Origin of the sequence: Desemzia sp. FAM 23989 (assembly GCF_045528345.1) — a bacterium.
GTDB lineage: Bacteria > Bacillota > Bacilli > Lactobacillales > Carnobacteriaceae > Desemzia.
In genome coordinates this window covers 173015-230685 of sequence record NZ_JBGQQT010000002.1, presented here as the reverse complement: position 1 = coordinate 230685, position 57671 = coordinate 173015, and the positions used below count along the sequence as shown (strand labels likewise).

At 38.0% G+C, this 57671-nt stretch carries 54 protein-coding genes, 1 pseudogene and 1 other annotated feature (1 of these 56 cut by a window edge); of the genes and pseudogenes, 16 read left to right on the top strand and 39 right to left on the bottom strand.

Translation table 11 applies throughout. The features are described 5' to 3' along the window. Nucleotides 1–134 precede the first annotated feature (134 nt). Nucleotides 135–641: a DUF1456 family protein gene (locus tag ACEN36_RS02630; RefSeq protein ID WP_407125876.1), complete on the bottom strand. Its 507-nt coding sequence runs from the start codon at nucleotides 639–641 to the stop codon at nucleotides 135–137. Nucleotides 642–767: 126 nt separating this feature from the next. Then, nucleotides 768–1685 carry a metallophosphoesterase gene (locus tag ACEN36_RS02625; protein WP_407125875.1) on the bottom strand — a complete coding sequence of 306 codons (918 nt, stop codon included), beginning with the start codon at nucleotides 1683–1685 and terminating at the stop codon, nucleotides 768–770. 235 nt (nucleotides 1686–1920) lie between these two features. On the opposite strand from ACEN36_RS02625, the gene ACEN36_RS02620 reads away from it, so the two are divergent. Continuing rightward, nucleotides 1921–2121, top strand: a complete 201-nt coding sequence (locus tag ACEN36_RS02620) for a hypothetical protein (RefSeq protein WP_407125874.1) — start codon at nucleotides 1921–1923, stop codon at nucleotides 2119–2121. Nucleotides 2122–2175: 54 nt separating this feature from the next. On the opposite strand, the gene ACEN36_RS02615 is transcribed toward ACEN36_RS02620, so the two are convergent. The 5 genes from ACEN36_RS02615 to ACEN36_RS02595 all read right to left on the bottom strand — a co-directional run bounded on the left by ACEN36_RS02615 (nucleotide 2176) and on the right by ACEN36_RS02595 (nucleotide 9398). Then, on the bottom strand, nucleotides 2176–2325 hold the full coding sequence (locus ACEN36_RS02615) for a hypothetical protein (protein WP_407096860.1): 150 nt from the start codon (nucleotides 2323–2325) through the stop codon (nucleotides 2176–2178). Between the two features lie 59 nt (nucleotides 2326–2384). After that, entirely contained in the window at nucleotides 2385–3992 is a 1608-nt protein-coding gene (locus ACEN36_RS02610) for a lantibiotic ABC transporter permease (protein ID WP_407125873.1), read from the bottom strand. After that, entirely contained in the window at nucleotides 3976–6225 is a 2250-nt protein-coding gene (locus ACEN36_RS02605; RefSeq protein WP_407125872.1) for a glycosyltransferase, read from the bottom strand. Before ACEN36_RS02605 ends, ACEN36_RS02610 begins: the two co-directional genes overlap by 17 nt. A gap of 4 nt (nucleotides 6226–6229) precedes the next feature. Beyond that, nucleotides 6230–7267 carry a GtrA family protein gene (locus ACEN36_RS02600; RefSeq protein WP_407096864.1) on the bottom strand — a complete coding sequence of 346 codons (1038 nt, stop codon included), beginning with the start codon at nucleotides 7265–7267 and terminating at the stop codon, nucleotides 6230–6232. A gap of 349 nt (nucleotides 7268–7616) precedes the next feature. Continuing rightward, complete coding sequence (locus tag ACEN36_RS02595; protein WP_407125871.1) at nucleotides 7617–9398, bottom strand: DUF2207 domain-containing protein; 1782 nt, start codon at nucleotides 9396–9398, stop codon at nucleotides 7617–7619. A gap of 258 nt (nucleotides 9399–9656) precedes the next feature. Between ACEN36_RS02595 and brnQ the strand changes: the two genes are divergently transcribed. After that, nucleotides 9657–10967, top strand: coding sequence for a branched-chain amino acid transport system II carrier protein (gene brnQ, locus ACEN36_RS02590; RefSeq protein ID WP_407102148.1), 1311 nt, complete (start codon nucleotides 9657–9659; stop codon nucleotides 10965–10967). A gap of 347 nt (nucleotides 10968–11314) precedes the next feature. Further along, entirely contained in the window at nucleotides 11315–12787 is a 1473-nt protein-coding gene (locus tag ACEN36_RS02585) for a WD40/YVTN/BNR-like repeat-containing protein (RefSeq protein ID WP_407125870.1), read from the top strand. 61 nt (nucleotides 12788–12848) lie between these two features. Here the strand turns inward: ACEN36_RS02585 and ACEN36_RS02580 are convergent, their stop codons facing one another. Together ACEN36_RS02580 and ACEN36_RS02575 are read right to left on the bottom strand one after the other, a co-directional pair. Then, the gene (locus ACEN36_RS02580) at nucleotides 12849–13655 is read right to left on the bottom strand and encodes an alpha/beta fold hydrolase (protein WP_407125869.1); all 807 of its coding nucleotides are present in this window, start codon (nucleotides 13653–13655) and stop codon (nucleotides 12849–12851) included. Nucleotides 13656–13727: 72 nt separating this feature from the next. Next, a complete protein-coding gene (locus ACEN36_RS02575; protein WP_407102151.1) occupies nucleotides 13728–14090 on the bottom strand; it encodes a hypothetical protein in 363 nt (120 codons plus the stop codon). Nucleotides 14091–14620: 530 nt separating this feature from the next. On the opposite strand from ACEN36_RS02575, the gene ACEN36_RS02570 reads away from it, so the two are divergent. Further along, a complete protein-coding gene (locus ACEN36_RS02570) occupies nucleotides 14621–15193 on the top strand; it encodes a GNAT family N-acetyltransferase (protein WP_407102152.1) in 573 nt (190 codons plus the stop codon). 341 nt (nucleotides 15194–15534) lie between these two features. Here the strand turns inward: ACEN36_RS02570 and ACEN36_RS02565 are convergent, their stop codons facing one another. Beyond that, nucleotides 15535–16698: an RNA-guided endonuclease TnpB family protein gene (locus tag ACEN36_RS02565; protein ID WP_407125868.1), complete on the bottom strand. Its 1164-nt coding sequence runs from the start codon at nucleotides 16696–16698 to the stop codon at nucleotides 15535–15537. Nucleotides 16699–16799: 101 nt separating this feature from the next. Between ACEN36_RS02565 and tnpA the strand changes: the two genes are divergently transcribed. Together tnpA and ACEN36_RS02555 are read left to right on the top strand one after the other, a co-directional pair. Further along, nucleotides 16800–17237 (top strand): IS200/IS605 family transposase, encoded by a 438-nt coding sequence (gene tnpA, locus ACEN36_RS02560; protein ID WP_407102154.1) that lies wholly within the window; start codon nucleotides 16800–16802, stop codon nucleotides 17235–17237. A 255-nt stretch (nucleotides 17238–17492) separates the two neighbouring features. Continuing rightward, complete coding sequence (locus ACEN36_RS02555) at nucleotides 17493–17708, top strand: hypothetical protein (RefSeq protein WP_407125866.1); 216 nt, start codon at nucleotides 17493–17495, stop codon at nucleotides 17706–17708. Between the two features lie 177 nt (nucleotides 17709–17885). On the opposite strand, the gene ACEN36_RS02550 is transcribed toward ACEN36_RS02555, so the two are convergent. The 14 genes from ACEN36_RS02550 to sufC all read right to left on the bottom strand — a co-directional run bounded on the left by ACEN36_RS02550 (nucleotide 17886) and on the right by sufC (nucleotide 31748). Continuing rightward, nucleotides 17886–18014 carry a hypothetical protein gene (locus ACEN36_RS02550; protein ID WP_407125865.1) on the bottom strand — a complete coding sequence of 43 codons (129 nt, stop codon included), beginning with the start codon at nucleotides 18012–18014 and terminating at the stop codon, nucleotides 17886–17888. A gap of 92 nt (nucleotides 18015–18106) precedes the next feature. Continuing rightward, on the bottom strand, nucleotides 18107–19426 hold the full coding sequence (locus ACEN36_RS02545) for an amidohydrolase (protein ID WP_407102156.1): 1320 nt from the start codon (nucleotides 19424–19426) through the stop codon (nucleotides 18107–18109). Beyond that, nucleotides 19423–21129, bottom strand: coding sequence for an adenine deaminase C-terminal domain-containing protein (locus tag ACEN36_RS02540; protein ID WP_407125864.1), 1707 nt, complete (start codon nucleotides 21127–21129; stop codon nucleotides 19423–19425). Before ACEN36_RS02540 ends, ACEN36_RS02545 begins: the two co-directional genes overlap by 4 nt. An 84-nt stretch (nucleotides 21130–21213) precedes the next feature. Further along, the gene (locus ACEN36_RS02535; protein WP_407125863.1) at nucleotides 21214–22260 is read right to left on the bottom strand and encodes an ABC transporter substrate-binding protein; all 1047 of its coding nucleotides are present in this window, start codon (nucleotides 22258–22260) and stop codon (nucleotides 21214–21216) included. Nucleotides 22261–22288: 28 nt separating this feature from the next. Further along, a complete protein-coding gene (locus ACEN36_RS02530; protein WP_407125862.1) occupies nucleotides 22289–23329 on the bottom strand; it encodes an ABC transporter ATP-binding protein in 1041 nt (346 codons plus the stop codon). A 78-nt stretch (nucleotides 23330–23407) separates the two neighbouring features. Further along, complete coding sequence (locus ACEN36_RS02525; RefSeq protein ID WP_407102162.1) at nucleotides 23408–24187, bottom strand: ABC transporter permease; 780 nt, start codon at nucleotides 24185–24187, stop codon at nucleotides 23408–23410. Then, nucleotides 24180–25013, bottom strand: coding sequence for an ABC transporter permease (locus ACEN36_RS02520; protein WP_407102163.1), 834 nt, complete (start codon nucleotides 25011–25013; stop codon nucleotides 24180–24182). Before ACEN36_RS02520 ends, ACEN36_RS02525 begins: the two co-directional genes overlap by 8 nt. A gap of 674 nt (nucleotides 25014–25687) precedes the next feature. After that, entirely contained in the window at nucleotides 25688–26083 is a 396-nt protein-coding gene (locus tag ACEN36_RS02515) for a type II toxin-antitoxin system PemK/MazF family toxin (protein WP_407125861.1), read from the bottom strand. After that, nucleotides 26064–26288, bottom strand: a complete 225-nt coding sequence (gene mazE, locus ACEN36_RS02510) for a type II toxin-antitoxin system PemI/MazE family antitoxin (protein ID WP_407096878.1) — start codon at nucleotides 26286–26288, stop codon at nucleotides 26064–26066. The genes ACEN36_RS02515 and mazE overlap by 20 nt, the downstream gene beginning before the upstream one ends. Before the next feature lie 316 nt (nucleotides 26289–26604). Next, nucleotides 26605–27999, bottom strand: a complete 1395-nt coding sequence (sufB, locus tag ACEN36_RS02505) for a Fe-S cluster assembly protein SufB (RefSeq protein WP_407125860.1) — start codon at nucleotides 27997–27999, stop codon at nucleotides 26605–26607. Between the two features lie 15 nt (nucleotides 28000–28014). Then, complete coding sequence (gene sufU, locus ACEN36_RS02500; protein ID WP_407102164.1) at nucleotides 28015–28461, bottom strand: Fe-S cluster assembly sulfur transfer protein SufU; 447 nt, start codon at nucleotides 28459–28461, stop codon at nucleotides 28015–28017. Then, complete coding sequence (locus ACEN36_RS02495; RefSeq protein ID WP_407102165.1) at nucleotides 28448–29686, bottom strand: cysteine desulfurase; 1239 nt, start codon at nucleotides 29684–29686, stop codon at nucleotides 28448–28450. Before ACEN36_RS02495 ends, sufU begins: the two co-directional genes overlap by 14 nt. Next, on the bottom strand, nucleotides 29686–30963 hold the full coding sequence (gene sufD / locus ACEN36_RS02490; protein ID WP_407102166.1) for a Fe-S cluster assembly protein SufD: 1278 nt from the start codon (nucleotides 30961–30963) through the stop codon (nucleotides 29686–29688). Before sufD ends, ACEN36_RS02495 begins: the two co-directional genes overlap by 1 nt. A gap of 11 nt (nucleotides 30964–30974) precedes the next feature. Continuing rightward, nucleotides 30975–31748: a Fe-S cluster assembly ATPase SufC gene (sufC, locus tag ACEN36_RS02485; RefSeq protein WP_407096883.1), complete on the bottom strand. Its 774-nt coding sequence runs from the start codon at nucleotides 31746–31748 to the stop codon at nucleotides 30975–30977. A 285-nt stretch (nucleotides 31749–32033) separates the two neighbouring features. Between sufC and ACEN36_RS02480 the strand changes: the two genes are divergently transcribed. From ACEN36_RS02480 to ACEN36_RS02450, 7 genes are all read left to right on the top strand, one after another. Then, nucleotides 32034–32777 carry a gamma-glutamyl-gamma-aminobutyrate hydrolase family protein gene (locus ACEN36_RS02480; protein WP_407096884.1) on the top strand — a complete coding sequence of 248 codons (744 nt, stop codon included), beginning with the start codon at nucleotides 32034–32036 and terminating at the stop codon, nucleotides 32775–32777. Nucleotides 32778–32988: 211 nt separating this feature from the next. Then, nucleotides 32989–33222 (top strand): glutaredoxin-like protein NrdH, encoded by a 234-nt coding sequence (nrdH, locus tag ACEN36_RS02475; protein ID WP_407096885.1) that lies wholly within the window; start codon nucleotides 32989–32991, stop codon nucleotides 33220–33222. Further along, a complete protein-coding gene (locus ACEN36_RS02470; protein WP_407096886.1) occupies nucleotides 33219–33590 on the top strand; it encodes a ribonucleotide reductase stimulatory protein in 372 nt (123 codons plus the stop codon). The genes nrdH and ACEN36_RS02470 overlap by 4 nt, the downstream gene beginning before the upstream one ends. Next, nucleotides 33577–35754 (top strand): class 1b ribonucleoside-diphosphate reductase subunit alpha, encoded by a 2178-nt coding sequence (gene nrdE, locus ACEN36_RS02465; protein ID WP_407096887.1) that lies wholly within the window; start codon nucleotides 33577–33579, stop codon nucleotides 35752–35754. Before ACEN36_RS02470 ends, nrdE begins: the two co-directional genes overlap by 14 nt. 462 nt (nucleotides 35755–36216) lie before the next feature. Next, a complete protein-coding gene (nrdF, locus tag ACEN36_RS02460; protein ID WP_407125858.1) occupies nucleotides 36217–37179 on the top strand; it encodes a class 1b ribonucleoside-diphosphate reductase subunit beta in 963 nt (320 codons plus the stop codon). 218 nt (nucleotides 37180–37397) lie between these two features. Then, on the top strand, nucleotides 37398–39128 hold the full coding sequence (locus ACEN36_RS02455) for an ABC transporter ATP-binding protein (protein WP_407102169.1): 1731 nt from the start codon (nucleotides 37398–37400) through the stop codon (nucleotides 39126–39128). Further along, nucleotides 39125–40903: an ABC transporter ATP-binding protein gene (locus tag ACEN36_RS02450; protein WP_407125857.1), complete on the top strand. Its 1779-nt coding sequence runs from the start codon at nucleotides 39125–39127 to the stop codon at nucleotides 40901–40903. Before ACEN36_RS02455 ends, ACEN36_RS02450 begins: the two co-directional genes overlap by 4 nt. Before the next feature lie 384 nt (nucleotides 40904–41287). Here the strand turns inward: ACEN36_RS02450 and ACEN36_RS02445 are convergent, their stop codons facing one another. The 9 genes from ACEN36_RS02445 to ald form a co-directional block, all read right to left on the bottom strand. Continuing rightward, on the bottom strand, nucleotides 41288–42124 hold the full coding sequence (locus ACEN36_RS02445) for a MetQ/NlpA family ABC transporter substrate-binding protein (RefSeq protein WP_407102172.1): 837 nt from the start codon (nucleotides 42122–42124) through the stop codon (nucleotides 41288–41290). Nucleotides 42125–42187: 63 nt separating this feature from the next. Then, the gene (locus tag ACEN36_RS02440; RefSeq protein WP_407125856.1) at nucleotides 42188–42892 is read right to left on the bottom strand and encodes a methionine ABC transporter permease; all 705 of its coding nucleotides are present in this window, start codon (nucleotides 42890–42892) and stop codon (nucleotides 42188–42190) included. Beyond that, nucleotides 42885–43916: a methionine ABC transporter ATP-binding protein gene (locus tag ACEN36_RS02435; protein WP_407125855.1), complete on the bottom strand. Its 1032-nt coding sequence runs from the start codon at nucleotides 43914–43916 to the stop codon at nucleotides 42885–42887. Before ACEN36_RS02435 ends, ACEN36_RS02440 begins: the two co-directional genes overlap by 8 nt. An 82-nt stretch (nucleotides 43917–43998) precedes the next feature. Next, nucleotides 43999–44257: a binding site (T-box leader), on the bottom strand. A gap of 63 nt (nucleotides 44258–44320) precedes the next feature. Continuing rightward, the gene (locus ACEN36_RS02430; RefSeq protein WP_407102175.1) at nucleotides 44321–44677 is read right to left on the bottom strand and encodes a glycine cleavage system protein H; all 357 of its coding nucleotides are present in this window, start codon (nucleotides 44675–44677) and stop codon (nucleotides 44321–44323) included. Then, entirely contained in the window at nucleotides 44667–45050 is a 384-nt protein-coding gene (locus ACEN36_RS02425; RefSeq protein WP_407102176.1) for an arsenate reductase family protein, read from the bottom strand. Before ACEN36_RS02425 ends, ACEN36_RS02430 begins: the two co-directional genes overlap by 11 nt. 67 nt (nucleotides 45051–45117) lie before the next feature. Then, a complete protein-coding gene (locus ACEN36_RS02420; protein ID WP_407125854.1) occupies nucleotides 45118–46293 on the bottom strand; it encodes an FtsW/RodA/SpoVE family cell cycle protein in 1176 nt (391 codons plus the stop codon). Nucleotides 46294–46754: 461 nt separating this feature from the next. Next, a complete protein-coding gene (locus ACEN36_RS02415; protein ID WP_407096897.1) occupies nucleotides 46755–47717 on the bottom strand; it encodes a YihY/virulence factor BrkB family protein in 963 nt (320 codons plus the stop codon). 83 nt (nucleotides 47718–47800) lie between these two features. Next, nucleotides 47801–48031, bottom strand: a complete 231-nt coding sequence (locus ACEN36_RS02410; RefSeq protein ID WP_407096898.1) for a DUF2969 family protein — start codon at nucleotides 48029–48031, stop codon at nucleotides 47801–47803. Between the two features lie 34 nt (nucleotides 48032–48065). Next, nucleotides 48066–49181, bottom strand: coding sequence for an alanine dehydrogenase (gene ald / locus ACEN36_RS02405; RefSeq protein WP_407125853.1), 1116 nt, complete (start codon nucleotides 49179–49181; stop codon nucleotides 48066–48068). A 245-nt stretch (nucleotides 49182–49426) separates the two neighbouring features. On the opposite strand from ald, the gene ACEN36_RS02400 reads away from it, so the two are divergent. The 3 genes from ACEN36_RS02400 to ACEN36_RS02390 all read left to right on the top strand — a co-directional run bounded on the left by ACEN36_RS02400 (nucleotide 49427) and on the right by ACEN36_RS02390 (nucleotide 51904). After that, nucleotides 49427–50404 (top strand): acyltransferase family protein, encoded by a 978-nt coding sequence (locus ACEN36_RS02400; RefSeq protein ID WP_407125852.1) that lies wholly within the window; start codon nucleotides 49427–49429, stop codon nucleotides 50402–50404. 64 nt (nucleotides 50405–50468) lie between these two features. Beyond that, on the top strand, nucleotides 50469–51353 hold the full coding sequence (locus tag ACEN36_RS02395; protein ID WP_407096901.1) for a fumarylacetoacetate hydrolase family protein: 885 nt from the start codon (nucleotides 50469–50471) through the stop codon (nucleotides 51351–51353). Nucleotides 51354–51571: 218 nt separating this feature from the next. Continuing rightward, nucleotides 51572–51904, top strand: coding sequence for an MGMT family protein (locus ACEN36_RS02390; RefSeq protein ID WP_407095937.1), 333 nt, complete (start codon nucleotides 51572–51574; stop codon nucleotides 51902–51904). Nucleotides 51905–51967: 63 nt separating this feature from the next. On the opposite strand, the gene ACEN36_RS02385 is transcribed toward ACEN36_RS02390, so the two are convergent. From ACEN36_RS02385 to ACEN36_RS02360, 6 genes and pseudogenes are all read right to left on the bottom strand, one after another. After that, nucleotides 51968–52777, bottom strand: a complete 810-nt coding sequence (locus ACEN36_RS02385; protein WP_407102181.1) for an aldo/keto reductase family protein — start codon at nucleotides 52775–52777, stop codon at nucleotides 51968–51970. Between the two features lie 79 nt (nucleotides 52778–52856). Further along, nucleotides 52857–53453 (bottom strand): type 1 glutamine amidotransferase family protein, encoded by a 597-nt coding sequence (locus ACEN36_RS02380; RefSeq protein WP_407095935.1) that lies wholly within the window; start codon nucleotides 53451–53453, stop codon nucleotides 52857–52859. Between the two features lie 176 nt (nucleotides 53454–53629). After that, nucleotides 53630–54196 (bottom strand): polymer-forming cytoskeletal protein, encoded by a 567-nt coding sequence (locus tag ACEN36_RS02375; RefSeq protein WP_407102183.1) that lies wholly within the window; start codon nucleotides 54194–54196, stop codon nucleotides 53630–53632. Between the two features lie 335 nt (nucleotides 54197–54531). Continuing rightward, complete coding sequence (gene uidA, locus ACEN36_RS02370; protein ID WP_407125851.1) at nucleotides 54532–56340, bottom strand: beta-glucuronidase; 1809 nt, start codon at nucleotides 56338–56340, stop codon at nucleotides 54532–54534. Between the two features lie 22 nt (nucleotides 56341–56362). Further along, a complete protein-coding gene (locus tag ACEN36_RS02365) occupies nucleotides 56363–57235 on the bottom strand; it encodes an AraC family transcriptional regulator (protein WP_407125850.1) in 873 nt (290 codons plus the stop codon). 168 nt (nucleotides 57236–57403) lie between these two features. Continuing rightward, a pseudogene (locus ACEN36_RS02360) lies at nucleotides 57404–57671 on the bottom strand (MFS transporter) (it continues 1211 nt past the right edge of the window).

Here is a 57671-nt window from a genome sequence, read left to right as displayed (position 1 = left end):
AAAAACTCTTTTTTAGTTTTTATGAGAGTTTTCTTAACTTAAAATTTACAATTTTACAACAACTTTACAAAACAAATGACACCACCGCCCTATACAAAAAACTGGTATAGGACGAGGGTGTCATTTATTTTTGTTTAACGGTAACGTAAAGCTAATCCTTTAAGAAAATTACGCGCATAACGGTCTAAACACACCTTATAGTTGCGGTGACCTTCTTTTCTCAATAAAGCACTCAGTTCACTTTTACTGATGTCGACATCCACATCATAAAAAATATCCAAGATATCTTCACTAGTCAATTTCAGTGCAATTTTAACTTTTTTCAACATTTCATTATTGATACTCAATGAATTTTTTAACGATGCTTCTGCTTTTTGAGGTTCATTTTTATCGGTATCTTTTTTCCCACGTTTGAAAGTAATCAAACCATTTAAAAAGGCGATTAGTGCAGGATTTTTTATTTCCATAAATTCATCTGAATTAATGATTTCATCTTCATCATTTCTTTCAGGAGTGACCAGCATTTTTTTCACTTCTTCTTTAGTAACCTTCATGCCGCCCAGTTTAAACATCTCAATCATATCTGTTTCTTTCATATCCAATGCATAGCGCAAACGGATCAAACGATCATTATTATTCATATTTTCCTCCAACATCCTGTAGTTTATTCATTACTCAGTATACCTTATTTTTCTGAGAGAATAAAAAACAAACTACATCTTAGGGTAAGAATTCTTCTAAGATGCAGTTTATTTGCTTGCTTAAAACTAATTTTCTGCTCCCGCATAACCTTCACGAATATCAAAATCAGATATAGGCTCAGGCCCTCTCATGATTTCTCTTTCAATGTTTAATACACCATTTCGGGTTGCTTTGACTTTCCAGCGTACCAATTGCACCATTCCATTCTTGATTTCAATAGCTGTGATGATTGTCGGATAAATACAGCAACCTGTGTTGAAATAAGGATGGTCTTTTTTCTTAGGGTATTTAAATCGATGCGTATGTCCGCAAATCAACATCATGTTGTGTTTTTCAATCCATTTGTTGTAATTTTTTTCTACTTTATGCCGTTTATTAACATTTTTGACCGGACTGGAAGGATTCCGGATACCGAATGCATGTAAAAACCGCCAAAAGTATTTCAATGACAGCATCGTCAATCTCCAAAATTGATCATTAGGCGCATCCCCTTGATGCCCATGGACAGTTAAAATTTCTTGTCCAGTCTGTTTGTGTTTCAAGACCAAAGCTTCTACTGGCTCCAGACCTTTTAAAAAATCAAAAAACACTTCATTGTATTCATCATAATTCGTATAATAATTTTTTTTCACAAAAGAAGGATACTTTAAAAAGATATCATGATTCCCATAAATCTTCACTAATCGATCTTCATCAAAAAATTTCTTGATTGTATCATATACAGCTGGATGAGCGTTTTTGGTATGCTCGAAATTCGAATATTCTAACATCTCATCTCCATCACCCGCTTCAACATAAGTATAATCATTGCGGTAATAATGTTGCAAAGCGTATAAATAAATATCTCGATTTCTAGTAAACTCATCCGATAAGCTTCCGTCTCCTCTATGAACATCACTCATGAACACATATTTCGAATGGTCATCAAATTCTTCAACTCTTGCATTTTCATAAGCCTCAGTCAATCGTCGATCGGTAAACATATCTTTCACCTCTTCTATTACATTTTTATTTTCGTTGAATATCGTTTACAGTTTGCCCTATATCTCCCTATTTCTTCACTAATAAGTATACTTTATTCCGATCATTTAATGAAAGAGAACAGCTTATAGGTAGAATTCGCTCCTTTTCTTATCATCCAAATGGTATAATAAATCGACAAATCTGTTTGTATTGGCTAATAAATGATATAGAAGATTCTTTTAGGAGGCTTTGCATTTGGAGAATGGAATTGAAGTTATTTTAATGGCTCTTTTCATTTTGAGTGTTTTAGGTATTATGATGGGACTCGTTCATGCGACATGGAACTTGTTTAAACATAATGCTCATTTACCTGTATCGAAAAAAAGAAAAAAATGGTTTAGAGACTTCTGGTTGACCTGGTTCGATATCGTGCTGGAGATTTTAGAAGCTTTTTAATGCAGAATAAAAAGCCTTACAGATAATTTCTGCAAGGCTTTTTTGGTAAGTAGTTTAACCTACTATGTCTTTTACATCATAGATTCCAGGCTCATAGACTTCACCAAATAATTTGTCTGTCATTGCATTGAAAGTAAAATGTTCATCCAATATGACTACTTTATCGTAATCATTCAACAATTCCATAAATGTCTCATCTTCCATCAGAAAATCTTCCCTGCCATCCACATTCTGTGAATAAAGGTAATACTTTCCTACGTATCCTACTGAATAACTATCAACTTGTTCTTATCAGGACTTACGACTAAGTAACGGGTTTGATTCAAGATCATCTGCTCTTCTCCAATTTTCATAAACTGAGCTGGCGTGGAATCTGCAAAATGAAATTGATTATACCGCATTCCATTATTTTCCGAGAGAAGCAATAAAGTAGCAAAAAACAAACAGAACAAAGTAGCATACTGATACCATTTTTTCGTTGTTAAACTTTTAAAACTGCGGTAATTTCGTGCAGTCATATCTTGTTCATAAAAAGAGGCATCTACTTCTCTGGCTAAGACCATCATGACGATTCCTAAGGCTAAAATAACTATACTGGCAGCGTACCGTTCAAATCCAGCTAAGTATAACGCCTCTTCAGTCGGCATAGAATATAAGAACATGAAATAGATTCCAGCATAGTAAATTCCGGTAACACCATCTATAATCACCCAGTATCGGACTATGCTGCTTTTTCGTTTCAAGACAAATCGAATCACAATAAAAGCTGTCACCAAGATTAAATTGGCTAATAAGATTCCCTCTGTGGAAGGTGTTCCTAGATTTGTGATCGTCGAAATAAATTTATCCGAAATCTGCTGAATCACGGCTTGATCTTTTTCACCAAATGTTTGCTGGTAAGCTGCTAAGTTCACTTCATGTTTTGAAGACTCTAAATTGTTTTTGACGTGTTGGCTCCATAAAATATAAGGGATAAACGAGCTCGCTATTGAACACAAAGCGATGCTCACTACAGTCCCTTTCTTTTGATAAAACTTCCAATTCACAATGATTCGAGAGATGTAATATACTATCAAAACAGCTGTAAAAAACAGTGCACTGTTTTTTACGATACTCAGAGAACCTGCAATCAGAACTAAAAAGACCGACATTTGTCTATACTTTAGTTGCATTCTGTAAAGGCCCGCAATTCCGGCCAATGTTAACATAGGCAGTAAAAAGTCGACCAGTAAATTGTTCATCCGGATAGCAATATTAAAATGGTTGAACACAGCAATAAAACTAAACAGCATTGTGATCACCAGTGCTCTTGATTCATCTTTAACAACAGCAAAAAAGGCATAGATACAGCTGAAAATAAACACAAATTGGCCAAATAACATTACTGAATCACTGTATCCGCCAATCAAAGTTGCATAATAAATAAACAAAGAGCTCCCTATTGGATAAGATGAAAAGCTGATGATAGCATCTCCAGCTGCCGGAAGTCTTCCTTCTGTATAAAGAAATTTTACGATTATCGCCCAGTGGGAATAGTTGTCATAATGTTCCAAATGAGTAGTTAATAATGTCGCAGCGAACAACAAAAAATAAAACAATAACCAAATTGTCAACAGATTCAAGGTTGGCGGCCGCAATGTTTTCTCTTTTAGTTGCTTAACAAGATACCCTGCACCTAATAAACATCCTATTGCAAATAAACTGATTCCGACTATATAGAGTTGTCCTAGATAAGCACTAAAATACAAAACTAAGGTAATTAAAGCACAGCTCGCTACCCAACTAACTCTCTCATTTAATTTGACCAGTTGCTTAAACACAACTCTATAGCCAAATAAAGAAAAGAGAAATAAACTAATACGCAAAATCATCAACAGCAACATCTTCATCCCCTTTTGAAACCCATTTTGCTAATAACTGCTGAAATGCTGTTGTGTTGACCCATTCTGAAGAGTTTTGGACCGTATAAAGGCAACGCCCATCTCCTGTCTCTTCAGCAAATCGAAGCTGAAATGTTACTCCCTCTATTTCTATCACATCAATCTGCTGTTGGGCCCTATTTTCTGTTGATAAAAAAGTCATCGTTTGGTAATCAAATTTTTCTAGGATTACTGTAAAATCTCCTAGCTGAACTGCTTCATTTAATTGTAATTGTGCGTACTTGCTTACCTTATTGGAAGCAGTTTTCTTCAGCAGCAATCGCTTGTGGATATTGTCAAAGAAACGATCAAATGGAGTCACCCATGGATCGAAGAATTTCGGCAAACTACGGTTGAAACCATCGTAAATAATTTGCAAATAGTTCAAATATACTTGCTCCGACATTTCGTCTAAAGCTACACCATAGTCCCACTCATTTTCTCCTGAGAATACCCTTACGATTTTTCCTTTTAACTGAGCGGTGTACTCTCCTTTGGTTATTTCAAAATCCAAGACAGCGTCATCAGGAAAATAATACGGCGTTGATGCAGCAAATGATAGTCCGTTTTCAGAGATATTCTTGGTCATCACGTCAAATTCTTTTCCTCCATAAGATATTTTTAAAGGAATTTCAGCTAAAAAGCGCTCATTTTTTCGATAGAGTGGACGTCCTAAAAAGAACAACACAGCAAACGTCAAATTGAACAAATGATTCAACAGCCAAAAAGAAATCACACTGCCATAAAAGATCTCCGAACCAAACTTCCCATAATTGAAGGTCACTAGCCCAATGACGGTCAAGATCCATAAAATCAAATGGGGCAAAACATACAGCAAATCTTTTTTAGATTGAGTAGCTGCTTTATTAGTCACTTTAAATTTAGTTTCTTTGATTCCAATTGCTTGCAGCAAGACCGGCATAACCAGATAGGGAGCAAAAATCGTTTCTTGAACCTCTCCCCAACGTTGCGTTCGAATGTCACTTGCAAGATCTTGCATCGATAAATGTAAAAAGAAGTAACTAGGCAGCCAAAGCAGCAACAAAGTCCAGAAATTAGTATCCACTACTTGAATTCCAAAAACAGTAAATAAAATAGGCGCTAAAATATACAATAACCGTCTAATGAAAGACCACCAGTATAAATAGCTGTTTAAAAAAATCAGTTTTTGCTGCAAAGATAAGCGTTTATTTGTTAATAAGTGCAAGTTATGGACACTTTGGACAACCCCCCTGCCCCAGCGAATACGTTGTTTCAACGTACTTGGGATATCTGTCGGAGTCAATCCGCTAGCCATCGGTTCCAAGGTAGACATGTTTTTGTATCCTTGACTATTAATTAAAGCACCCAATTCAAAATCCTCTGTGATCGTGTCCGTAGGAAAACCTCCCGCATCCACTATCGCCTGTCGGGTAATGACGGTATTTGAACCTGTATAAATTGCTGCATCATGGGCATTATTCAAGACATTGACTTCTCTAGAAAAAAAGTCTTGTTCATTGGTCATCGAAGCTTCGGAAAACAAATTGTATTGGAACAGATCAGCATTGTAAAAACTTTGAGGAGTTTGCAATAACCCTAATGGTTTAACATTTTCTCCGGCAGCTAGTTGCTGACGGTTTTCCACAAAATAAGGCACTGTCTCCATCAAAAAGTCAGAATAGGGAATCATATCGGCATCAAATGTAGCCACCAAAGGAGAACTCGTTTGCGCTAATGCATGGTTGAGATTTCCAGATTTGGCATGTCGATTGTTTTCCAGCCCGATATGGCCAATATGAAATTTAGCAGCAAGCTCTTTCACTTCTAGACGATTCGTATCATCTGCTAAATAAATATGTACTTTGCTCTTGTCTGGATAATCTATATTTACAGCAGCGTTCACCGTCTTCAACAATAAATCGACTTCCTCATTGTGTGTTGCGATTAAGACATCGATATCCGGATAGTCTTCTAAAGGAACTTCCGGTTTGGCGATCTCTTTGGACTTGCTTTTACTCCATACCAAAATCAATCCTGTAAAATTGGACACGATCTCACTGATCCAGAGCAGAATACCAAACAGGAGCGCAAATAAAGATCCGTGAAATGGAAGAGTGTACATACCTCTCCAAACTAGATACACCACAGAAAACAATACAGTCAATGCATACACGACTTTTTTAGAACGGCTTATTTTTTTCATCTGTTCACCTCTTAAAAATGTAGTTCTTTTGAATGTAGTAGCTCAAAAAGAACAACAAACTATCTATCATGATTTTAAAGTATACTGTGTCTCCCACTATAAAGAGTGAGTGGACCATATAGACTAGTAAGGCAGACACTATGATTTGTGCACAAACCAGTCCAAAATAATGGTAAAAACTATTTTTATTCTGTTGTGAAAAGACATACTCTCGGTTCACATAATAATTGAACACTGCTGAAACCAAACGGGCTGCTATCGAAGCGATGAAAATCGATGACAGGTCAACTTGATCCAGCAAATGAATCAACACCGCATAGACCACTACATCTACGATAAAAGATGACACAGAAGACAAAAGATACTTGATAAACACTCCATAAATGGCTACAGAATCTGCTACAACTCTAAAATGCGAGGAGGCATTTTCAGCAATATAGATAGTCTCGATAGGCTGACAGAGAATAGTTCGCTGCTGCTTTTTCGTTTCAATCAACATGTTTGTCTCATACTCAAAACGCTCCCCAGCTACTTCTATTAATTGAGGCATAAAAGACTTGGGAATCACCCGCAGACCTGTTTGAGTATCTTCAATATCGAGACCAATAGAGAGACGCAATACATTTCGGGTCAAAACATTCCCGAATTTGCTGCGAAAAGGAACTTTCTTATCAAACTTTCTAGTCCCTAATATCAAAGCATCAGGATACTCTTTAGCCAACTGAATACAACTTACCATATCGGCATAACTGTGCTGTCCATCTGAATCAATAGTCACCATATGTTCGGCTTCTGGCATCTCCTTCAAAATAAACTGCATAGCTGTTTTCAAGACAGCTCCTTTTCCTTTATTTTCTTTATGTATCAACAACTGATCAACATACTTCTCAGCTCTTTTAAAAATGGCGTCATATTCCGAACTGCTCCCATCATTGATGAGCAAGATCGGCAATTTCGTTTCTTTTTTACGAATAGACGCTAATAAATTCAATAATTTTACATCCGGATCTAAAGACGGAATCACAATCACCGTGTCCCTCATGTACTTCTTTCCTTTCCCTTAATCAAGATTACTCTGTACATCGAACAAAATCTGTTATTTACTGCTCCATTTCTCTCTTGATAAAGGCTTTTTTTGATTTAAAAATAACTTGTTTTATACTTTTGGAAAAATCTTTTTTATTCTACCTATGGGTTGATTTAAAAGCAATCTTTTAATATAAGTAGAATAAAAAAAGATGCGTTGTGCTAACAATTTTGACACAACTAGATCCTTATGGTGTCTGAAAAATGCCTACTCCTTAATAAATCTTTATTTCAAACAAGATAAAAAAGCAGGAATCTAAATTAAGACCCCAGCTTCTTCATTCTATTTCATTTCCATGACAGGCTTAGCGCGCTCCGCCACCGCCGCCACCACCAGCACCGGCTCCGCCTCCAAATGAGGTAGCGCCGCCTGTACCGCCTGCTGCTCCGATAGACATAGACGAATGGAAGCCACCGCTGTCTAAGCCGCTTGACCAATTTTGTCTAAATCCGTATGCTCCATTCCAATACCAATAGTAATAGACAAACTGGCTTTCTTCGTAATGATCCGTTGGTTCAGGCATCAATTCCTTAAACTGCTCTGTAATTTCTGCACTTCGATAATACAACGTGCTCCACAACATAAATTCTTCCACTGTTATACGGGCAGCTTGATGTTGTACATCTTTTAAATCTATCTGTTCTAAATAATTATCAAACTGGACTAAACGATCATACAACTGATCGCCCTCCTCATTTGCAATGGCAACTTCATGATCTTGTCCCCACACAGTTACCTCATCAAATCGGAGCAATCCTTTTTCTTCCAAGTAATCCTTTGAATAGTCAATCAAATAATTCGCATACTCTTCCACTTCTTTGGCATGTTCTTTAGCCCATTTTTTCATACTGTCATCTGTGACCCTGCCCGTCGTATCCGCAGCATCCAACAGCATTACCCACAAGCCCATTTCATAGGTCACTTCTTGATCCAATGGCAGATTTTCTGCAATCTCCGCAAATGAAATCCGATACCGTTGTCTCACTGTTTCATAATCAGCAATCTGGATCACTGTATCAAATTTCTCGTTAAAGACCGCTTCTTTCTTTGTCGTAACGACTTGGATTCTTTTTTCATTTGCCCACTTCAATAGATACGCAGAGAAGTAATCTTCAAAGTACCCTTTTCCTATTTCATGTAGGAAATAAGCGATTCCCGCTAAATCGTCTTCATGAAATGGAATTTCCTCATACACTATTTTCTTATTGTCTGAAAGTCGAGTTGTACCGTTACGCATTTGACCAGCCGCTTCTTTAGCATTTTTAACTTTTAGTGAATAAGCAACTGCCGCAGATCCTCCTCCGAAAGCTAGCGTTCCGATTCCTAAAACCAATATTATCGGAATCGTATCCGAAGTAGCTTCTTTGTTGTACGTCGAACCATCCATCGCCATCTCGCGTTGTTCATCTAACGTCATATTGACACTGGCTTGCGTTTGGAAAAATCCAGACTGAAATTGCGCCAACACGATCACATCATTGCTGTCGTCTACTTCTTCCGCAGCTTCCCAAATGATATTCCCATTTACTAATTGAATGTCTCCGTCAAATCCAAAACCCCAAAACCTGACATCTTCTTCTGTAAAAGGTGCCGGACCAGCTATCTCCATTGTCAAATTCTCAGCTGGAATATCAGAAAATGTATCAAAGTTCCACAATAAAGCTTGTCCATCTTCCAGTTCTCGCACCAGATTAGAGAGGCTGTAAGTCACTTCATAAGTATTATCCCCGTATTCTCCAATTCCCCAAACCAATTCCAACCCATCACCGGTATCAATAACTCCGTATTTGCCCGCTTTTTCTTCTCGTGAATCATCTGAATCCCAATCTGTCACCTCTTCATACCCGGCTACTGAGAAATCCAATAGTTCCGAATCCTGCATTGCTTCCAATACAATAAATAATTCTGTTCCATCATCCATCGACATTTCACGATGCTCCGTTACGGTACCCGATCCGTCTTCTTGTAAATCTACCCTGATATCAATATCCGTCAATTGATTTTCAGCCGATACCGTCTCTGCTAATGCTACATTGAGCAACAAACCTAGACCGATTGTCCAAGCTGTTTTCCCTGCTTTTCCCATCCATACCTACCCTCTTTCTCCTTTTATTTTTTGAAGTCCAATACACGTACCATTGATTATTTTCAGTATACCAAAAGTATGACCGACAATTAATTAGAACCCATCTTTTTGCAGATTTTTGTGCTTTTTTGAGCAAAAAAAGCTTTTATTTCAAATGTTCCAAATAGATGGAATTTTTTTAATCTTCATACGCTTATATCTAAATTTATGCTATTCTTAACAGGACTTTGTTTTAAAGAGTTTTTTAGGAGGTTTTGAATGCGTACGAAAGATATTTTTATTGTTGGTTTTATGCTGTTTGCCATGTTTTTTGGAGCAGGAAATTTAATTTTCCCACCAGCATTAGGTTTTCAGAGCGGTGAATTTTTTTGGCCGGCTATTTTAGGATTTATTTTAACAGGTGTCGGTTTACCCTTATTAAGCGTGATCATTGGTTCAATTTCAGAACATGGGTATAAAGAATCACTAAATAAAATTCACCCTGCCTATTCCGTCACTTTTTTAGCGGTGATTTATTTAACAATCGGTCCATTTTTTGCTATCCCAAGAACGGCAACGACTGCCTACGAAATGGGGGTTGTCCCATTCTTAAACGAATCGAACGGATTAAGTTTGTTTATCTTCTCTGTCTTGTTCTTTTTTTTGGTCTTATGGATTGCCTTAAATCCTGCTGATTTGAGCGACCGCATTGGGAAATATTTAACCCCCACATTGTTGTTTGTGATTCTATTGTTGTTTTTTCGAGCTTTGTTCATGTATTTTACCAATGATCCGCAAACTGCATCGACAGAGTTTACTATGGAAGTTCCCTTTATCAAAGGGTTCACAGAAGGTTACCTGACAATGGATGCCATTGGTGCGATTGCCTTTTCCATCATTGTACTCAATTCGATTCGGAGCCTTGGAATCACTAATAAAAAAGAGTTGTTGGCAGGTACGATAAAATCTGCAGTGTTAGCAGCCATCCTACTTGGGTTGATTTACGGAGGATTAGGCTGGATTAGTAACCGTGTAGCTCTTGATACGGTTGTTCCCGATAATCAAAATGCCGGCACGTTTTTATTGCAGTACATCTCGAATGATGCCTTTGGTTCTTTGGGTATTGTTTTACTGGGAGTCATTGTATTTTTAGCTTGTTTGACCACTGCTACCGGATTGATCGCTGCCGTCAGCGAATACTTTAACAGCCTGATTCCATCCATCTCTTATAAGAGCTTTGCGATCATCTTTACAGTTCTCTCTCTCGTTCTCGCAAATCAAGGATTGGATCAAGTCATTGAAACCAGCGTGCCGGTTTTGAGTATTATTTATCCTATTTCTATCTCAACAGTTTTATTGATTGCATTTACGTTCTTTGTTTCTTCTCCGAGAATTAGTTTGCAGCTTCCTCTGATCTTGATTACAATAGAGAGTCTGTTTTCCGTAGCACATAAAAGCGGTTGGATAGCTTTGGACTGGATGGAACATTTACCCCTTTACGAATATCAATTAGAATGGATTCCTCTGTTAGTGATTGGCTCCGTCGCTGGTTATTTAGCAGGTTGGAAGCAATCTAGAGTTCAGTATTAATTGTAATTAAGCTAAGAACTTCATTTATTGCAGATTCTTAGTTTTTTTATGAGCTTAACGAAGCTGGTTCGCATTTACGTTCCCTAAAAGTGTTTTAGTGATAGAAAAGGGAACATAAAAGTAGTTTTCGTTCCTTTTAGACGTCATTTCGTAAAAAAAAAAGGAACGCAACTAAGTTTTGCATCCCTTTATAAAGCAACTATTCTCAAAAAGAGAACGCAAATTTGCTACAGCTCATTATTTGTGAAGAAAATAAATTTTTTTTAACTTCTGGTCAAAAATCAGCCATTGAAATGATAAACTAACGGATAGAAGTTTAAAATCAAACCAATAAGGAAGATGATGACGTGAAGAAAAAGAATACGATTTGGCGTGCTTTGGTATGGAATCCATTTGTTGTGATCATTTATGGAGTAGTTTGTTACTATCTCTATTTTTTGGCACAATATGGTGGTGTGTCTAGAAGAGCACCCATTATTTTAGTTGGAGCTTTGATATTGGCAGGCTGGTTGATTGGTTGTTTGATCAAATACAGATCCTCAGTCAAAAAAGGCTCCGTCCCTTTTGGAAAGATCGTTTCTCCTGCACTGAAAAATATCAGCAAATGGTGGGTTCGATTCGCTGCAGTACTGCTCGTATTGATCACTCTAGTAACGGGGTTTAATATCTACCAGAGTGCCACCAATTTTCAGGGCAAACTAGCTTTTATAATTGATGATTGGGTGAATACCCGTACAGTTGAATTTTCACATAATAATCTATACGAAAACGGATTAGACGGCTTATTAGGGGATATCCAGCGAGAAGTTTCTTTACCAAATGAGTTGTATGTAAGCGATGAAGTGGAGATTACATTTGATCAAACCGGACAGATCACGGATGTCTATGCCTTTTTGTATGGTTTAAATAAAAATAACGAGACGGAAAGTTTTTTGATCGATTACGACAATTCAAAAAGCAAGGACCTGACGATTTATTTAAACGGATTTGCGGATCCGAATTTTGAGGAAGAACAGCAATTGCAGCCATTGATCAACGCTCTCAAAGTGCTGCCTATACAAGAAACGATCAGTGACTGGAATGAAGAATCTTTTGGCATCTATTATGCTGGTTACCGCAGCTGGGGATACAATCTGGAAGGCATTACCTACTTTAACGAGAAAGGCGACACCAATATATTAAACCGAGCAGAAGGAGAAATAGCCGGTTACACCGTTTCCGTGTATACTCCTGATAATGAAGCTAATATACCGGTCCGATTCATTGATCCTTCTATAGCTGCTCCTGCTCTGAGTGCAGAAGAACAGTTCCAGATAGCAGATCAAGAAACGTACACGCCTGATGACGAGTTTTTCTATTTCAATGAACAATTCGGCTATCAGTTAGCAGTTGTAGATTCAGCTGCGAGCAGTCGCTTTTACGTTCTTCAGCAGACCTTGGATGGTGGAGAAACATGGGAAGTCTTCAACTCAGACCCATTCTTAGGCAGTATCGGCGTTTCCACAGGTATTACCTTTATTAACGAACAAATTGGATTTATCGGTCTTTCTCATAGCGGAAGCACTTATGCAGATCTGTATCGGACGATGGATGGCGGGGTGACATTTGAACAAGTGACATTGCCTCTCGTTGAAGTTCCGCTCACGGATGAGGAAAAATATGCAGCTTTTGATTTTCCAGAAATGCCTTACGAAGAAAACGGAACACTTTATCTATTGGTCAATCAGGGTCAAGATGGGGATTACAATGGCAACAACAAACTGCTGCTCCTCTCTGTGGATAATGGAGAGACTTGGGAGTTTGCAGAAGAGGTTTGGTAGAGAATGAATCAGAGCCTTTAATCGAAAAGAACGATAACCATCGAAATGGTTATCGTTCTTTTTATTTCTGTATAAACCGCAGCATTGCACGATTCAATTTGTCTGTTTCATCATGAAAAATCGCATGTCCGCTCTTTCTAAAGGGAACCACAAAATGTTGCGGGATCAACGCTGCCATTTCTTCCACCATTTCATAAGAACACACTCGATCTTTTTCTCCATGACAAATCAATGTAGAGACAGCGATTTTTTCAAGGTCAACGCTTACCTCTTCATCACGCAAAGCCAAAGCTGACAAAATCAGTGCATAAGAAGACGCTGACCAAGCCAAACTACTGAGCCAATCTTTGTAAGCGGCATAAGGCTTCTCATGAAATAACTGTTTAATGTAGTCTTGGATCATCCTAGGTCGATCCGTTTGCATTTGCTCGATCCAGTCGGTAACCTCGGCTTTTTTTATACCGGTCAGATAATACGACTTTTTTGCAAATTGAGGAGCTGCTGCACTAATCAAGATCACTTTTTCCACACCAAATCCATCATGACGAGCCATATAGCGAGCTGCAACTGCACCACCCATTGAGAATCCAACCAAGATAACCTTCTCAATATGAAGTTCTTCTAAGACAACTCTGACATCATCAGCCAATGTATTGTAGTTATAATCCTCTATCACCAGATCAGAAATCCCAAAGCCGCGGAAATCAATCCCTACTATTCGGTAACCTCGTGGTAAAAAATAGTTGTACTGGTATTCAAACATCTGTTGGTTGAACGGCCATCCATGTAAGAAAACAATCGGCTTCCCTTCGCCTAAATCTTCAACTGCGATAGTTGCTGCATGTTTCCCTTTGATTATTTTTTTCATCTGGAGTCCCCCTATTCCCTTCTTCAGTATAATAAAAGACTCTTTTTTCAAAGAAATAATGCTCATCCTAAACTATTTCGTTATCGTCACTAGCCTATTTTCAGCATAGTATAAATCTTGGTGTTTCAACTCAGATAAAGAGAGTATTGCATTTGATTTTAAAGGTTCATCTTCATAACTATTTAAGCTGTATAAAATCACTATCTGATTGCTCCCATTTTCAAATTGCTCATAAATATAGCTTTCTAGCGCTTTTAGCGTATTTTTAAATTTGGGAGCTGAGCTACTTCGTTGATTAAATAAAGGCACGTTTAAAGCCATAGATGCTACTTGATAGTTGGCGATTTTGAAGGGAAAATGGATGCTAAAGTTAAACAAATTCCCAGTGTCTTCATCTACATTTTCTTCGAAATAAAAATAATTTTGAATAGCCATCGGAAATTCATTTGGTTGTTAATCGCCTCTTCTGCCATCAATTAATCCTACCCTTAAAGGAGCGTCGGCGGCAATGTACACATATTCAGTCATGGATTTAGATCCTTTCTTATTCTATAATATAGTTTTTTCACATTGATTTTCTAGTGAAAGCTGTCAATTCTTTTCTTTCATAAAAGTTTCTAAGTAATCGGTATCTTCAATAAAAGTATCTACAAAAAAATTTTAGTTGAATCAATTGTCATCTATGTATGCTTCCAATTTCTATATTCCTTGTGTTTGATATCAATGATTCTATTTTACCATTAAAGAACAAAAGAATTTAAATAGCCTTATAAAATATTCTCTGTACAAATATATCTCAGCATAGATTTTAAATACAGTTACTTTTCGTACTTTTAGCCTTTAGTTTTTTTTAAAAAAAAGTGTCTCTCATTATTCAACTTAATTTATCTTATTTTTTGTATATACATTAAAAAAATATGCTATGATTTATAATAATCACTTAATTTATAGATAAGGAGCGCTTTATGACTGAAAAAAGCTATACGTTATTGTTAGCAGAAAATCATTTTTTAGAAACCGATCGCTTATTATTAAGACCTATTACCTTAGGAGATACAGAGGATATTTTTGACTATGTCAGCGATGAAGAAACGATGGCATTTATTTTCACGCCCCATACTTCACTTCTCCAGACAAAAGAATTTATCGCCAATTATTATTTAAAAAACCCTCTAGGTTTCTACGCCTTAGAACATAAGAAAGATAGAAAAATGATTGGTGTAATAGAGTTTAGAGTGGATGATAAAAAGCGTGCAGGTGAGATCGGGTATATGATGAACAGAGACTATTGGGGACAAGGACTAACAACAGAAGCCTGCTTACGAATCCTCTCTCTTAGTTTTGATACTCTCTCACTAGAACGTATTACTTCCGGACATGATACGGGAAATGAATCTTCCGCCAGAGTATTGAACAAAATAGGTATGTCACTTGAATATATTGATAAAGACGCGTACGAGTTAAACGGTAACCTTGTAGATACTTTTCACTACCAAATGACTAGAGAATCCTATTTCACGAAAAAAAAAGTTAACTAAATAGAACAATAGGTTACTAATGCAAAGAGGCCTTCGATAAAGTTGTCGTCGAGACAGAGAGCTACTGATACCAAGAGGCTGGGACAAAAAGTCTCTAAAAAAATACACTCCCAAAACTACTTGAACAAATAGTTCATTAGTTTTGGGAGTGTATTTTTCTATTTGTTTATTAAAATTACCGAAAGTGTGTCTAACTTTTCCAAAAAGATACTTTCGTCCTAGCATCTTCAAAATGAATTAAGTTTATTCTAAGCCATAACTTTTAAGGAATTATTTGTGAACTACATCGGCACTGAAGTACCGAGCTTCTGGGAATACCCATAACTTGTCTGATAAGCATTTCAGCTTACAGACAGCGGTTTAGGCTGTTTAACCAAGGCTTGTCCCAAGCCAATAGAAAGAATATTTTTTGCAGCGTTTACGTCGCGGTCGTGATGGGCATGACAGTTCGGACAGTCCCACTCGCGGATATCCAAGGCGTGTTTGCCATCATCAAAACCACAAGCCGAACAGATTTGTGATGTCTTGTACGGATTAACAATAACCAATTCTTTGTCGTATCGTGCACATTTGTACTCCAACATCCGGCGGATTTCACGCCACGATTGTGCCGCAATGTTCCGAGCTAAAGAATGGTTTTTTATTAAATTGGACGTCTGTAAATCCTCCAACACAATCACATCAAATCGTTGAACCAACTCAGTCGTCAGCTTATGTAGACGGTCTTGACGTTGGTTCTTTTCTTTTCGGTAAATACGCGCTCGTTGTTGTTTGGCTCGTTGATAGTTTTTGGCTTCCGACAAAGCGATCCCTTTTTGTTTGGCTTTAAGCGCACGACGTGCCACCCGTCTTTCCCAGTACAAGCGTTTTGTGGTTAGCTGTTGGTGGAAGCGAATGGTTTTGATTTTTTCGCCGGTAGATAAGACCATTAGATCTGATACCCCCATATCAATCCCCACCATCTGGTGCGTTTTAGTCGTAGCGACTTGGCTTTCGTCGTCTACAAGTAAACTACATTCATAGGTGCCAGCTGAGGTAAAGGTAACGGTTGCTCGTTTGATTTTTCCGGTAAACGGTTGTCCCGAACGGAACTGTACCCAACCCAATTTAGGCAATCGTAAGTAGTTGCCTTCTAAACGGATACTGTTGTTGATGTTTTTGGAAGTATACGATTGACGGGCACGTTGCTTGCTTTTAAATTTGGGGTGTTTGAAGTGGCTCCGGTTCTGGAAAAAATCCTTAAAGCTTTGTGTTAATTCTTTAGAGACTTGTTGCAGACTGGTCGAGTCGGATTCCTTTAAGAATGGATATTCCCGCTTCAACGTAGGCAGTAAATTGCTTAAATCATACTCTGTTAGGGGAGGAAGCGATGCGTTATTTTGATACCGTTCATTCCACATTGCCAAAAACTGATTCCATACAAACCGTGTATTGCCCACGCTTTGTGCAACGAGTTGTTTTTGTTGGGATTTGAGCGTTAATTGTCCTTTTATTCCATACAACATGTTGATTTCACCTCCTTTTATGTGTACACTGATTTTAACACGTATGATATTTAAAAAGCAACGCTACTATATGGTTACATTGATTAAAAAGGGGGATACATATGTACACAAAAACGAGAACGAATGTCTACCGAGCAACCTATCATTTGGTGTGGGTAACGAAGTATCGAAAAAACTTATTTCCCACACCTGAAAGACGCCAAAAAATGAAAGACATCTTACAGATGATTGCCGAACGCAATGAAATCACTATTATTGAAGGCGAAGTGGTCGATGACCACATTCACTTAGTGGTATCGTTTCCGCCGCATCATTCGATTAGTTCCATAATGAAGGCTTTAAAAGGCGCATCTGCTCGCGAGTGGTTTAAGCAATTTCCGGAAACCAAACAAGAACTCTGGAAAGGCTCTTTGTGGTCTGGAAGCTATTTTGCCAGCACGGTAGGGGACGTATCGAAAGAAGTGGTCTTGCAATATGTCCAAAATCAATTAAAGGAATACAACAACGGGCGTCCGAGACGTGATTCATCCCCCGGTTGAAACCGGAGGTTTTCTCACTGAGGCCCCTTATAAATTGGTTTATCTGAGAACACTAATTTTTCTGAAAATTTGCCTTCTGTTCCAAATACAACACTTTAATTATAAAAGCGCATTTGATTTTTCATGCCTTCAAAAATTTATTCTTCACATTTTTGCAATTATTTATAGTTCCAATTCATAAACTCTTACTTCATGTAGCCGATAGCAAATCTTGGATAATTCTTCTTTTCGTTCAATCGGTGCTTCAAAATTAACATGATGATTGATGCCAATAAAGTCTATCTGCACAGCAAACTGCTTTCAGAACCCAAAATTGTTGATTTGCTTTCTGAATTGCTCGATTATGACCCTAAGTTATTAACCTTACCACGACATCCGCAAATTATTGTCGAACCCTATTCTCAATATACCGGTGCTGTTGCAGGAGCTGCGCTGTGTGTTTATCAAGATTTGTTGGGGAAAGAATTGTGATACCTAGGTAAGCATTATCTATTAATGCACCATGGAGAATGATATGCATTTTAAAAATGAACGCCAAAAGCAGTAAAAAACTTTGAAATGAAATAAATTAAAAACAGCACCGACTCAACTTAGTCTGGTGCTGTTTTTAATTTATTTTGGATATAGACTTTAATTGAATATACCACTTTAAATTTTTTCTCTTCCCATTAGATGATTATCTCTTTCAACTTCATTCTCACACCACAATTTTCCATTTCTTAATGCATTTTCAACTATATTTCCTACTTTAGGCATAAATGTGATACTTCTCCTCATTCCCTATCAACACCTTTCTGCTCTTTTACTTATATATTTCCAAAAGCAAAAGAACCGATGATGTAGAGAGCAAACTCTACTACCATGATTTTTTAAGCTAACTCTTTCGCTTTTTTTGAAAAGTACACCATTTCAGAGGCTAGATTTGAACGCAAAACCGTTAATTCATGATAAACAAGCTGCTTATTTCGAACCAATGCTGTCCCATTGATAAAGACATCTTGTACATTTGATGCATTCGCAGAATAAACCAAATCTGCATAAGGGTCAAAGATAGGAAACATGTTTACTGAAGTTGTTTCAACTAAGACTACATCAGCCCTTTTCCCCACCTCCAAAGAGCCGATCTCATTGGACATATTCAATACTTTTGCTCCTTCAATAGTAGCCATCGCCACAATATCTTTAGCTGGAAAAGCTGTTCTATCCTGTAAGGTTGTCTTATGAAAATTAGCCACTAATTTCATTTGCGTAAACAAATCTAGTGTGTTGCCGCTGCTTGGCCCGTCTGTGCCTAGTCCTACAGGAATTCCCAATTCCAACATGTCTTTTACTCGAGCCACCCCTTTAGCAGACTTGGTGTTGGCTCCAATGCAATGTGCCACACTCACACCTTCTTGCTTCAATATCTGCAAATCTTGGTCAGACAAATGAATGCAATGAGCCGCGATAAAACGAGGACTGAGAACACCAAGAGATTGTAAGAACTCTACTGGTGTAGCATTATACTTTTCTCTAAAATGGTCCATTTCATAATTCATTTCTGCTACGTGCATGGTCATGGGTACTCCATACTCCTCTGCTAGTTCAGCAGCTGCTTTTAAAGCTTTTGGGTCATTAGTGTTTGGCGCATGCGGTGCAATCGCTGGGGTAATCAATTCATGGTCGAGCCATTTTGGAATAAACTTTTTGGCGTACTCAATCCCGCCATGAGCTGTTGGCGCATCACAAGTTGGAAAGTCCACAACCGTTTCTCCTAAAATGGCTCGGGATTTCATTTCATCCGTAGCTTGTGCTAGAGTATCTTCAAAATAATACATATCTGTAAAAGTAGTAATACCAGCCATCTGCATTTCAGCAATAGCATATTTCCCACTGTGATATGCCAACTGTTCGGTCATACAAGCAATTTCTAATGGAAATAAAAAACGACGCAATCGATCAGGATAATCATCTCCTAATGAGCGAAAAGGAATCATCCCGATATGAGTATGCGTATTTACCATTCCAGGAATCATGATTGCTTGACGAGCGTCAATCACTTCATCAAAGTTACTTTCTGATTGTAAAAACTGATTATACGGACCAATTTCTATAATTTTAGTATCTTTTATAATTAAGTAACCATCAGAATATTCAGTGAATTTTGCATCCATCGTTAAGATATGACTATTTTTAATCAACGTCTTCATCTAATTACCTCCATTAATGGAATTGGGCGTTGAGTTCGCACATCAAACATCCCTTTATCCGTAATTTTTATGGCTGGAGAAACAGGTAAAGATAACGTCGAAAAAGACATAATCTCATTAGAGTTTCGGTAACCTAAATCAATCATTCCTTGTCTGACCTCTCCTAACTGCTGACCAATAACTTGGATTGGTGCATCGCTGATAATGCCACCAATCAACAGAGGACAACAACTGGCTACTTGTTTGTTTCGAACGGTCAAATAGCCCCCTTGAATCTCAATCAATTTATTTTGTGCCACTACTAAATCTTCAATCGATGTTCCCATCACCATTAAGTTGTGGTGATCGTGTGACCAAGTTGTTCCCACTGCTCCTTTTTTGGTCAGTGCATTTTCGACTAATCCATACGCTTTGTTTCCAGTCTTTCCATAACGCTCCATCACTACAATTAATGCTAAACCACTTGATTCCCAATCTAGGTAACCGTCTTTTATCGGTATTTCTCTTTGGACACATTCAGTAAAGGTACCGACTTCAGCAATGCGAATCACATTACAAAGAGCAGATTTTCCTTCAGCACCAATCTGAAAGTCGCTTCTCTCAGCTTTTTTACAATGAACAGAAGAATAAAAGGCACTAGGGAAAACCGTCTTAGTTTCGGGGTAGCCTATCTCATCCCCATTTGTATGCACTAATTCCCCTGCATTATACACTGATGAAATTTCTATTCCAGCTAGATCTTCCAGCAAAATAAAATCGGCTTTAAAACCGGAAACGATCGCCCCTCGATCTTGAAATCCCATCCTTCTCGCTGGTGTATAGGTACTCATGTAAATAGCTTGTTCAACGGGAATACCTGCATCAATCGCCAAGCGAACATTTTCATTTAAATGCCCCTTCAGCAAATCATCTGCCATAATATCGTCTGTCACAATGGCACAATATTCATAAAATTGATTTTTTACTATGGCCTGCATATTTTCTTTGGTTAGCGACTTTTTCTGTAACTCAATGAACATCCCACTGCTGACTTTCTCGTAAATAGATTCTGGCGTTTGCTGTGTGTGATCCGCTGTTATCCCTTGGTACATAAACTTAGCCAAATCTAGTCCAGAGACTAGCGGCACATGCCCTTCAATAGGCATAAAAGGTTTCTTTTCTTGTACGGTATGCAAAATTTGACGGATCAAAGAATCTGGATCATTCACAATGCCATCAAAATTCATCGCTTCTCCAAGAGCAATCACTTTAGGATGGTTTAATAACCGCTGAACCTCTTCTACTCCTATGAAACCACCTGTTGTTTCTATTTCCGGAATCGTTGACGGAACAGAAGAAGGAATCGCATAAAAAATATCCATTTCTGTTTCTTCATTCATAAAGGCATCCATTCCTTCTACACCAAATACATTTACGATTTCATGAGCATCAGCCACCACTGTGGTTACTCCATGAGACAAACCCGCTTTTGAAAAAATAGAAGGAAGAATCATGGAACTTTCAATATGCATATGAATATCGATCAATCCTGGAATCATGTATTTCCCCTTCGCATCAATCGTAGCTTCAGGCTGCAGCTCCATCGATTTATTTATTCCAATTGAAAAGAATTTACCGTTAAGAATCGCAACATCTTTCCACTCAAATATTTTCAAAAAACTATTGAATACTTGTACATTTGTTATAAGTGTATCTATTTTCATGCCACTCACCTCTCTGCTGGTTCTTACATAAAAAATAACCTCTAACTGAAAAGAGGTTATTTTTTAAATTTTCTAAGCTTTAATTTATTGGTTTAGTGTTCTATTCCATGTGCTGATCCAATCATCCATTTGTGGATTTACAAATTCGAAATCTACTGGTTTAGTTAACTCTGCAATCTCTCCATAGGTTTTGTTTTCAGCTACTTCTCCGCTTAGTTCAACTTGTTTATTTGTTGGAGCTTCGTTTAATGACGCTGCTGTGATGGTTTGCAATTCTTCGCTTAGTCTCCAATTCACAAAATGATAAGCCATTTCTTTGTTTTCTGAATTTGCATTGATGTTTACGGTATTAAAATTAGCATACGTTCCAGAAGCCGGAACAATATATTGCACCACTGGATGAGCTTCTGAAATCATTGGAATCGCAAAATCTCCCACAACTGCCGCAACGATTTCACCTGATTGGAACATATTCGCCAGATCTGAAGACTTAGTGTATGTTTTGACGATATTAGGAGAAAGTTCTTCCAACGCTGCAAAAGCTGCTTCTCCGTTATCCGTTGTAATGTCTACTCCTTTATAATCACTAGCTACATACATCATCGAAGGTCCAAAAGTCGTAGCAATATCTGGAATAGAGATTTTCCCTTGAAGTGATGGATCCCATAAATCAGAGAATTCATCAATTTTCATACCAGCAGCTTCTTCATCATAAATGATACCAATACTGTTCACGGTATACGCTGCTCCAGACCCATTTTCACTCAATTCTTTTGCACTATCGATCAATTCGGCTAAATTCGGGATTTTTTCTGTATCGATTTCTTCAAATAATCCTGCTGTCGCTCCTTGAGAGGAATTTGATTGCGGCAAGTCAATAATATCCACCGTTGAGTTAGGGTTATTTTCAAATTTAGTGTACCGTTCAGAGCTCGTGCCTGTCTCTACTACAATATCCACACCGTGTTCTTCTTCAAATGGTGCAAAAATATCTTCTTGCATAATATCTTCACTTAAGCCAAATGTGGATATAACTAGTTCTTTATTCTCTCCACTTGCTTCTTGTCCACATGCCGCTAATACCAACCCACTCATCACCGTTAAACTTGCTAAAACAGCTTTCTTTTTCATGACTCAAAAATCCCCCTTTTATAATTGGCTAAACTAAAATCAATTTTTCTTTTGGAATAACCACAAAAACGTTCTCTCCGACTTGGTAGCCAGGTACCTGTACATCATTGACTAACAATTTCCCAATAGCAGTTTCTATTTCGTATTGATAACTTTTCCCTAAAAACGTACGGACTCTGATCGTACCGGCTAAACTATTCGACGGCAGCTCCTGATCCTGTGCAGCAAGTAAAATATCATCTGGCCGAATCGTTCCGGTGGCTTGTTGTCTAACTGCTGTGTGCTCTGTTTCAATTAGTGTTCCATCTGAAGTCACATAGGAATGTGTGCCTTGTTTGGTCAACTGAAAGAAATTTTCAAATCCAATAAAACGAGCCACGAACTCTGTTTTAGGTTTCTTATAAATTTCTTCCGGAGAATCGTATTGTTCAATGACTCCATTATTCATAACCGCTACTTTGTCTGAAATCGAAAAACATTCTTCTTGATCATGCGTCACAAAGACTGTCGTTATCCCTAAACTACGTTGGATCCGTTTGATCTCAATCCGCATGCTGATGCGTAACTTAGCATCCAAATTGCTTAAAGGTTCATCCAACAATAATAATTGTGGTTCAATCACTAAAGCCCGAGCAAGAGCCACACGCTGACGTTGCCCTCCAGACAGTTGTTTAGGATAACGCTCAGCATAATCAGATAAATCAGTAGCTTCCAAAATAGCTTGCACTTTTCTCTCGATGACTTCTTTTTTTTCTTTTCTCAGTTTCAATCCAAAACCCACATTTTCTTTCACAGTTAAATGCGGAAACAATGCATAGCTTTGGAAAACCATCCCAAAGTTACGTTTGTGGACAGGAACTTTTGTCAAATCAGTCTCCCCTACAGTAAAGGTGCCATCATTCGGCTCAATCAGACCTGCAATAACCCGTAAAGTGGTTGTTTTGCCACAACCCGATGGTCCTAATAATGAGATCAGTTCCCCTTTTTCCATAGATAGATTCAGTTCTTTCAAGATATTATTTTTCCCGTCATAACTCACACGGATATTTTCTAAGTCAACAAATGACATAACAGCACATGTCCTCCTTAAGGATATTTAACCAATCGACTGATAAAGCGAGAAAATCTTTCTTCTTCGATTGACTGACTAGACTACTTTTGCTAGCCCAAGCGTTTTTTCAATTAAAAACATCAAAGTGATCGTTCCCAGCATTAAAAGCACAGACAATGCAGAAACTACTGGATCATAATTGTATTCAATGTAATTCATTAAAGTGGTCGGCAATGTTGAAATACCAGGACCAGATAAAAATTGCGACACAGGAATATTGTTAAACGAATTGATAAAGGCCAGCATAAAAGAAGCAAATATACTGGAAGAAATATTTGGCAATACAATACTGACAAACGCTTTGATCTTAGTACTTCCTAAAGTCCAAGCCACTTCTTCGATCGAAAAATCCAATTGTTCTAAACTCGAACCTACTACACGAATAATGTAAGGCAGACTGATTAAAAAATGCCCTAACAGTAAGCCCTGGAATAGAGGAATTTGCAAACGAATAACGATAAATTGAAACAGCGAATATCCTACTACGACACCTGGAATAATCGTTGGGGATAAGAAAAAACTTTTGATCCAGCTTTTCCCTTTCACACCATGCCTAGTTAAAGCATATGCAGCAGGAATACCAATAATCAACGCCAACAAAGTTGCCAGTAACGAAACCTCTAAACTCAATAAAAAGCTGTCCATAAAAGACTGATTTTCAAAAACAGCTGTAAACCATTGAAATGTAAATCCACTAATGGGAAATTGAATGGTCGCATTTTCTCCAAAAGCTGTTATCGTGATAATGATTAAAGGAATAAACAAGAAAGCAAATACAGCTCCGGCGAATATCGACAACCCTCTTTGTTTACGCATCCTGTTCACCTCGCTTGTCGATTCTATTAGCAATCAAGTTAAAACCTTTCATAACGACCAAAGTAGTCACAATCATGATCAATGCAATGACACTGGCATCTTCCCAATTCCCTAAAGTCATAGCATTTTGATACAGAAACGTTGACAGCATCATATTACGGTTGCCTCCAAGTAGCTGAGGAGTGGTATAAGCTGTCAATGTGCCAGTAAATACCAGAATACTTCCTACGATGATTCCTGGAATGCTTAACGGTAAAACAACTTTGAGGAACGCTTTTATGCGACTCGCTCCTAGAGTTTCTGCCGCTTCCATGATTTCTGGATTGATATTTTCCATCACACCTACTAATGTGATAATCAAAATAGGCAAAAATAAATAAATGGATCCAATAATAATGGAAAACTCTGTATACAATAAAGTCAAAGGCTCAGAAATGACACCTATAGTTGTGAGCAACTTATTGATTACCCCGTTTTGTCCTAGTAAATTGATCCATGCAAAACTTCGAATAACCGAATTGGTCAACATTGGAAATAAAGTAAGTGCCATTAACAATCCTCGCCATTTTGTAGAAGTTCCGGCTATAAAGTAAGCAGTAGGAACCCCAAGAATGATACAGAGGATCGTCACAACTACAGAAACCCGAATGGTACGAATGAAAATCCCTACATTATATGTATCTTTAAAAAAAGAAATGTATGAATCAAACGACAATGCTCCATTATAAAAAGTTGGCCAAATAATGGATACTAGTGGTATCAACAAAAAGAAAACCAACAAAATGAATCCCGGTGCTAATATCAGATACGGGATTTTTTTCGACATAAGATAAATCCTCCTCAAAAAATGAAAAGATACAAAATCTCAAAAAAACCTTGTATCCTTTTCGATAATGGTTAATGTTCGTATTTCTACACAAGTCAGTATAACCGTAAAAAAAGTAATGGACAACCGTTTTAGCAAATAAAGTTCAAAAAATAACGATTAATATTCGTGTTTCAATTAAATATTTTATTTTTAACGATTAAAAATCATGAAAAATCTGTTTTTACCGAATAAATAACATATGCTGAACAATAAAGGTAATTAGTTGATTAATACCCTATTTATTATTCAATTGATTAACTAGAATAAATGGGTGATTCAAAAATGCTCCCGTCAGCTAATGTTCCTTTTAATCAAACAGGATAATCCCTATTTGATTAAACTATTTACTCTTGCCTCCAGTTCTTCATAACTGATTAAATTTTACCTTTATTAGAACTAGCCTATTTCGTTGTTGACTCTTTGTAGATCAGAAATATTTAACTATTCATTAATAGCCTGTAGCTTAAACTCAACTCCGTATCTTGTCCTAGAAAAAAGACCCTCAAAAATTAGATTTACTCTAATCCTTGATGGTCTTTAGATTTTTTTATTTGTTTAGTCCAGCATCATACTGAGGTATTTGTCTGGTGGTGGTTCTTATAGAGGGTCTGTCGTCTCACTGTATTATTTTTTTATTCGCTCAGTAAACTATCGAAACTAAAGATATGTCCTACAATTTGAGCAACCATCCCTACTTCAGTTGCAGTTGCCTTCTCTACAAACCGTACTTCTCTTTCTTTGGCTAAGAAATCAAATCCTTTGATTTGCATAGCATTGACTTTCCCACGAATGGAATGTTCCTGAGTCAATGAAACAAAACCAGGTCTTTCTTTTTTTGAAGTACTAATTGGACAAACCAGTATAAATCCTGTACTACCATTGTAGGCATTCGAACTAATGACTAACGCCGGCCGTTTCTTTTGTATTTCTCTACCAGCACTTGGATTAAAATTTAACCAAATAATATCTCCTTGTTTTGGGGTATAACCTTCGATAGAATAGACCATCTTATATTTCTTCTCTTCCAATTAAATGTCTATCTTCCTCGAATGCATCCTCAAAACGCAAGTCAACACCTTTTTTTTGTGCATTTTCAAATATATTTTCTATTTTAGGGATATATGTGATACTTCCCAATTCTCCTTTTACAGCTACATATTCTTGATCAGGTTTAATATTAAATTTAGTCGGCACCGTTAAAACAATTGCATTACCTTGTTTTCTAGTCTTCATCCTCTGTCAGCACCTTTCTATTCCTTTGCTTATATAATACCAAATGCAAAAAGTAAATACAACGTGAATACTTATTAGTATTCTCTATAGCATTTGTACACTAATTATTTTCAGGTTTTTAAGTTTTACCCTCTATCTCTGATAAAATTAATCGCCATTCCCTGATTCTCCTACTAAAAAAATGAGTGTGAATTCCATCTTTCACCTATTAAAAATTTATCACCTTTTGATTTAGCAAGAGCAATTAGTCTGGCTCGCTTCAGTAAAAAATATTCAAAAAATTGATGTTGTACTATGTTAATGCTCTTAGAATTCGTTATCCCACTGACCCTTCCATCTCATAAGCAATTAGCCGGTTCAATTCCACCGCGTATTCCATCGGTAACTCCTTCGAAAATGGCTCTACAAATCCCATAATAATCATTTCAGTCGCTTGCTGCTCCGTCAATCCGCGACTCATCAAATAATACAGTTGTTCTTCAGAGATTTTGGATACTTTCGCTTCATGCTCCAACGAAACGTTCCCATTGTGAATTTCATTGAAAGGAATCGTATCAGATTTCGATAAATCATCCATGATAATCGTATCGCATTCGATATGTGAGATGGATCCACCAGAATTTTTTCCAAAGGTCACTTGTCCGCGATAATTGACTTCTCCGCCGTCTTTAGCAATAGACTTTGAAATTATAGAACTAGATGTATTGGGTGCGTTGTGAATCATTTTAGCTCCGGTATCTTGGTTCTGACCTTTTCCTGCCATCGCAATAGACAGCATCGTTCCCGTTGCCCCTCGACCATTCAACAAGATGCTCGGGTACTTCATAGTTGTACGCGCCCCAAGATTGCCATCGATCCATTCCATCGTGGCTCCTTCAGCAGCTGTCGCCCGTTTCGTCACCAAGTTATACACATTGTCCGACCAATTTTGGATCGTCGTATAGCGACAATAGGCGTCTTTCTTGACGATGATCTCTACAATTGCAGCGTGCAGACTGCTGGACGAAAAAGTTGGTGCTGTACAGCCTTCGACATAATGTACACTAGCTCCTTCATCCACCACGATCAATGTCCGTTCAAATTGACCCATGCCTTCATCATTGATCCGAAAATACATTTGCAAAGGAACATCAATGCGGACGCCTTTCGGGACATAAATGAAGGTTCCGCCAGACCAGACGGCTGAATTCAGTGCAGCCAGCTTGTTATCGGTTAGCGGTACGACAGTTCCAAAATGTTCTTTAAAAATTTCAGGGTATTCTTTCAAAGCTGTATCGGTGTCTAAAAAAACGATTCCTAGTTTTTCATATTCTTCTTTCATGTTGTGGTAAACCACTTCGGATTCATATTGTGCTCCCGCTCCAGCCAGATATTTACGTTCGGCTTCCGGAATACCGATTCTTTCAAAGGTTTCCTTGATTTTCTCCGGCACATCATCCCAACTGCGCTCGGGTTTATCACTGGGTTTTCGGTAATACGTGATTTCATCAAAATGAATCTCAGATAAATCTGCTCCCCATTCAGGCATGGGTCGACTCAAAAAGTGCTGGTAGGCTTTCAATCGATAATCCAACATCCAGTGCGGCTCTTGTTTGCGGGCAGAAATTTCCCTCACCACAGATTCTGAAACGCCTTTTCCCGTAGAATAAACTGACTCCACATCATCATGGAAACCAAATTTGTAATCTTCAAATTGTAATTCAGATGTCATTCATTTTTGCCTCCTTTAATTCTGGTCCTGTTCCGCAGCAGCCAGTGCTTTTTCCAGTGCTTTCCACGATAAGGTGGCACATTTGATCCGCGCAGGAAATTTCGCTACACCATTCAACAGCGCTGCATCGCCTAAAGCCTCTACTTTAGAAACTTCTTTGCCTTGGACCAATTCTGAAAACAGATGGGTCAGTTCAAAGGCTTCCTTTGCTGTTTTCCCTATCATCACATCCGTCATCATACTTGCACTGGCACGACTGATGGTACAACCGTGTCCAGAAAAACGAATGTCTTTAATCAGGTTATCTTCGATTCTCAAATGCAATTGAATCACATCTCCACAAGTTGGATTAGTCAGTTCAATTTGATGGGTCGATTCTGCCAATCCCCCCTCGTGATGCGGGTATTGAGAATGATCAAGGATCACTTGTCGATAAAGCTGGTCTAATTTAGATAATGCCATGTTGGAAAAACTCCTTTACTGCTTGAATAGCTTCCACAAATTTGTCCACATCTTCTGTGGTATTGTACACATAAAAACTCGCTCGAACAGTAGAATGCACGTTCAATTGACGCATCAACGGTTGAGCGCAATGAGTCCCAGCCCGAACCGCTATCCCTTCCATATCTAAAGCGGTAGCGACATCGTGCGGATGGATGCCCTCTAAATTGAAGGCCACCACTCCTGTGCGAACAGATGGATCTGTTGGGCCATACACGGTCACACCATCTATTTTCTCCAGTTGCGGCCATAAATAAGCAATCAGCCCTTGCTCCATAGCGTGTATATTTTCCATCCCAATTATGGATAAGTAATCGATAGCTGCTCCCAGTCCAATCACGCCTGCAACATTAGGGGTTCCCGCTTCAAACTTCCAAGGCAGTTCTTTCCAAGTACTGTCCTCCTCTTCCACCAGTTCGATCATTTCCCCGCCAAATTCAACAGGTTCCATTTGTTCTAATAAGTGTCTTTTTCCGTATAAGATGCCTATACCAGTCGGTCCCAACATCTTGTGTCCGCTAAATGCGTAAAAGTCGGCACCTAATGCTTGAACATCTACCGGCATGTGCGGCACGGCCTGAGCGCCATCCACTACTAAAACGGCACCAGTTTTGTGAATCAGTTCCGCCAATTCTGCTATAGGATTGATACTCCCCAGCACATTAGAACAATGGCTGATAGCAACAATTTTAGTTTGCTCTCCAATCAACTCTTCCGCTGCTGACATATCCACTTCTCCAGAATTCAATAGCGGAATGAATTTCAACACCGCTCCTGTTTTCTTGGCCAGTTGTTGCCATGGAATCAAGTTGGAATGATGTTCCATATAAGACAACACGATCTCGTCTCCTTTAGAAACATTGGCTTCTCCATAACTTCTGGCAACCCAGTTCAATGAGGTGGTCGTACCGCGAGTAAAAATAATCTCCGCTGTTTCCTCAGCATGGATAAATTCACGCACTTTTTCTCTCACGGCTTCATATTGAGCAGTGGCTTGTTCCGCTAATGTATGAACACCGCGATGTACATTAGCATTGGAGGTTTCGTAATAAGTTTGCAAAGCATTCAATACAACAACAGGCTTTTGTGTAGTCGCTGCATTGTCTAGGTAAACTAACGGTTCATCATTGATTTGTTGTTTTAGTATCGGGAAATCTTTTTTTAACTGGTGACTGTTCAACTTCATTACAACAGCTTCCCTTCAATGGTACTGACCAAATCCTCACGAATGCTCTTCAATGGAATGGCTGCAATCACCGAACCTAAGAAACCACGGATCACCAATCGTTCTGCTTCAGCTTTTGGAATCCCGCGACTCATCAAATAGTACATTTCTTCTGGATCTACCCTACCAACACTGGCCGCATGACCTGCCGTTACATCATTTTCATCAATCAATAAAATGGGATTAGCATCGCCACGGGCTTTATCCGACAGCATCAACACTCGACTTTCTTGTTGAGCATCAGCCCCTTTTGCGCCTTTAATGATGTGTCCGATTCCGTTAAAAGTCAGCGTAGCGCGGTCTTTGATAACGCCATGTTGTAAAATATGCCCTACACTATGACGACCAAAATTGGTGACTCGAGTGTCGATCGCTTGAACCTGCTGATGCATGCTGATGGCTACCACTTTGATCTCACTGTGGGAACCTTCTCCCATCAGATCAGTATCAAAATCTGCGATCACATTTCCGCCGTTCATCACCCCTATCGCCCACTCCAATCTTGAGTCTTGCAATAAATGCCCTCTGCGGTTAAAGTACGAGACCGTGTTTTCTCCAAGCTGATCCACTGCTGAATACTTCGCTTTGGCCCCTGATTTGGTGATTACTTCCGCAATAATCGAAGCAGCAGCCTTTTCCTCACCAATCGTTTCGAAACGCTCTACATACGTGAATTCACTGTTCTCGTCTGCATAAATCAAGATGTGTTTGGCAAATAATTCTTGCAGTTGGCTGTTTTGAACAAAGACAGCCTCAAATGGTTCTTCCACAATGACGTTTTTAGGAACATATAGAAAAAGTCCACTGTTCATAAACGCTGTGTGGAAAGCTGTCAATTTGTCTTCATTGAACTTGACGGCTAACTGCATATAGACTTCTTTGACTAAATCCCCATGTTCTTTAACAGCTGTGAACAAATCCGTGAAGATTACGCCTTGATCGATCAATTTTTGCGGCAAAGTTTCTTCTACTGTATTCTTCCCGAATTGCACCACACGTTGCGCGCTGTCTTCAGATAAAACAATACCTGAAAAAGATTCGTCGTCTTCAAATGTACTTGCCGGTACTTCCATTAGCGGCCAACGTTCATAATGAGCCCTCTCAATAACCGGAAGCTCCAGTTGGTCAATCTGATCATAAGCTTCTAATCTTAATTCCAACATCCACTCTGGTTCTTGGTGTTTTTGAGAAAATTGTTTTACAGCTTCAAAGTGGTTCAAAGAACTCGTAACTTTCATCTCATTTCCTCCTAACCTTCAGTGGTTTCTACTTCTAATCCTAAATCTTCGCTGATCCCTTTGTACCCTTCACTTTCTAAACGTCTGGCCAATTCGGCTCCACCAGTCAAGACCACTTTACCGTTCATCATGATGTGCACTACATCTGGCACGATATAATTCAATAAACGTTGGTAATGCGTAATAATCAATGAACCAAAGTTCTCTCCACGCATCGCGTTGACCCCTTTAGACACCACTTGCAGGGCATCGATATCTAATCCTGAATCGATTTCATCTAAAATAGCAAAAGTAGGCTCAATCATCATCAATTGCAAAATCTCATTTCGCTTCTTCTCCCCGCCGGAAAATCCTTCGTTCAGATAACGTTCAGCCATTTCTTCCGGCATATCTAATACTGCCATTTTTTCATCCAATTTTTTAATAAATGACATGACGCCGATTTTGTCGTCTTCTGCTCTTCTGGCATTGATAGCTGCTCGCATGAACTCAGCGTTCGTGACCCCAGCAATCTCACTTGGGTATTGGACTGCTAAAAATAATCCCGCTCGAGCGCGTTCATCCACTTCCATTTCCAGCACATTTTCTCCATCTAATAAAATCTTGCCTTTTGTGACAGTATAGCTTGGATGTCCCATGATAGCTGCTGATAAGGTGGATTTCCCTGTCCCATTTGGTCCCATAATGGCATGGATCTCACCTGTTTTAATGACCAAATTGACCCCTTTTAAAATTTCCTTTTCTTCTATAAAAACATGCAAATCTTTGATTTCTAAAACTGACATGAAGAATCCCTCTTTTCTCTGCTTCCTTTAATAGGCTAATAATAACAGAATAATCGTATATTTTCACTACTTTATACAAAAACGAACAATATTTACACATTGTTAAAACAACATTAAAGACATAAAAAAACTTTCAAACGCACAAGCATGTTAAATTAAGCACAATGTAATTTAAACAAGTTTTCCTCATCCACATTATAGTCGCACTACCTTTTTCATCCTAATTCATGTAAAATAAGGGCTAACCATAATGGATTGGTTTGCTTTTGGAAAGGAAGTGTATTGATGAAACCGATTATTGGAATTCCGGGAAATATTTTAACCCCACAATCGCCTAATTTTGATGGATTGCCGATTACGTATACTCCTCAAGGTTTTGTAGAGGGAATAACGACCGCTTACGGTCTGCCTTCTGTCCTCCCGCTTGGAAACCCAGAAGATGCGAAAGAATACATTTCGCGAATCGATGGATTATTATTAGCTGGTGGTCAAGATGTTTCCCCTCTATTGTATGGTGAAGAACCGATTCCTGCTTTAGGAACAACTAGTCCTATTCGAGATACTTTTGAAATAGCTTTGATCAATGAAGCCATTCAGCAAAAGAAACCAATCTTAGCAGTATGCCGTGGGATGCAGATCTTAAATGTGGCTTTCGGAGGTTCTTTGTATCAAGATCTGGCTAGCTCTTACTCAGATTTGACCGTGCAACATATTCAACAAACGATGTATGACAATGGAGCTCATACGGTGACTATTGATCCCGACAGTCGTTTAGCTAGAATTTACGGAACGACTTATGTTGTCAATTCTTATCATCATCAAGCCATCAAAGAATTAGCAGATCCATTTGAAGCAGTTGCTTGGAGCAAGGACCGATTGATTGAAGCTTTTGAAGCTAAAGATCCTGAAACTAGTATCGTAGCCGTTCAGTGGCATCCAGAGTTGATGATTAAAACCGATAAAAAAATGCAACAACTCTTTACTGAGTTTGTAAGTCGAGTAAAAAAAAATAATGCGCCTGCTTTATAAAAAAAAAATCAAAGACTTCCGTAAAAATGCGTTATGGAAGTCTTTTTTTGCTGTTTCGGACAAAAATAAAAAAGCTTGCAAAACACTACATATTGTGTTTAGAAGCTTGTGAATAGGATAATTTATCAAAATATAGTATTTCGATTGCAACTCTCTTTGAAGGAGTGTAGAATAAAAACTACTAAGAGAAAAGTTCAAAGGAGAATGAAAAATGGCTGATAAAACTATCGTAATTTACTCAAAACCAAATTGCATGCAATGTAATTTTACCAAAAAATACTTAGATGATAAAGGTGTTCTTTACGAAATAAAAGATATATTTGAGTCTGAAGAAGCATTAGCAGAAGTCAAAGAATTAGGTTTCAGCTCTGTACCTGTCATCTTAGCTGATGGACAAGATGCATTTAATGGATTCCGCCCAGATTTATTGGACCAATTAGCATGAAAATAGTTTTTATTTCTTTAACCGGCCAAACGAGAAAATTTGTTCAAAAATTAGATATGGATTTGTTGGAATTGACTCCGACAAATCCATTTATCAGTATTAACGAACCTTTTGTGATCGTTACGCCGACCTATGAAAAAGAAGCTACCGAAATTCTGAATGATTTTCTTGAAACTGCTGATAACAAACAGTACTTTAAGGGCATCGCGGGCGGCGGGAACTTGAATTTTGCTCAATTGTTTGTCTTTACAGCAAAAGATTTGGCAGCTGAATATGATGTACCATTATTACATACCTTTGAATTTCAAGGGAATGACGAAGATGTAAAAAAATTAAAGAAAGCGGTGAACGACCTTGGAAAAGCCTAAATTAGCTACAAAACCCAATGAGGTCACTTATTTTAAACTGAACAATGAATTGAATCGACCAGTCAATGGATCTATCCCATTGCACAAAGATCGTGAAGCCGTGCGTGCTTACTTCTTGGAATATGTGAATCCCAACACGGTTTTCTTCTATACTTTAGATGAAAAATTAAACTACTTGATTACTAACGATTATATCGAAGAAGAATTTTTGAACCAATACGACAGACAATTCGTTAAAGACTTGTTTAATGAAATGTACAACCGTAAATTCCGCTTCCGTTCGTTTATGTCGGCTTACAAATTCTACACACAATATGCTTTAAAAACGAATGATGGCAAACGTTTCTTAGAACGTTATGAAGACCGTATTGTGTTTAACGCTTTGTATTTAGCAGAGGGCGACACAGAATTGGCTTGGACGATTGCGGATGAAATCATCAATCAACGTTATCAACCGGCTACTCCTACCTTCTTAAACGCTGGACGTAAACGTCGTGGTGAATTAGTGTCTTGTTTCTTGATCCAAGCAACAGATGACATGAACAGCATCGGCCGTACCGTCAACAGTGCATTGCAATTGTCGCGTATCGGTGGCGGAGTTGGAGTGAACTTGTCCAACTTGCGTGCTGCAGGAGATCCAATCAAGAAAATTGAAAATGCCTCTAGCGGTGTTGTCCCAGTTATGAAATTATTGGAAGACAGCTTCAGCTATTCAAATCAGTTAGGACAACGCAATGGTGCTGGAGCAGTATATTTGAACGTCTTCCATCCGGACATTGTTTCTTTCTTATCGACTAAGAAAGAAAATGCCGATGAAAAGGTCCGTGTTAAAACACTCTCTCTTGGTTTGACTGTACCGGATAAATTCTACGAATTGTGTGCCCATGATGAGCAGATGTACTTGTTCAGCCCGTATGATGTGGAACGCATTTATGGCAGACCTTTTGCCTATGTAGACATTACTGCTGAGTACGATAATTTGGTAAATAATGAAGAAGTACGGAAATCAAAAATCCGTGCACGTGACTTGGAAAATGAAATCTCTAAATTGCAACAAGAGTCTGGTTATCCTTATATCATCAACATTGATACAGCAAACCGTGAAAATCCGGTTTATGGAACGATCACGATGAGTAACTTATGTAGTGAAATCTTGCAAATACAAGAACCTTCACTGATCAATAATGATCAATCCTATGAAACTTTAGGAACTGACATTAGTTGTAACCTAGGTTCGACCAATATCGTAAACTTGATGAAATCTCCAGATTTTGGCAAATCAGTGAATGCAATGGTGCGTGCGTTGACAACTGTTACGGATCAATCCAGCATTTCAGCTGTTCCTTCGATCAAAAATGGAAATGACCGCTACCATACAATCGGTTTAGGTGCGATGGGCCTACACACTTATTTAGCATTGAACCAAATCACTTACGGTTCATCGGAATCGGTTGAATTTACAGATGCTTACTTCATGTTGTTGAACTATTATACATTGAAAGCCAGCAATCAAATCGCTATGGAACGTAAGGAAACTTTCCACAACTTCGAGAAGTCTAAATACGCTAGTGGAGAATATTTCGACAAATACACTGCAGCAGATTTCATCTTCGAAAGCGAAAAAGTACAACACTTATTTGACGATTTGCAAGTACCAACAGCCGCAGATTGGGAAGTTTTAAAAGATTCTATTATGACTGGCGGATTGTACCACCAAAACCGTTTAGCTGTAGCGCCGACTGGTTCGATCAGTTATGTAAACGAAACGTCTTCCAGCCTGCACCCAATCACTCGTTTGATTGAAGAACGTCAAGAGAAGAAAACAGGTAAAACTTATTACCCTGCTCCTTATCTATCAAATGAAACGTTGTCTTACTACACTTCTGCTTACGATATTGATATGCGTAAAGTCATTGATGTCTATGCAGCAGCTCAAAAACACATTGACCAAGGAATGAGTTTAACACTCTTTATGCGATCTGAAATTCCTGCTGGATTATACGAATGGAAAATGGGACGTACTAACAAGCAAACCACGCGTGACTTAAACATTTTAAGACACTATGCATGGAAAAAAGGCATCAAATCCATTTACTACGTCAGAACCTTCACAGAAAACTCAGAAGAAATAGGCTCCAACCAATGCGAAAGCTGTACTATTTAAACAGGATGCGGAGAGGCCTTGGGAGCAATGACGCAAAAATTGGAAATTATGATTGGAGCGTTTCTCAGTCCCAAACATAATTTATCTTTTTTGCAAAATTGCTAGGCCTCGCAGCTCTACTATACGATGCGGAGGTCGCTTGGGAGACACGACAAGAAAATAGGAAATTCAACTGAGGATGCCTTTTATCCTCAATTGAATTTATCTTTTTCTCGAGTGTCTAGCGACCGCAGCTCTACTAAAGGATGCGGAGGTCGCTTGGTAGACACGACAAGAAAATAGGAAATTCAAATGAGGATACTTTTTATCCTCAATTGAATTTGTCTTTTTCTCGAGTGTCTAGCGACCGCAGCTCTACTAAAGGATGCGGAGGTCTTTGGTCACTTGATTTGCCCTTGCCCTCCTCTGCCGTAGTACATTGAATACTACGAATAAACTCGAAAGTAAGGAGAAGTTGATGCAATGACTGAACAATATCATGCTATAAACTGGAACAAAATTGAGGATATGATTGATAAATTAACTTGGGAAAAGTTGGTTGAACAGTTTTGGACCGATACACGTATCCCCGTCTCAAACGATTTAAACGACTGGTACAATCTTCCAAAAGACGAACAAGATATGATGGGAAAGGTATTTGGTGGTCTTACTTTACTAGACACTCTTCAATCACAAGATGGAGTAGCTTCTCTAAAGAATTCCATTCGTACACAGCACGAAGAAGCTGTATACAATAATATTCAATTCATGGAATCCATGCATGCCAAAAGTTACAGTGCTATCTTCAGTACGCTGAATACTAAATCAGAAATTGATGAAATTTTCCAATGGACCAACACAAATGAAATGCTTCAAAAGAAAGCTGAAATTATCAACCACGTTTATCAAAACGGAACGGATTTAGAACGTAAAGTAGCTAGTGTATTGCTGGAATCTTTCTTATTTTATTCAGGTTTCTTTGCTCCGCTTCATTATTTAGGCAATAACAAATTGCCAAACGTAGCAGAAATCATCAAATTGATTTTGCGCGATGAATCAGTGCACGGAACTTACATCGGCTATAAATTCCAAATTGCCTACAATCAATTGCCAGAAGACGAACAAGAACAGTTAAAAAACTGGACTTACGAATTGTTGTTTACTCTTTACCAAAATGAAGTGAATTATACTCAATACCTGTATGACGAGATGGGTTGGACTGAGCGCGTCAAAGTTTTCTTGCGGTACAATGCCAATAAAGCATTGCAAAATTTAGGTTTTGATCCTTTATTCCCAGATACCGCGGACGATGTAGATCCGGTTATTATGAACGGAATCTCAACTGGAACTTCAAATCATGACTTCTTCTCTCAAGTTGGAAATGGGTATTTGGTTGGAATGGTAGAATCAATGGCTGACGAAGATTATGAGAAGTGGAGTGTTTAAAAACACCTTATTATCCCCCACTTTACACACCAGTTCACTAACGTTTTAGTCTCTTCAGATAAAAAAAATTCACTTTTAGCAAGAAGGCAATTGCTTTTAGTAGGATAAAAACATAAAATAAACTCATTGAGCCTAGTGCACCTGCATTAGGCCGTTTCTTTTGTTTAGTTACGTTAAGGTTGTTATTAAAAATTTTAAGATAAGGAGCGTTTATATATATGAAATTTATTTGGCAGTATCTTCGGAAATACCCTAAATTACTCGTTATCAATATTATTGGAGCCTTAGGATTTATTTTAATCAATTTAGGCCTTCCTACTTTGTTGGCACAAATGATTGATAATGCAATCATTCCAGGCGATCGCTCTTTAATTTGGCGATATGCTATTTTTATGTTATTGCTGACTATCTTCGGTTTTATCGGAAGAATCGTCAATTCTTATGCATCGAGTAAAATTGTTAATACCATGACTATGGACATGCGAAATGATGCCTATACCAGTATGATGAAATATTCTCACGCTGAATACAATGAAATCGGGGTTTCTTCTCTTGGGACTCGTATTACAACCGATGCCTTTGTATTGCTGCAATTTACTGAAATGATCTTACGTCTTGGTGTAGTTACCCCTTTGATGATCATCGTGAGCGGTATGATGATTGTACAGACCAGCCCAGATTTAGCTATTGCGGTACTTCCAGCAATGCCGATTATTATTTTATTGATTCTATTCATTGCGCGTGCTACACAACCGTTGTCTAAAAAACAACAGTCACTCTTAGATAATATCAACCGTATACTGAGAGAAAACTTAACCGGTTTACGAGTCATACGGGCCTTCAACCGCGAAGAGTTTCAAGAAAAACGATTCAATGATACCAACAATGATTACCGTAAAGTCTCTTCTCGACTGTTTAAGATAGTGGCTATTACTCAACCTGGATTTTCTCTCATTATCAATATCGTAATTATTGCGATTGTCTGGTTAGGTGCCAGTCAAATCGCTGCGGGAAATATTCAAGTTGGGGTTTTAGTCGCTTTTATCGAATATGCTTTCCATGCATTATTTTCATTATTAATGTTCGCAAATATTTTCATTATGTACCCAAGAGCTTCTGTCAGCGCAAATCGTTTACGAGAAGTCCTGGAAAAACAAAGCTCTATCGATCCAAATGAAAACGGTATTCAAGTAACGGAAACAGAAGGTTACATTACATTTGATAATGTAGGTTTTGCTTATCCTGATGCAGATAAACCCGTATTAAAAAATATTAGTTTTGAATCTAAACCTGGAGAAACGGTTGCTTTTATCGGGTCAACAGGAAGTGGGAAATCTTCTATTGTTCAGTTGATTCCTCGTTTTTACGATGTGACTGAAGGACGTATTTTAGTCGATGGCATTGATATTCGTGAGTACAATCTGAAAGCTTTGCGACGCAAAATTGGTTTCACACCGCAAAAAGCTTTACTCTTTACAGGAAGCATCACTGAGAACTTGAAATATGGTAACTGGGATGCTACTCACAATGAAATTGAAGAAGCTTCAGATGTCTCTCAATCCAAAGAGTTCATCGAGCGCTTAAAAAATCATTACGAAACAGTTTTAGCTGAAGGTGGAAGCAACTTATCTGGCGGCCAAAAACAACGTCTGTCTATTGCACGGGCAATTATTCGTAAACCGAGTATATATGTATTTGATGATAGTTTCTCAGCACTAGATTTTAAAACGGATGCTGTTTTAAGAAATCGTTTAAGCCAAGTTACGCAAAACGCTACTACCATTATTGTTGGTCAACGAGTAAGTTCCATTATGAATGCTGACCAAATCATCTTACTCGATGAAGGAGAAATCGCTGCAAAAGGAACGCATAAAGAGCTGCTTCAAAACAGCCCGCTTTATCGTGAAATTGCATCATCTCAATTAAGTGAGGAGGAATTAAACCAATGAAAGGACTAAAACAAATTGCTCGGTTATGGGTTTATCTTAGAAATTACCGTGGTCAGTTCTTTATTTCTATCTTTGGAACTGTCTTACTATCGATTTCAAGCGCCCTTGAACCTTTCATTATCGGTTTAGCCATTACAGAAATTACGGCTAACCTTGCTGATATCGTTCGTGGTATCGAAGGTGCAGGGATGAATTACCCTTACTTAACAAAAGTTTTGATTGCCTATTTTATCCGTGGTATGTTCTATCACGGTTCACAATACATTTCGCAATATACCTTAACAAATGTAGTTCAAAAAGGGATGCGTGATTTACGGAACGATATTTCTTCTAAGATAAATCGTATGCCGGTTTCTTATTTTGACAAACATCAAATTGGAGATATTTTAAGTCGTGTTACCAGTGATATAGATGCTATCACCAATGCATTGCAGCAATCATTGATACAAGTATTGAACGGTGTGTTGGGAATTGCTTTTGCCATTGTAATGATGTTGACTCTTAATTTCTCTCTAGCATTGATTGTCATTATGACCATTCCTATCGCTATTTTAGTCGCTCGTGTGGTAATTGCTAAATCACAAAGTTCATTCCGTGGTCAAGCAGACGCTCTGGGAGATCTATTTGGTTTTACGCAAGAAAACTTAAATGGTTTTACAGAAATCAAATTATACGGAAAAGAAGAAGATTCTATCAAAGAGTTCAAGAGACGCAACTTAAACTTGCGTGAGCATGGTTTCAAAGCCAGTTTTATTTCTTCTCTAATGGCTCCAATAGTAGGACTGGTTTCTAATCTGGCTTATATATTAGTGGCTATGATCGGTAGTTTCTTTGCTTTTAACGGTACTTTGACTATCGGGAACTTACAAGCTTTCGTTCAATATGTATGGCAAGTTAATCAGCCGATTACGACAATCTCGCAATTGTCAGGTATCATGCAAAGTGCTGGAGCAGCAGCTGGCCGTATTTTTGAACTCTTAGATGAACCGGAAGAAGTTCAAGGTATGGTGATGACTACTTTACCAGAAAAAGTACAAGGTACCGTTGAGTTTGATCATATTTCATTCAGCTACAATGAAAAAAATCCTTTGATGACAGACATCAGTGTTCATGTCAATCCTGGTGAAATGGTCGCTATCGTTGGTCCAACAGGCGCTGGTAAGACTACTTTAGTCAACTTGTTGATGCGCTTCTATGACGTTGACGGCGGTAGTATCAAAGTTGATGGCGTGGATATCAAGAAATTGACTCGTTCCGACCTGCGAAAACATTTCGGTATGGTACTCCAAGACGCTTGGTTATACCAAGATACTGTCATGGAGAATCTTCGTTTTGGAAAATTGGAAGCAACCGATGATGAAGTGATTCATGCAGCTGACATCGCAAACGTCAATCACTTCATCCAAACTTTGCCAAATGGTTACGGTATGGAAATCAATCAAGAAGCCAGCAATATTTCATTGGGCCAAAAACAATTGATGACGATTGCTCGTACAGTTTTAGCTGATCCCGATATTTTGATTTTAGATGAAGCGACCAGTTCTGTAGATACTCGTTTAGAGAAACTGATCCAAGAAGCCATGGATAAAGTTATGGAAGGACGCACGAGCTTTGTTATCGCTCACCGCTTGTCTACTATTCGTAATGCTGATTTGATTCTAGTCATGGACCAAGGTTCGATTATTGAACAAGGTACACATGATTCATTATTAGAACAAGGCGGCTTTTACGCAAACTTGTACAACAGCCAATTTTCTGCAACAATTTCTGAATAAGATAGTTTTAACTATTAAACACCCCCAAACTGTTTGTCAGTTTTGGGGGTGTTTTCTGACGTTATGAGATAGTGGGATTCTATCTCACATTTCACTGAGTAATTTGCTTTGCTTTATCCGCTAGAACCCTTATAAATCACAATTCGCTCCAGATTTCAGCGGCTTTTGTGAGATAGAGCCCTTCTATCTCACATTTCATTGAGTAATTTGCTTTGTTTTATTCGCTAGAACCCTGATAACTAAAATTTCAGCACCTAATCTACTTTATTTTATAAGTAGCCGCCCCTCTCAAGTAAATTCTCACGCACAATCACCCTCCGATCAGCAAAAAAGATAGAACCAACACCTTCTCAACAACAAAAGGTGTGGCTCTATCAGAAAAAATTATTCACTTACAGGAACTACTGCACCATCCCATGTTTCAAGAATATAATCTTGAACTTCTTGAGATCTCAATACTTCGATCAATTTTAAAATACCAGGATTTTTAGCATCTTCGCTTCTCACGGCAATGATATTAGCATATGGAGAGCTTTCGCTTTCCAATGCAATAGAGTCTTCTAATGGATCTAAACCTTGATCTACTGCAAAGTTCGAGTTGATTGCTACAACATCGCCTTCACCTTGTTGGTAAAGTGTAGGCATTAGAGCTGGATCGTTTTCGTATTCAAATTGAATATTTTTTGGATTTTCCACAATATCGTCAAATGTCGCAGTCGTTAAATCTGTTCCTTCATCTACAGATACTAGACCAGCTTCTTGGAAAATTCCGATGATACGACCCCAGTCAGGTTGGTTGCTGCTGACAAGCACTGTCGCGCCGTCTGGCAACTCTTCTAAACTAGCATAGCCTTGAGAGAATAAGCCGATTGGTTCCAAATGAATCCCGCCTGCGTTGACAAAGTCGTAATCATTTTCAGCTACTGCTGCTTCGAAGAATGGTACATGTTGGAAATAGTTGGCATCCAAGTCGCCTTCTTCTAATGCTACATTAGGCACTACATAGTCGTTATAAGTCGTAATATCCAGTGTGTAGCCTTCCTCTTCCAAAATAGGTGCAGCGAACTCTAATATTTCTGCATGTGGTGTATTGCTCGCTCCAATACGAATGGTTGTATCTTCGCTTGCCCCTTCTTCAGAGTTCCCACCATTTCCGCAAGCTGCTAACAATAACGCCGCCCCTACTGTTGCTAATGATTTGATAAATACTGATTTTTTCATACCTTAAATCCCCCTAATAACTTTTTATAGTTTAATCCCTATTCAAATAATCTTTTTTCAAACTCAGCGTTTGTCTACGCGATCTACTACGCGATCTCCAATACCTTGAATCACAAATACCATTACTAATACAATGACGGTCGCTACCAAGGTTACAGCCGGTTGATTTCTTTGAAATCCTTCCAAATAAGCTAGGTTACCTAGACCGCCTGCTCCAATAACTCCAGCCATCGCTGTATAGCCGACTAGCGAAATCGCTGTTGTCGTGATACCAGCAATGATGGAAGGCATGCTTTCTGGAATCAAAATTTTATAAATAATTTGCCATTTATTGGCTCCCATAGCTTCTGCGGCTTCAATAACCCCCTTATCAATTTCTCTAAATCCAGTTTCAACCAGCCGTCCATAAAAAGGAGCTGACGATATGATCAAGGCCGGCAAAGCTGCTACTGGACCTATCATTGTTCCGACAATTTGCTGTGTAAATGGAATCAATAAAACGATTAATATAATAAACGGAATAGAACGGAACACATTTACTAAAATACTGACAACTCCATGCAGAATTGTTACGGTCATACTTTTTTTACCATTTGTTTCATACAATAATAATCCGATAACCAATCCTAAAATAAATACGACGATGACAGAACCAATGGTCATCAATAAGGTTTCTTGAGTAGCTTCTCCGATTCTTTCCCAATTGACTTCAGAAAAATCAAAGTATTGCGCTAAAAGACTTTCTCCGATCACTAAAGATCTAAACATGTTCGATCACCTCAACTTCTACATTCATGTCATGTAAATCGTGGATAACATCCCTGATCACTACTTGTTCTCCAGTCACTTGAACATACAGTGAACCAATTGAACCAGATTGCGTTTGTTGGATACTTCCTTGAATGACATTCAATTCGATTGAGTGATTGCGAATCAACTTAGACAAAACGGGTTGTTTGGAGTTCTCACCGTTAAAGGTCAAGTGAAGCAATTTGCCATCAGGATAATCGGCAAATACTTGGCTTAGAACCAAGTCAGTATCTTCGCTTTCAGGATCCGTATCTTGACGAATAAAGCGTTTGGTGATTTCTTGTTGCGGGCGCTTGAAGACATCTAACACATTGCCCTCTTCAACCACTTTTCCATTTTCCATCACTGCTACTTTGTTGCATATTTTTCTTACTACGTGCATCTCATGTGTAATGATCACGATCGTCAAATTCAAACGCTTATTGATTTCCAATAATAAGTCCAATACCTCATCTGTGGTTTGAGGGTCCAATGCACTAGTTGCTTCATCACACAATAGCAACTCCGGATCATTGGCTAATGCTCGGGCAATGCCGACCCGCTGTTTTTGTCCACCAGATAGTTGGGCAGGATAAGCATTTTCCCGTCCTTCCAATCCAACTAGGCGAATCAATCCGTTGGCTTTATCTAATTGTTCATACTTAGGTACTTTCGCTATTTCTAATGGCAAGAGCACATTTTCCAAAACTGTTCTTGACCACAACAGATTGAAATGCTGAAAGATCATCCCGATTTTCTGTCTTTTTTGTCTTAAATCTTTTCCGGTCAATTTGGAAATGATGCTGTCTCCTAAAGAAACATCTCCTTCTGTGGGCTTTTCAAGACCATTGAACATACGGACCAGTGTACTCTTACCTGCACCGGAATAACCGATGATGCCATAGATTTCTCCTTTATCAATGGAGAGATTGACATTGTCGACAGCAGTTAAAGGGCCTTGCTTCGTGTCAAAACGTTTCGTTATGTTGGATAAATTAATCATATTTGCTGCTCTCCATTCTCTCAAACTTTTCATAATGTATAAAATAAAAAACTTTCGTCCACTATTCAAGTTGTTTACTCAAATAAAGGACGAAAGCTGTCATTTCGTGTTACCACCTTAATTTATTCATCCATCACTGAATGAACCTTAACCAGTACGGAGACTATTGCGACTCGTATACTGTGACTCTGTATCGGGAGCTCCCGGAACAAGCTTGTGCAAAGCATTCACTCATTCTGCTCAAAGACCATCTTCAGTTCCATTTCCACTACTCCTTTTCAGCAACCGGAGCTCTCTAAAAAATGTCCATTAGAACTTACTCTTCTTCTCATAGCAATCTATTCCATTAATCTTGAAGTTAGTTTATCAGTCTCCGCGTAGTCTGTCAACGACTTTTTGTTTTCTTATTGTTGTAGACTGTCTTCCAACTTTGCAAGTTCACTTGTATCTATATTTGTCAGCTCAACGATCCAATTGCTTTTTTGATCTTCCTTATTTAATTCTTCTGGAGCGTTTAACAAACGTTCGTTGAATTGTACAACATCTCCGCTTAATGGAGATTCTAATTCTGTAACAGCTTTTGCTCCCTCAACGCCTAATAAAGAATCACCGGCTTTCAAAGCTTTGATATCTTTAGGCACATCTGCGAACATGATTTCTCCGATATCATCTTGTCCTTTTTCAGATAATCCTACTCGATAATGGTCACCGTTTTTAGCTATCCATAGTCCATTTGAACTATACTTCATTTCATTCGCCATTTACCACAGACTCCCTTTCTTTTTGCCAAATTGCTTCATACACTTCTTCTTTAAACCCGATCAGATTGTTGCCGTCTGCCAGAATCAAAGGTCGTTTGACCAACATCCCTTCACTCGCCAACAGCTCTGCCGCTTCTTGTTCCGTCAAGTCAGGAATGACCTCTTTCAATCCCCGCTCTTTATACACCGTACCGCTTGTGTTGAAGAACCGCTTTAAGGGCAAGTCAGACTGTTGAAGAATCTTGATCCAGGTTTCTTTATCAGGAGGATTGGTTTTTAAATTGATTTCCTCCAATTCAACCTGGTGTTGCTGCAACCATTTCTTGGCTGCCTTACACGTTGAACAAGTTGGAATACAATAAAACTGCAACATACCATCTCCTCCAAATACATTTGTCTTTATTTAGTATAACGCTAATTTTTTCAAAGTAAAAGTCCCTTTATCTGAATTCTTCATGATCTTCAGAAAACATATAACTCTTGTAATGGTACCGCATAGACATAATCAAACCAATCCCCATCATGTTCCCAAGTAAAGCTGACCCCCCTTGAGAAATAAATGGCAAAGGAATACCCGTTAAAGGTAATAGTCCAATACTCATCCCTACATTCTCAAATACATGGAACACGATCATCATGATAACACCGGTTGAGATATACGTATAGAAAATATTTTTTGTGTCTAGGCAGACGCGAATCATTTGATAAACCAGCATAAAATAAATCAAAATCAATACTGCGCCGCCAATAAATCCAAAGTTTTCACCAATCGTAGAGAAAATCATATCGGATTCTCTAACGGGCACATAAACTTCTGAAATACCAAAGCCTTTTCCAAATACTTTACCAGAACCAATCGCTTTGATGCTTTGCAGCAATTGATAAGCCGCTCCTTGAGTATCATGGTAAGGATCCAACCATGAGTCGATTCGCGAAAATTGGTAATCTTTAAAGCCTAAATTGTATAAAAATTCTCGATTGTACACTACTAGTAACAGAAGTGTGGCTCCTATAATGGCTACGGATCCAAATAAAGGAATCAGTATTTTCCATGATACTCCTGACATTAAAATGACTCCAATAACGATAGCAATAAAAACTAACGTCGTTCCTAAGTCATTTTGCAGCAAAACCATTAACATAGGAGGTGCAGAAACTAAAGCGATTTTTCCTAATAGCATAAAATCAGATTCTGTCTTATGATTCACAAAAGCAGCATTGTGTTTCGTTACTGTTCTGGCCAACATTAAGATAAAAGCAATTTTCATTACCTCAGAAGGCTGAAAAGTCAGCGGTCCTAATTTAAACCAACTCTTAGCTCCTGTCCTTAAGAAGGTAGGCTCATCATATAAAAAGAGGACCAAGACCAACAGGAACAATCCTATACCATAAGCATAGGGAGTAATTTTCCATAGCTGCTCAGAATCGAACTGCATAATCACAATAATAGCAACAGCACCGACAATATACCAGGCGATATGCATGATCGTCGCCCTCATTCCCCCTCCGCCAATCAGCGAAATGGTTGAAAACATTGTAGCGATACTGATAATAGCAAGTAACAACAACGAGAGCACTATTCCATAGTCAATTCTAGATTCTTTTTTCTCACTCATGTTTTTTTCAATAATCTCCTTGCACATCAAATAAATTATTCATTTGTTAGTTCATTTAGCTTCAATCATTATATAAGAAAAAGGCTGTAAAAAAAAGGACTCTTCTCATTTCTTAGTAAAAATGACATAAACTTCCGAGAGGCGGTCACTAAAGATTCAATCATTCCGCTTTTCAACTGCTAAAGCAAATAAAGTACAGCAAATTTATTTTAAGAAAATAGTCGATTTCATGACCGTTAATTGCCCAAAAAAATAAATCTTAGAAGTCCAGGTCTACTGATTCCTGCTTCTAAGATTCATCTTATTAAACGTGTTGCGCAGACCAAGCTGGCTCCACGCTCTATCAAACGCGTTGCATCAGTCAGTTCTCACTCTCAGTACCACCCGGCAATTTTTAGGAAAAGCACCTAACATTTGCCGATTGGGTACTGTCCGGAGAACTAAATGACTAATTCCATGCTCTATTGTTTTTCGACTTCTTTTACTTTGACCAATTTTTTACGTTGTTTTGGCAATTTTTTCTTTTCATTGGTTTCAGGTTTCTCTTCGTCTTCTTTTTCAATAGCTTCTTGTATTGTGTGACCATTTTTGTATTCGTAATAAATAGTATTGATTAAGCCACCTAATAAAAGTATGGTTGCAGCGAGGTACAGCCACAACATCAGAACAATGAATACCCCGAATGTTGCATTAGCCGCAGCATCTCCACCTGCAAACTGTAAGTAGATTGAAAAACCTTGAGACAATACTAACCAGCCGACAGTCGCAAAGATGGCACCGGGAACAGCATATTTAATGCCTAAATGGTGATTCGGCACTAAGAAGTAAATTGCCATAAACAAGGAAACCAATACGATCAGTAATATCAACCAGCGCAACTGCAGTATTTGCATGATGATTCCCAAATCAATACTTAAAAGATCTTCAATAAAGGAAACGATAAACTCTCCAAAAACAAAGATAAAAACGATGACTCCTACGATTGACACAATAGCCAATTGGATCAATAAAGAGACCAATCGTACCAAAATAAAGTTCTTTCTAGATTCGACCCCATAAACTTCATTCAATAAATTTTGCAATGAATTAAACGCTTTACTGGCTGACCAGAGGGCCGTGATCAACCCGATCGAGATAACTCCTCCACTCGAGCTGTTTAAATACCCAATCAATATAGGCTCAATCACACTATAAATATCAGGCGGAACAGCTGTTTCCATGTAAGACAACACTGCATTGACGTCTATTGGAAACAAGGGAATGATATTGGCAATCACTAATAAAATAGGAAAAAGAGAAAATAATACGAAGTAGGCCAGCTCTCCTGCTTGAGAAGTAACATCTGCTCGAGCCCAATTATCTTTACTTACCTTAAAAAGCCGAATCATTCTTTGTTTAAACGGAAGTTGCTTAACAGTCTCCATTACAAGTTCACATCCTTGTAGTTGAATTACAATACTTTTCTAAATACACCACTCGTTCCTCACAGAAGAACGAGCGTCCTATTCTACATATAATGCAAGTTATAATCCATAATCAAATTATTGATGGCTTCATCAATATCTTTAGCTTTCGCTTCATTACCATTTTTATTAACAGTAGTGATAGACTCACCTTTTGGCTGTTGAATCATCCCAATTTTATCTTTATGGATGAACAGCTCTAATTCAGTAAAATTCTCTGTATTATTTGAAGTCTCTTGAATGATAACTTCACTTTTTTTATTTCTTTTGGCCATTTTTAATCCTCGCTTCGATCTCTATTCATTGAGATTAATGAAATAATTTACTAGCTTCCACATAGTCTGTTTCTAATGAATGGGCAACTTCTTTGTGAGTCACTTGATTTTGCATCACATTGATACCCGTGTATATCGTTGAATTGCTTTTAGCAGCTTCCAACAAACCTTTATTTGCGATAGTTACAGCATATGGAATCGTTACGTTTGTCAATGCTTGAGTAGCTGTTTTCGCTACGCTTCCTGGAATATTCGCTACTGCATAGTGAAGAACATCGTGTTTCACATAAACAGGATTATCTAAAGTCGTAACAGTATCCGCTGTTTCGATGATACCACCTTGGTCAACACTGATATCTACAATTACTGATCCATCTGACATTTGTTTGACCATTTTTTCAGAAACTAATTGCGGGGCTTTCGCTCCTGGAATCAATACAGCTCCGATAACAAGGTCTGCCGTTTTAAGTTCTTCTTCAATATTGTACTCATTCGACATAATTGTTTGTACTGCGTTGCCGAATATTTCACCCAGCTCACTTAAACGTTTAGGATTGTTGTCTAAAACGACTACGTTTGCTCCCATTCCAACAGCAATTTTAGCAGCGTTTGTTCCAGAGACTCCGCCTCCGATAATAACCACTTTTCCGGAGCGTACTCCCGGCGTACCGCCTAATAATATTCCTTTTCCGCCATTACTGTTCTCTAAGAAATGTGCTCCAATTTGAATAGACATTCTACCAGCAATTTGACTCATAGGCGTTAATAATGGCAATGAGCCGTCTGCTCCGACCATTGTTTCATAACCGATTGCCGTTACACCGCTCTCCTTAAGAGCATCCGTTAGTGGTTTATTTGCTGCCAAATGTAAATAAGTGAATATAATCAAATCCTCACGGAAGTAACCGTATTCTTCCGGTAGTGGTTCTTTTACTTTAATCACCATATCAGACGACCAAACTTCTTCAGCAGTAGAAACGATTTTAGCTCCCGACTCTACATATTGTTCATCATAAAAACCAGCAGTTTCTCCTGCTCCTTTTTCCACGATCACAGTATGTCCAGCTGATATCAAACTCTTTACTCCAGATGGAGAAACAGATACTCGTTTTTCACTATTCTTGATTTCTGTTGGTATTCCAATATTCATAAAAAAAAGCCTCCTAATTTTTTGAATCACCGCAACTCATTGAATGCCTTACTTACTTTCTGCATTTGTATGAATCTTACCCATGATAATTTCTTTACTCTTCTATTATACCGCTCATAAGCAAAAAAGCCAAAAGATGAGCTTTTTTATGCTTGATTTGCTGTGCTTTTATGAAAAAAAATTTACTTCAAGAATGGAATTGGTTATGATAAACAAAGAATCATTCAGGAGGCACATATTTAGAAATGAAGTACAATAAGAATATTGACGTGATAAAAGGTATAGCAATCATTTTTGTTGTCTTGATTCACAGTTTCAACGATGAAACGTTACAAAAAATCGGCGGCCCTTTTTATTTACTGCAAGCAGTCCCTTTGTTTTTAATTATTTCAGGCTACAATCAAACTCAATCTTATAATCGACATGCTCTAACGTCTTTATCAGAATTTTATCGCCCCATTTTTCTTTTGAAAAAATTGTATCGGCTCTTTCCGATAGCTCTCATTATTTACGCTTTACAGGCTGTTTTTGGCCCTGAAGAACACTCCTTTTTCTTTTACTTGATCGGACGCGGAGGTTATGGAGGCTATTACATCTCTATTATGATTCAAGCCATCCTTGTATTGCCTTTGCTTTATATGTTGGCAAAAAAAACCACCCTGCTGACCATGCTGATATTTAGTTTTATCGGAAACTTGGGGTATGAATACTTTTCCTATTCTTTCGATATGCCTAGTTTCTTGTATCGATTATTAGTGTTCCGATACCTTTTTGCACTCGCTTTGGGCGTGTGGTACGTCTTTGATGGTCATCGTTCCTATGCAGACAAACTAATGAAAATAGGAGCTGCATTTAGTATTTGGTATCTTTTGGTAGTTCATTATTTTGACATTTCGGTGCCTTTTTATTCGTTCGAGACCTCTTGGAGAGGGCAAAATCCGTTGTCCTTTTTCTACACTGTATTCATTTTTCACTTAGGTTTGAAGTATCTCTCGACTTTTAAAATGCATGTTATCAAACAAGGTCTCATTTTTCTGGGTAAAAGATCATACGCTATCTTTATTGTCCAAATGTTGTATTTTTGGCTTTTGTCTGCTTACTTTGAATGGCCGGAATCGTTATTTCTGTTGGACGTTGTAGTTTCATGCGCATTAGGCTCGGTACTTTACATTATAGAGCAGAAATATGTTAGCGGGAAAATCAGACTGCTTTTCCATTTGTGAAAAGCAGTCTTTTTGAATTTCAACTCAGATTCTTTTATACTTCTTTTAATAGGAAGGTGATCCGATGAAAATCGTTCATTTTAAAAAACAAAATATTGAAAAGATAGGCATCAAAACGAATCAAGGTATTTTAGATGTTCGTAGAGCTGCTAAAGTCCTAAATGAGCCTTCTATTGATTCTATGGATGCACTTTTTAATGATCCACAAAATGGGTTAGCACAACTAAAACATTTACTGCAAAAAGTATCGGAAAAACAACTTTCTAATGTTTACATCAATGAAGAAGATATCTATTTCTTGCCTATCTTCACCCAACCAGGCAAAATCATTACGGTCAATTACAACTATTTACTGCATGCTTCCGAGCAAATTGAATCGGTCCCGACCGTACTTTCATTTGGTGGAAAATTTAAGAATAGTTTAGCAGCACACAATCAAAATATTCCTCTGCCTACTTTTGCTGAGAAGTACGATTTTGGAGCGGAACTGGTCATAGTGATCGGAAAGAAAGCAAAAATGATTTCTTCAGAAACAGCTCTGAAGCATATCATAGGCTATTCCATTGGAAACGACTTATCGGCACGAGATTTACAAGAATCTTCCCAATCTCAATCAGTAGGAAAAATGCTGGATTACTTTGCGCCTGTTGGCCCTTATCTTGTCACAAAAGATGAGGTAGATCCTGATGACTTAGACATTTCCTTAACGCTGAACGGAGAGTTATATCAACACAACAATACTCGAAATATGCTGTTCAGTTGCGCTGAAATCGTGAGTCTGCTTTCTCAATATATGACTCTTTTACCAGGAGACCTCATTTTTACTGGAACCCCTGAAGGTGTCCTGGAAGGGAACAGTCGTTTACCCGAATCTAATTGGATTTCTTCAGGAGATACGATCAAGGTGCTCATCAGTGGTTTAGGAACGTTGACCAACAGCTTCTTCTAGTTGGCTCAATTTTAAAAAGCCGTCCAATTTAAGAATGGATGGTTTTTTTGTGATTTTAACGCTAAAATGAACTAAAGACAGCTTTTTTAGGGCTACTCCATCATCTAAATAACTTTAGCTGAAGAGAGGTATTGTCAAAGTCAGTTGAGAAACAAACTATGAACAGCGGCGCTTGCTGTTATAGTCAATAACCTCTAAATTAGAAAGGACCCATACATATGACAACATTTACAGAACGTGTAGTTCGGATCATCCGCTCTATTCCAACTGGAAAAGTAATGACTTATGGTCAAATTGCTGCTCTTGCTGGTAATCCACGCGGAGCGCGTCAAGTAGTCCGCATCTTACATTCAATGAGTCAAAAACATGATTTGCCATGGCATCGGATCATTAATGCCAAAGGAGAGATTGCTATAAAAGATGAGGTGGGATCTTTTACTCAAAAAGATCGTCTGTTGTCTGAAGGTATCATGCTGACGCGGTCGGGAAAAGTCGACCTCACTCGTTATCGTCACCAGCCAATTACTGAATGGATACCTGAAGAATATTAATCAGGTATTAAAAAAGAGCTACCCGCTTAAGAAGTTTTCTCTTAAGCGGACAACTCTTTCATTTTACAGCGATTCAATAATGATCATGTGTTCATCAGTCAATTCAAAATCAAATAATTCCAAGTTGGAAGTTTGTCGCTCATTATTGTGTGATTTAGGAATCACGACTACACCTCTTTGGATTTGGTAACGCAGCAAGACTTGTCCCCAGTTTTTGCCGTAGTTTTCAGCAATTTTATTGAGTTTAGCAATCTGTTCATCTGTTACTCTACTTAACGGTCCCCAAGCTTCTGCGACAATGTCATTTTTTTGCATATACTCGATGACTTCATTATTCCAAGTATGCGGGTTGGATTGAATCTGGTTTACAGCTGGTTGGATACGTGCAAATTGCTGCACCTTTTTCAACAAATCAATATCAAAATTCGATACACCGATAGATTTGATTTTTCCGTTGTCTACAAATGATTCCAGCACTTCCCAAGTGTGTTTTAATTTATCTTCATCTTCAATGGGATGATGAATCAGATACAAGTCAATGTAATCTGTTTGAAGGTTCTTCAAACTATTTATTACTGTTTGTTCTACCGCTTCTTTTGTACCGATATAAGCTTCATCTGCCGGAATTTTAGTCGTAATATAAAACTCTTCCCTCAGCACTCCGCTGTCAGAAATAGTTTCTCCAACACCAGCTTCATTTCGATAAGAAATAGCTGTATCGATCAATCGATATCCTGATTGAATAGCTTGTTCCAAAGCGCTGAAGTCCCCATTCAACTCTCCATTGTACTGATTGCCTTCTTTTCCATACGTGTTCGTCCCAGTACCAACTAGTGGTATCTTTAACCCATTTGCTAATGTGATGGTCTCCATGAAATTTCCCCCTACTGTATGTTAACTTACAGTATCTAGAATACCATTAAATAGTTTCCCTTCCTAAATCTTTGCTGATTTATTTTTCATTGGACCTTTTTCTCACAAACCCATTCTTGAAATTATCGTACCATGCGTCAATTTCTTCTAAATCATCGATTTTTAATAGTTTGTAGATTTCATAAGCAAAATCGACCGCTGCTGTTTCATTTGCTGTGATGACATCATCATCTCGGACTACTTGTTCATCCAAAAAATGAGTTTCCCCACGGTACCCGCTTTGTTTTTCAAAAAATTCAAAATTGTCTCCAGTGTGTTTTATATGATCCAGAAAGCCATGTTTTCCTAGAAAAATGGTTGCCCCGCAAATAGCAGCAATAGGAATTTGTCGGTCTCGAACTTGTTTGATAAATTCGGCTATTTCATCATATCGATTGTCTGCCCAAGAAAACCCACCAGGCAGGATCACTAACGCCAAACGACTGAAATTCGTATACTCCTTAATATCATAATCAATCTCGGTACGTAACCCGCCAATAGACGTTTTGGATTCTTTATCAAAAGAAATAGTCTTCACCGAATAATTTGCTGCAGAATTTACTTCTGCTATGGCATAAGCAGCCTCCCAGTCTGCCCATTGATCTGTTAATAACAATAATACTTCTTTTGAAGTCATAAGATCCCCACCCTCTGTTGTCTTGCACTTTGTTAAGTTTATTTTACCAAAAGCAATAGCTTGGCACTACTAATTGTATACAACAAACAGATTGTTTTGGAACGTCAAAAAAGAACTCTCTTGTCTTCTAGGAGTAAAGACAAGAGAGTTCCAATTTTTTCATGTTTTGTGAGGTGTTATTCAGCTACTGTGATTTCTCCAGTTACTGTACCTTCATCTAATTTAGCAGAGTCCATTAATTCTTGAGAATCAAATGTCACGTTTCCTTCAACAGTTGATCCAGCAAGTTCGAACCCTTCTTCTTTAACGATCACATCTCCAGCAAATGTACCATTTTGGATTCTGAAGTTTGGAGATTCAACAGTCATTGATGGAGCAGTTAAAGTAAATTCATCTGTAACATTGCGGTCGTCATCTTGTGCATATAAAGCTAATTTACGGTATACATCTCCACTGTCTTCCCCGCCATCATGGAAAGTTCCAGCTACCATAATATCTTCATCTACAGTAACATCTTCTGTAATCGCATAAATCCATGTACCGTTTTCGCTAAGTCCTGCTAATACATCTGCAGGATCGTTGCTGATAGATGCGCTTGTTACTACTTCTGTGCTTTCTGCAGCGGAAGAAGCTGTTGATTCACTTTCTGTAGCAGTATCATCACTTCCACATCCAGCTGCCAATAGGATCACTGATGCACAAACTCCAAAAAACAAGTTTCTTTTTTTAATTGATTTACTCATAATACTTCTTACCTCCATATTTTGCTATCCGTTTTCAAAGTTGTCAAAATAGCTTTATGTATCCATACCTGCTCTCTTAATAACTTCATAGATAGCATACAAAATTTTTGTGAAAAAATCAACATATTTGTTTTGTGAAAGCGTATTTTTTTGATTTTTTTGCATTATTTCATCCATACATCACAGATAAACAGAATAGAACCGCCAATAATTAGACTATATTCCCTAATTGATGGTTTTAACTATTAAAGAATCACAAAGTCACTTTTACACAAGTGCACCGTTTACTCTACAAAAAAAGCACAGAAAACAGGTAAGTTTCTGTGCTGAGTACTTTATAGGTGTTTCTTATTTTTGTAATTAAAATCTGGAATAGCTGTCCAGCGTTGTTTTAAAACATGTGCAATCATTTTGGGTTCTCTTGCGCGTGTGAATATTCCTTTTTTATTCCCTTGAACGCGGTTGATGCCCACTTTTGTTTCAAAGTCAGCGAAATTCCACAATTGTTCTCCAATCACATGTTCATACTCATCGAAAACTTTGTGGTACATATCGTAATAACGTACTTGATATTCTTCTGTAAATGGAATGTCATCAATAGCATGGTAACCAGGAACAGTATCTGCCCCATATTCAGTGAACATCACAGGTTTTCCAGGATACATATCCTTCCACAAGTCTAATTCAGCACGCAAAGCTTTTTCACCGGCTTTTAAATCTCCAGTTTGTACATACCAACCGTAGTAACGATTCAATGCAATGACATCCAATAAATCGGCTACCAAATCTTTATCTGGAGTCGACATCATGATATTGACAATCGTTATCGGACGACTTTGAGGATCTAATTCTTTCGTCAAATTGATTAGCGGTTCAAAATATTCGCGAGCTCCTTCTTCATGAAGAGCAGGTTCATTGGCAATGGACCATAAAACAACACAAGCTAAGTTTTTATCGCGGTCGATTAGTTCACGAATAACTTGTTCGTGAGCTTGAGTTGTATCCATCATATCCCATGTATTAGCAGTTTCTCCTTCACCAGACAACATAAAATCAAATGCTGAAAATAACCCGACAGCTGTAGTTTCATCAATAACTACAATTCCTTCTTTATCTGCTAAACGCATCATCTCTTCTGAATAAGGGTAGTGAGATGTACGGAATGAGTTGGCTCCGATCCATTTCGTCAAATTCAAATCCAGTACATTAGCCGTCTCATTCAAGCCGCGTCCATTGAGATAAGTGTCTTCATGTTTTCCAAAACCTTTGAAATAAAACGGTTTTCCATTAATCAAGAATTGATTGTCCCCAACTTCAACAGTCCGGATACCAAACGGCTCTTCATAGACATCTATCAATTCTCCAGCAATAAACCCTTCCACTCGAGCAATATAATGGTATGCATTCATTGGTTCCCATAAATGAACATCTTCGACTGTCAACTCCGACTCTACACCCTTGCTGCTGGCAACGACTTCTCCTTCCTTATCTATAAGAGTGACTTTTACCTCATCAAATTGACCAGCAGTTCGCACTACAGTAAAGATTTTTGCAGCATTCCCATCTACTTGATGAGAAATGATGATATCATCTATATAATTGTGTGGAGTCGTATAGACTTTTACTGGACGATGTAGACCGGCGTAGTTGAAGAAATCAAAATTCTCACTTGATTTGCGAATCACATTTCCGTTTTCGTCAGTGGTTTCGCTGTAATTTCCAACAGGCAGTGTCGTGTAATCTAAAATGTTGTTGACAGATACGGTTACCCTGTTTTTTCCATTTACTAGTGCGTCATTGATAGTGGCTTCAAAAGGTGTAAATCCTCCAGTATGCTCTACCACTTTTTGGCCGTTTACATAAACGGCCGCTTTATGAGTTGCTGACCCAAAACGCAAGACAATTCTTTCAGACAGTAAAGGCTTTGCAATCGTAAACTCTTTTTCGTACCAAACTGTTCCAACATGTCTGCGAATCTCTGAAAGAACTCCTTGGTCATTAAATGAGCCCGGTACTGCCATTACAGCATCGGTCACTAATGGCTTCGTTACGTCTATTTCTTTTGTTTCATCATCTAGATAAAATTTCCAGACATCATTTAAATCAGTCAATGTACGACTTTCAGTAGCAATTGGATATAACATAAATAAAAATTCCTTTTCTTTTTTAATCGTGCTTTGAACCAGCGGTCATATTAGCTTCAACTTCTTTTCGATATCTATTGGGTGTCATACCTATCTTTTTCTTAAAGAAACGATTAAAGTGCGCATCACTTTCAAATCCGCAATCGTAAGCTATTTCTTTTAAAGTCTTTTTAGCTCCGGAAACTTCTATTTGAAATTTGGCTTGAACTAAACGGTAATCCATTAAAAATTCCATCACAGAATAACCAGTAGATTCTTTGAAGACGTGGGAAATATATGATTTGCTGATATTTAATTTTTTTGACAGTTTCTCAATAGTGATTTTTTCAGTAAAATGCTGTTGCAAATAAGTCGCGATTTTTTCAGCATACTTATCTTTTTCGCTTTTTATTTCTTTCATCCACACGATTGGTTTGCGCTTTGCTTGATAGACTTTCAACAAAAACATGCTTAAGACGAGTTTTATCTCTGCTTCCTGCGTAACTGTAAATTCTTCTTTAGATAAATCAGCTAATTTTTTACCCAATTCGATGATGTTATTGTAGCACTCTTGATCTTCAATGCGAAAAATTTGGTGTGGAAAATCTCTGAACACGTCTAATAAATAAAGAGCATTTAATTCTTTCAGACTACTCTCTATCCAAGCGGCAGAAAAGTGAATCATACTGCGTTCATATAATTCGCTCTCTTCAAGCACATGTGGTTTATGAAGTTCCGTGCCATCTAAAGCAATGATATCTCCTGGTTGCAAATCATAAATTTGATTATTGATCAGGTATCTGCATTTTCCCTGATGGAAAAAATACAGTTCATATTGCTGGTGGGAATGATAGTTAAGACTATAGTATTGGCCTTTTACATGTACCAAAGCATTTATTTTTTCTGGAATTATCATTTAGATCATCCTCTAATTTCCTATTCAATCTGTCCTTCTTTATAACAAACAATAAGCTGTCAAAATTGACTCAGAAACTTATTTGAATTCATTGTAACAAAAAAGACGATAAGTTCCATTTTCACATTGGTACTTACCATCCTTTATTAAAAGCTTTATTCTGTTTCTTTATTTGCCAGCATTTCTTCTTTCTTCTAAAACTTCTTGAATTTCAGCCATTCGTTTGCTATCTAATTCATAAAATCTCATAGCGATTAATGAAGCAATCCAAGCAAGAATCAATAAACCAATGAACAACAACATCGTTACCCAGAAAATATTTTCTGTATAGGGAGTTTCCGTTGTGGGGAATACTTCAGTAAAGCCGACCCAGGCTAAAGTAATACCAATAATGGTTTGTCCAAAAGAAGAAATCATTTTATCCACAAATGAGAAG

What these genes read in the sequence shown, in the direction of transcription:
- ACEN36_RS02630 (WP_407125876.1), bottom strand. Translation starts at nt 641, where the DNA reads ATGAATAATAATGATCGTTTGATCCGTTTGCGCTATGCATTGGATATG.
- ACEN36_RS02625 (WP_407125875.1), bottom strand. Translation starts at nt 1,685, where the DNA reads ATGTTTACCGATCGACGATTGACTGAGGCTTATGAAAATGCAAGAGTT.
- ACEN36_RS02615 (WP_407096860.1), bottom strand. Translation starts at nt 2,325, where the DNA reads ATGGAAGATGAGACATTTATGGAATTGTTGAATGATTACGATAAAGTA.
- ACEN36_RS02610 (WP_407125873.1), bottom strand. Translation starts at nt 3,992, where the DNA reads ATGATTTTGCGTATTAGTTTATTTCTCTTTTCTTTATTTGGCTATAGA.
- ACEN36_RS02605 (WP_407125872.1), bottom strand. Translation starts at nt 6,225, where the DNA reads ATGAAAAAAATAAGCCGTTCTAAAAAAGTCGTGTATGCATTGACTGTA.
- ACEN36_RS02600 (WP_407096864.1), bottom strand. Translation starts at nt 7,267, where the DNA reads ATGAGGGACACGGTGATTGTGATTCCGTCTTTAGATCCGGATGTAAAA.
- ACEN36_RS02595 (WP_407125871.1), bottom strand. Translation starts at nt 9,398, where the DNA reads ATGGGAAAAGCAGGGAAAACAGCTTGGACAATCGGTCTAGGTTTGTTG.
- brnQ (WP_407102148.1), top strand. Translation starts at nt 9,657, where the DNA reads ATGCGTACGAAAGATATTTTTATTGTTGGTTTTATGCTGTTTGCCATG.
- ACEN36_RS02580 (WP_407125869.1), bottom strand. Translation starts at nt 13,655, where the DNA reads ATGAAAAAAATAATCAAAGGGAAACATGCAGCAACTATCGCAGTTGAA.
- ACEN36_RS02575 (WP_407102151.1), bottom strand. Translation starts at nt 14,090, where the DNA reads ATGGCTATTCAAAATTATTTTTATTTCGAAGAAAATGTAGATGAAGAC.
- ACEN36_RS02570 (WP_407102152.1), top strand. Translation starts at nt 14,621, where the DNA reads ATGACTGAAAAAAGCTATACGTTATTGTTAGCAGAAAATCATTTTTTA.
- ACEN36_RS02565 (WP_407125868.1), bottom strand. Translation starts at nt 16,698, where the DNA reads ATGTTGTATGGAATAAAAGGACAATTAACGCTCAAATCCCAACAAAAA.
- tnpA (WP_407102154.1), top strand. Translation starts at nt 16,800, where the DNA reads ATGTACACAAAAACGAGAACGAATGTCTACCGAGCAACCTATCATTTG.
- ACEN36_RS02555 (WP_407125866.1), top strand. Translation starts at nt 17,493, where the DNA reads ATGATGATTGATGCCAATAAAGTCTATCTGCACAGCAAACTGCTTTCA.
- ACEN36_RS02550 (WP_407125865.1), bottom strand. Translation starts at nt 18,014, where the DNA reads ATGAGGAGAAGTATCACATTTATGCCTAAAGTAGGAAATATAGTTGAA.
- ACEN36_RS02545 (WP_407102156.1), bottom strand. Translation starts at nt 19,426, where the DNA reads ATGAAGACGTTGATTAAAAATAGTCATATCTTAACGATGGATGCAAAA.
- ACEN36_RS02540 (WP_407125864.1), bottom strand. Translation starts at nt 21,129, where the DNA reads ATGAAAATAGATACACTTATAACAAATGTACAAGTATTCAATAGTTTT.
- ACEN36_RS02535 (WP_407125863.1), bottom strand. Translation starts at nt 22,260, where the DNA reads ATGAAAAAGAAAGCTGTTTTAGCAAGTTTAACGGTGATGAGTGGGTTG.
- ACEN36_RS02530 (WP_407125862.1), bottom strand. Translation starts at nt 23,329, where the DNA reads ATGTCATTTGTTGACTTAGAAAATATCCGTGTGAGTTATGACGGGAAA.
- ACEN36_RS02525 (WP_407102162.1), bottom strand. Translation starts at nt 24,187, where the DNA reads ATGCGTAAACAAAGAGGGTTGTCGATATTCGCCGGAGCTGTATTTGCT.
- ACEN36_RS02520 (WP_407102163.1), bottom strand. Translation starts at nt 25,013, where the DNA reads ATGTCGAAAAAAATCCCGTATCTGATATTAGCACCGGGATTCATTTTG.
- mazE (WP_407096878.1), bottom strand. Translation starts at nt 26,288, where the DNA reads ATGAAGACTAGAAAACAAGGTAATGCAATTGTTTTAACGGTGCCGACT.
- sufB (WP_407125860.1), bottom strand. Translation starts at nt 27,999, where the DNA reads ATGACATCTGAATTACAATTTGAAGATTACAAATTTGGTTTCCATGAT.
- sufU (WP_407102164.1), bottom strand. Translation starts at nt 28,461, where the DNA reads ATGGCATTATCTAAATTAGACCAGCTTTATCGACAAGTGATCCTTGAT.
- ACEN36_RS02495 (WP_407102165.1), bottom strand. Translation starts at nt 29,686, where the DNA reads ATGAAGTTGAACAGTCACCAGTTAAAAAAAGATTTCCCGATACTAAAA.
- sufD (WP_407102166.1), bottom strand. Translation starts at nt 30,963, where the DNA reads ATGAAAGTTACGAGTTCTTTGAACCACTTTGAAGCTGTAAAACAATTT.
- sufC (WP_407096883.1), bottom strand. Translation starts at nt 31,748, where the DNA reads ATGTCAGTTTTAGAAATCAAAGATTTGCATGTTTTTATAGAAGAAAAG.
- ACEN36_RS02480 (WP_407096884.1), top strand. Translation starts at nt 32,034, where the DNA reads ATGAAACCGATTATTGGAATTCCGGGAAATATTTTAACCCCACAATCG.
- nrdH (WP_407096885.1), top strand. Translation starts at nt 32,989, where the DNA reads ATGGCTGATAAAACTATCGTAATTTACTCAAAACCAAATTGCATGCAA.
- ACEN36_RS02470 (WP_407096886.1), top strand. Translation starts at nt 33,219, where the DNA reads ATGAAAATAGTTTTTATTTCTTTAACCGGCCAAACGAGAAAATTTGTT.
- nrdF (WP_407125858.1), top strand. Translation starts at nt 36,217, where the DNA reads ATGACTGAACAATATCATGCTATAAACTGGAACAAAATTGAGGATATG.
- ACEN36_RS02455 (WP_407102169.1), top strand. Translation starts at nt 37,398, where the DNA reads ATGAAATTTATTTGGCAGTATCTTCGGAAATACCCTAAATTACTCGTT.
- ACEN36_RS02450 (WP_407125857.1), top strand. Translation starts at nt 39,125, where the DNA reads ATGAAAGGACTAAAACAAATTGCTCGGTTATGGGTTTATCTTAGAAAT.
- ACEN36_RS02445 (WP_407102172.1), bottom strand. Translation starts at nt 42,124, where the DNA reads ATGAAAAAATCAGTATTTATCAAATCATTAGCAACAGTAGGGGCGGCG.
- ACEN36_RS02440 (WP_407125856.1), bottom strand. Translation starts at nt 42,892, where the DNA reads ATGTTTAGATCTTTAGTGATCGGAGAAAGTCTTTTAGCGCAATACTTT.
- ACEN36_RS02435 (WP_407125855.1), bottom strand. Translation starts at nt 43,916, where the DNA reads ATGATTAATTTATCCAACATAACGAAACGTTTTGACACGAAGCAAGGC.
- ACEN36_RS02430 (WP_407102175.1), bottom strand. Translation starts at nt 44,677, where the DNA reads ATGGCGAATGAAATGAAGTATAGTTCAAATGGACTATGGATAGCTAAA.
- ACEN36_RS02425 (WP_407102176.1), bottom strand. Translation starts at nt 45,050, where the DNA reads ATGTTGCAGTTTTATTGTATTCCAACTTGTTCAACGTGTAAGGCAGCC.
- ACEN36_RS02420 (WP_407125854.1), bottom strand. Translation starts at nt 46,293, where the DNA reads ATGAGTGAGAAAAAAGAATCTAGAATTGACTATGGAATAGTGCTCTCG.
- ACEN36_RS02415 (WP_407096897.1), bottom strand. Translation starts at nt 47,717, where the DNA reads ATGGAGACTGTTAAGCAACTTCCGTTTAAACAAAGAATGATTCGGCTT.
- ACEN36_RS02410 (WP_407096898.1), bottom strand. Translation starts at nt 48,031, where the DNA reads ATGGCCAAAAGAAATAAAAAAAGTGAAGTTATCATTCAAGAGACTTCA.
- ald (WP_407125853.1), bottom strand. Translation starts at nt 49,181, where the DNA reads ATGAATATTGGAATACCAACAGAAATCAAGAATAGTGAAAAACGAGTA.
- ACEN36_RS02400 (WP_407125852.1), top strand. Translation starts at nt 49,427, where the DNA reads ATGAAGTACAATAAGAATATTGACGTGATAAAAGGTATAGCAATCATT.
- ACEN36_RS02395 (WP_407096901.1), top strand. Translation starts at nt 50,469, where the DNA reads ATGAAAATCGTTCATTTTAAAAAACAAAATATTGAAAAGATAGGCATC.
- ACEN36_RS02390 (WP_407095937.1), top strand. Translation starts at nt 51,572, where the DNA reads ATGACAACATTTACAGAACGTGTAGTTCGGATCATCCGCTCTATTCCA.
- ACEN36_RS02385 (WP_407102181.1), bottom strand. Translation starts at nt 52,777, where the DNA reads ATGGAGACCATCACATTAGCAAATGGGTTAAAGATACCACTAGTTGGT.
- ACEN36_RS02380 (WP_407095935.1), bottom strand. Translation starts at nt 53,453, where the DNA reads ATGACTTCAAAAGAAGTATTATTGTTATTAACAGATCAATGGGCAGAC.
- ACEN36_RS02375 (WP_407102183.1), bottom strand. Translation starts at nt 54,196, where the DNA reads ATGAGTAAATCAATTAAAAAAAGAAACTTGTTTTTTGGAGTTTGTGCA.
- uidA (WP_407125851.1), bottom strand. Translation starts at nt 56,340, where the DNA reads ATGTTATATCCAATTGCTACTGAAAGTCGTACATTGACTGATTTAAAT.
- ACEN36_RS02365 (WP_407125850.1), bottom strand. Translation starts at nt 57,235, where the DNA reads ATGATAATTCCAGAAAAAATAAATGCTTTGGTACATGTAAAAGGCCAA.